The 57,671-nt window shown below is 38.8% G+C and carries 52 protein-coding genes and 2 pseudogenes (2 of these 54 cut by a window edge); 9 read left to right on the top strand and 45 right to left on the bottom strand.

Annotated features, from left to right (window positions below; translation table 11 throughout):
• The 6 genes from BLHYD_RS03005 to BLHYD_RS02985 form a co-directional block, all read right to left on the bottom strand.
• Positions 1-200: the 5' portion of an ABC transporter permease gene (locus tag BLHYD_RS03005; RefSeq protein WP_005947552.1), read on the bottom strand. 544 nt of this gene lie to the left of the window's left edge; 200 of the gene's 744 nt are visible here — the first part of the coding sequence; its start codon is at positions 198-200; its stop codon lies off the left edge, out of view.
• Complete coding sequence (locus BLHYD_RS03000; protein ID WP_005947551.1) at positions 193-921, bottom strand: ABC transporter ATP-binding protein; 729 nt, start codon at positions 919-921, stop codon at positions 193-195. Before BLHYD_RS03000 ends, BLHYD_RS03005 begins: the two co-directional genes overlap by 8 nt.
• Before the next feature lie 76 nt (positions 922-997).
• Positions 998-1,750 (bottom strand): MerR family transcriptional regulator, encoded by a 753-nt coding sequence (locus tag BLHYD_RS02995; protein ID WP_005947549.1) that lies wholly within the window; start codon positions 1,748-1,750, stop codon positions 998-1,000.
• Between the two features lie 108 nt (positions 1,751-1,858).
• Positions 1,859-2,278 (bottom strand): serine hydrolase domain-containing protein, encoded by a 420-nt coding sequence (locus tag BLHYD_RS17285; RefSeq protein ID WP_005947547.1) that lies wholly within the window; start codon positions 2,276-2,278, stop codon positions 1,859-1,861.
• Positions 2,279-2,469: 191 nt separating this feature from the next.
• On the bottom strand, positions 2,470-2,832 hold the full coding sequence (locus BLHYD_RS17280) for a serine hydrolase (RefSeq protein WP_005947545.1): 363 nt from the start codon (positions 2,830-2,832) through the stop codon (positions 2,470-2,472).
• A 46-nt stretch (positions 2,833-2,878) separates the two neighbouring features.
• Positions 2,879-3,709 (bottom strand): MerR family transcriptional regulator, encoded by an 831-nt coding sequence (locus tag BLHYD_RS02985; protein ID WP_005947543.1) that lies wholly within the window; start codon positions 3,707-3,709, stop codon positions 2,879-2,881.
• Between the two features lie 554 nt (positions 3,710-4,263).
• Here BLHYD_RS02985 and BLHYD_RS02980 point away from each other — a divergent pair.
• Positions 4,264-4,413: a hypothetical protein gene (locus BLHYD_RS02980; protein ID WP_005947541.1), complete on the top strand. Its 150-nt coding sequence runs from the start codon at positions 4,264-4,266 to the stop codon at positions 4,411-4,413.
• 63 nt (positions 4,414-4,476) lie between these two features.
• Here BLHYD_RS02980 and BLHYD_RS02975 read toward each other — a convergent pair whose 3' ends face one another.
• The 4 genes and pseudogenes from BLHYD_RS02975 to BLHYD_RS02960 all read right to left on the bottom strand — a co-directional run bounded on the left by BLHYD_RS02975 (position 4,477) and on the right by BLHYD_RS02960 (position 10,225).
• A complete protein-coding gene (locus BLHYD_RS02975) occupies positions 4,477-7,260 on the bottom strand; it encodes an N-6 DNA methylase (protein WP_005947539.1) in 2,784 nt (927 codons plus the stop codon).
• Positions 7,261-7,708: 448 nt separating this feature from the next.
• Positions 7,709-8,904: pseudogene (locus tag BLHYD_RS02970) on the bottom strand (tyrosine-type recombinase/integrase).
• Positions 8,905-9,011: 107 nt separating this feature from the next.
• The gene (locus BLHYD_RS02965) at positions 9,012-9,215 is read right to left on the bottom strand and encodes an excisionase (protein WP_005947530.1); all 204 of its coding nucleotides are present in this window, start codon (positions 9,213-9,215) and stop codon (positions 9,012-9,014) included.
• Entirely contained in the window at positions 9,212-10,225 is a 1,014-nt protein-coding gene (locus BLHYD_RS02960) for a replication initiation factor domain-containing protein (RefSeq protein WP_242648390.1), read from the bottom strand. Before BLHYD_RS02960 ends, BLHYD_RS02965 begins: the two co-directional genes overlap by 4 nt.
• Positions 10,226-10,744: 519 nt before the next feature.
• Here BLHYD_RS02960 and BLHYD_RS02955 point away from each other — a divergent pair.
• The 5 genes from BLHYD_RS02955 to BLHYD_RS02935 all read left to right on the top strand — a co-directional run bounded on the left by BLHYD_RS02955 (position 10,745) and on the right by BLHYD_RS02935 (position 14,729).
• Complete coding sequence (locus tag BLHYD_RS02955) at positions 10,745-11,398, top strand: helix-turn-helix domain-containing protein (RefSeq protein WP_005947527.1); 654 nt, start codon at positions 10,745-10,747, stop codon at positions 11,396-11,398.
• Positions 11,399-11,652: 254 nt separating this feature from the next.
• Positions 11,653-12,276 carry a TetR/AcrR family transcriptional regulator gene (locus tag BLHYD_RS02950; protein ID WP_005947525.1) on the top strand — a complete coding sequence of 208 codons (624 nt, stop codon included), beginning with the start codon at positions 11,653-11,655 and terminating at the stop codon, positions 12,274-12,276.
• A gap of 86 nt (positions 12,277-12,362) precedes the next feature.
• Complete coding sequence (locus tag BLHYD_RS02945; RefSeq protein WP_005947523.1) at positions 12,363-14,048, top strand: ABC transporter ATP-binding protein; 1,686 nt, start codon at positions 12,363-12,365, stop codon at positions 14,046-14,048.
• A 15-nt stretch (positions 14,049-14,063) separates the two neighbouring features.
• Positions 14,064-14,489, top strand: a complete 426-nt coding sequence (locus BLHYD_RS02940; RefSeq protein ID WP_005947521.1) for an RNA polymerase sigma factor — start codon at positions 14,064-14,066, stop codon at positions 14,487-14,489.
• Entirely contained in the window at positions 14,490-14,729 is a 240-nt protein-coding gene (locus BLHYD_RS02935; protein ID WP_005947518.1) for a helix-turn-helix domain-containing protein, read from the top strand.
• Positions 14,730-15,210: 481 nt separating this feature from the next.
• Here the strand turns inward: BLHYD_RS02935 and BLHYD_RS02930 are convergent, their stop codons facing one another.
• The 28 genes and pseudogenes from BLHYD_RS02930 to BLHYD_RS02795 all read right to left on the bottom strand — a co-directional run bounded on the left by BLHYD_RS02930 (position 15,211) and on the right by BLHYD_RS02795 (position 45,781).
• The gene (locus BLHYD_RS02930; protein WP_005947515.1) at positions 15,211-17,520 is read right to left on the bottom strand and encodes an HsdM family class I SAM-dependent methyltransferase; all 2,310 of its coding nucleotides are present in this window, start codon (positions 17,518-17,520) and stop codon (positions 15,211-15,213) included.
• Between the two features lie 265 nt (positions 17,521-17,785).
• The gene (locus BLHYD_RS02925) at positions 17,786-18,295 is read right to left on the bottom strand and encodes a Hachiman antiphage defense system protein HamA (protein WP_005947513.1); all 510 of its coding nucleotides are present in this window, start codon (positions 18,293-18,295) and stop codon (positions 17,786-17,788) included.
• 75 nt (positions 18,296-18,370) lie between these two features.
• Entirely contained in the window at positions 18,371-21,511 is a 3,141-nt protein-coding gene (locus BLHYD_RS02920; RefSeq protein ID WP_005947511.1) for a type I restriction endonuclease subunit R, read from the bottom strand.
• A gap of 17 nt (positions 21,512-21,528) precedes the next feature.
• Positions 21,529-22,896, bottom strand: a complete 1,368-nt coding sequence (locus BLHYD_RS02915) for a KAP family P-loop NTPase fold protein (protein ID WP_005947509.1) — start codon at positions 22,894-22,896, stop codon at positions 21,529-21,531.
• 1 nt (position 22,897) lies between these two features.
• The gene (locus tag BLHYD_RS02910) at positions 22,898-24,115 is read right to left on the bottom strand and encodes a restriction endonuclease subunit S (protein ID WP_005947507.1); all 1,218 of its coding nucleotides are present in this window, start codon (positions 24,113-24,115) and stop codon (positions 22,898-22,900) included.
• On the bottom strand, positions 24,112-25,932 hold the full coding sequence (locus tag BLHYD_RS02905; RefSeq protein ID WP_005947506.1) for a class I SAM-dependent DNA methyltransferase: 1,821 nt from the start codon (positions 25,930-25,932) through the stop codon (positions 24,112-24,114). The genes BLHYD_RS02910 and BLHYD_RS02905 overlap by 4 nt, the downstream gene beginning before the upstream one ends.
• A gap of 41 nt (positions 25,933-25,973) precedes the next feature.
• Positions 25,974-26,870, bottom strand: coding sequence for a Fic family protein (locus BLHYD_RS02900; protein ID WP_005947504.1), 897 nt, complete (start codon positions 26,868-26,870; stop codon positions 25,974-25,976).
• Between the two features lie 43 nt (positions 26,871-26,913).
• Positions 26,914-27,516 carry a protein adenylyltransferase Fic gene (gene fic, locus BLHYD_RS02895; protein ID WP_005947501.1) on the bottom strand — a complete coding sequence of 201 codons (603 nt, stop codon included), beginning with the start codon at positions 27,514-27,516 and terminating at the stop codon, positions 26,914-26,916.
• A gap of 906 nt (positions 27,517-28,422) precedes the next feature.
• Positions 28,423-28,863, bottom strand: a complete 441-nt coding sequence (locus BLHYD_RS02890; protein ID WP_021844329.1) for an AraC family transcriptional regulator — start codon at positions 28,861-28,863, stop codon at positions 28,423-28,425.
• A gap of 194 nt (positions 28,864-29,057) precedes the next feature.
• On the bottom strand, positions 29,058-29,882 hold the full coding sequence (locus BLHYD_RS02885) for an MBL fold metallo-hydrolase (RefSeq protein ID WP_005947498.1): 825 nt from the start codon (positions 29,880-29,882) through the stop codon (positions 29,058-29,060).
• Between the two features lie 246 nt (positions 29,883-30,128).
• Positions 30,129-30,313 (bottom strand): annotated as a pseudogene (locus tag BLHYD_RS02880) (cysteine-rich KTR domain-containing protein).
• 19 nt (positions 30,314-30,332) lie between these two features.
• Positions 30,333-31,097: a nucleoside phosphorylase gene (locus BLHYD_RS02875; RefSeq protein WP_005947495.1), complete on the bottom strand. Its 765-nt coding sequence runs from the start codon at positions 31,095-31,097 to the stop codon at positions 30,333-30,335.
• Between the two features lie 2 nt (positions 31,098-31,099).
• The gene (locus BLHYD_RS02870) at positions 31,100-31,681 is read right to left on the bottom strand and encodes a TetR/AcrR family transcriptional regulator (protein WP_040350454.1); all 582 of its coding nucleotides are present in this window, start codon (positions 31,679-31,681) and stop codon (positions 31,100-31,102) included.
• A gap of 281 nt (positions 31,682-31,962) precedes the next feature.
• Positions 31,963-33,051, bottom strand: a complete 1,089-nt coding sequence (locus tag BLHYD_RS02865) for a multidrug transporter (protein WP_040350453.1) — start codon at positions 33,049-33,051, stop codon at positions 31,963-31,965.
• A 163-nt stretch (positions 33,052-33,214) separates the two neighbouring features.
• Positions 33,215-34,102: an ABC transporter ATP-binding protein gene (locus tag BLHYD_RS02860; protein ID WP_005947487.1), complete on the bottom strand. Its 888-nt coding sequence runs from the start codon at positions 34,100-34,102 to the stop codon at positions 33,215-33,217.
• A complete protein-coding gene (locus tag BLHYD_RS02855) occupies positions 34,090-34,854 on the bottom strand; it encodes a hypothetical protein (RefSeq protein ID WP_260784478.1) in 765 nt (254 codons plus the stop codon). Before BLHYD_RS02855 ends, BLHYD_RS02860 begins: the two co-directional genes overlap by 13 nt.
• Positions 34,841-35,374 carry an RNA polymerase sigma factor gene (locus tag BLHYD_RS02850; protein WP_021844322.1) on the bottom strand — a complete coding sequence of 178 codons (534 nt, stop codon included), beginning with the start codon at positions 35,372-35,374 and terminating at the stop codon, positions 34,841-34,843. The genes BLHYD_RS02855 and BLHYD_RS02850 overlap by 14 nt, the downstream gene beginning before the upstream one ends.
• Before the next feature lie 357 nt (positions 35,375-35,731).
• Entirely contained in the window at positions 35,732-36,154 is a 423-nt protein-coding gene (locus BLHYD_RS02845; protein WP_005947483.1) for a hypothetical protein, read from the bottom strand.
• A gap of 15 nt (positions 36,155-36,169) precedes the next feature.
• Positions 36,170-36,601, bottom strand: a complete 432-nt coding sequence (locus BLHYD_RS02840; RefSeq protein WP_005947481.1) for a DUF6442 family protein — start codon at positions 36,599-36,601, stop codon at positions 36,170-36,172.
• Entirely contained in the window at positions 36,601-36,801 is a 201-nt protein-coding gene (locus tag BLHYD_RS02835; protein ID WP_021844320.1) for a helix-turn-helix transcriptional regulator, read from the bottom strand. The genes BLHYD_RS02840 and BLHYD_RS02835 overlap by 1 nt, the downstream gene beginning before the upstream one ends.
• A 262-nt stretch (positions 36,802-37,063) precedes the next feature.
• Entirely contained in the window at positions 37,064-37,912 is an 849-nt protein-coding gene (locus BLHYD_RS02830; protein ID WP_005947477.1) for a MerR family transcriptional regulator, read from the bottom strand.
• 104 nt (positions 37,913-38,016) lie between these two features.
• The gene (locus tag BLHYD_RS02825) at positions 38,017-40,215 is read right to left on the bottom strand and encodes an ABC transporter permease (protein ID WP_005947475.1); all 2,199 of its coding nucleotides are present in this window, start codon (positions 40,213-40,215) and stop codon (positions 38,017-38,019) included.
• Positions 40,216-40,234: 19 nt separating this feature from the next.
• Positions 40,235-40,942, bottom strand: a complete 708-nt coding sequence (locus BLHYD_RS02820; RefSeq protein WP_005947473.1) for an ABC transporter ATP-binding protein — start codon at positions 40,940-40,942, stop codon at positions 40,235-40,237.
• A gap of 75 nt (positions 40,943-41,017) precedes the next feature.
• Entirely contained in the window at positions 41,018-42,205 is a 1,188-nt protein-coding gene (locus tag BLHYD_RS02815) for a sensor histidine kinase (protein WP_005947471.1), read from the bottom strand.
• Positions 42,202-42,873 carry a response regulator transcription factor gene (locus tag BLHYD_RS02810; RefSeq protein WP_005947470.1) on the bottom strand — a complete coding sequence of 224 codons (672 nt, stop codon included), beginning with the start codon at positions 42,871-42,873 and terminating at the stop codon, positions 42,202-42,204. The genes BLHYD_RS02815 and BLHYD_RS02810 overlap by 4 nt, the downstream gene beginning before the upstream one ends.
• 79 nt (positions 42,874-42,952) lie before the next feature.
• The gene (locus tag BLHYD_RS02805) at positions 42,953-43,720 is read right to left on the bottom strand and encodes an alpha/beta fold hydrolase (protein WP_005947468.1); all 768 of its coding nucleotides are present in this window, start codon (positions 43,718-43,720) and stop codon (positions 42,953-42,955) included.
• Positions 43,721-44,308 (bottom strand): TetR/AcrR family transcriptional regulator, encoded by a 588-nt coding sequence (locus tag BLHYD_RS02800; protein WP_005947467.1) that lies wholly within the window; start codon positions 44,306-44,308, stop codon positions 43,721-43,723.
• Between the two features lie 597 nt (positions 44,309-44,905).
• Positions 44,906-45,781 carry an AraC family transcriptional regulator gene (locus tag BLHYD_RS02795; protein WP_005947465.1) on the bottom strand — a complete coding sequence of 292 codons (876 nt, stop codon included), beginning with the start codon at positions 45,779-45,781 and terminating at the stop codon, positions 44,906-44,908.
• A 230-nt stretch (positions 45,782-46,011) separates the two neighbouring features.
• On the opposite strand from BLHYD_RS02795, the gene BLHYD_RS02790 reads away from it, so the two are divergent.
• Entirely contained in the window at positions 46,012-47,436 is a 1,425-nt protein-coding gene (locus tag BLHYD_RS02790) for an MFS transporter (RefSeq protein WP_005947463.1), read from the top strand.
• Between the two features lie 65 nt (positions 47,437-47,501).
• On the opposite strand, the gene BLHYD_RS02785 is transcribed toward BLHYD_RS02790, so the two are convergent.
• The 6 genes from BLHYD_RS02785 to BLHYD_RS02760 all read right to left on the bottom strand — a co-directional run bounded on the left by BLHYD_RS02785 (position 47,502) and on the right by BLHYD_RS02760 (position 55,537).
• Complete coding sequence (locus BLHYD_RS02785; RefSeq protein ID WP_050769870.1) at positions 47,502-49,001, bottom strand: UxaA family hydrolase; 1,500 nt, start codon at positions 48,999-49,001, stop codon at positions 47,502-47,504.
• Positions 48,971-50,473 (bottom strand): tagaturonate reductase, encoded by a 1,503-nt coding sequence (locus tag BLHYD_RS02780; RefSeq protein WP_005947459.1) that lies wholly within the window; start codon positions 50,471-50,473, stop codon positions 48,971-48,973. Before BLHYD_RS02780 ends, BLHYD_RS02785 begins: the two co-directional genes overlap by 31 nt.
• A 64-nt stretch (positions 50,474-50,537) precedes the next feature.
• A complete protein-coding gene (locus BLHYD_RS02775; protein ID WP_005947457.1) occupies positions 50,538-51,944 on the bottom strand; it encodes an aspartate aminotransferase family protein in 1,407 nt (468 codons plus the stop codon).
• Positions 51,945-51,968: 24 nt separating this feature from the next.
• Positions 51,969-53,474, bottom strand: a complete 1,506-nt coding sequence (locus BLHYD_RS02770; RefSeq protein WP_050769869.1) for a sugar ABC transporter ATP-binding protein — start codon at positions 53,472-53,474, stop codon at positions 51,969-51,971.
• Positions 53,475-53,491: 17 nt separating this feature from the next.
• On the bottom strand, positions 53,492-54,457 hold the full coding sequence (locus BLHYD_RS02765) for an ABC transporter permease (protein WP_005947453.1): 966 nt from the start codon (positions 54,455-54,457) through the stop codon (positions 53,492-53,494).
• A 33-nt stretch (positions 54,458-54,490) separates the two neighbouring features.
• Positions 54,491-55,537 carry a sugar ABC transporter substrate-binding protein gene (locus tag BLHYD_RS02760; protein WP_005947452.1) on the bottom strand — a complete coding sequence of 349 codons (1,047 nt, stop codon included), beginning with the start codon at positions 55,535-55,537 and terminating at the stop codon, positions 54,491-54,493.
• A 318-nt stretch (positions 55,538-55,855) separates the two neighbouring features.
• On the opposite strand from BLHYD_RS02760, the gene BLHYD_RS02755 reads away from it, so the two are divergent.
• A complete protein-coding gene (locus tag BLHYD_RS02755; RefSeq protein WP_040350450.1) occupies positions 55,856-56,494 on the top strand; it encodes a GntR family transcriptional regulator in 639 nt (212 codons plus the stop codon).
• Positions 56,495-56,553: 59 nt separating this feature from the next.
• Positions 56,554-57,498 carry an amidohydrolase family protein gene (locus BLHYD_RS02750; protein WP_005947448.1) on the top strand — a complete coding sequence of 315 codons (945 nt, stop codon included), beginning with the start codon at positions 56,554-56,556 and terminating at the stop codon, positions 57,496-57,498.
• An 89-nt stretch (positions 57,499-57,587) separates the two neighbouring features.
• Here BLHYD_RS02750 and BLHYD_RS02745 read toward each other — a convergent pair whose 3' ends face one another.
• Positions 57,588-57,671 carry the 3' portion of an MATE family efflux transporter gene (locus BLHYD_RS02745; protein ID WP_005947446.1) on the bottom strand. It continues 1,293 nt past the right edge of the window, so the window shows 84 of its 1,377 coding nt (coding positions 1,294-1,377); its start codon lies beyond the right edge, outside the window — the gene reads right to left on this strand; the stop codon is at positions 57,588-57,590.

Genomic DNA, 57,671 nt, shown 5'->3' with positions numbered 1-57,671 from the left:
CAAATCGCAATGGTCGATAATGCCCCGAAGGACTGTTCCAAAAAGGTATATTTTACTTCGGGAGCCGCTGTTTTTGCTCCATAAATGACTCCCAAAATTACAGCAACCACTACCGGCATACAGAGAGCAAAAATAGCCATGTCCATTCCCCGGAAGGATAACTTCAGTTCTGTTTTCAACATTGTAAAAAATTTATTCATTGTCTTCTTCCTCCTCACCAGTAAACCACAAATACGCATCTTCCAATTTCTCATAGGGACTTAATGTCACCGCTTCTTCCACAGTCCCTTCAAAGGCGAATCCGCCATCCTTCAGGATACCAATCCGGTCACAGAGAATTTCCACCTCGTCCATGAAATGAGAAGACAGAAATATTGTCAGGCCATGTTTCTTTAACTCCTGCAGGCTTTTCCAAACACCTCTTCTCGCTTTTGTATCAAGCCCTGTGGTAAGCTCATCCAAAAAGACCACCCTAGGATTAGGGATAAGAGACAACACAATAAATAATCTTTGCTTCTGACCTCCAGATAACTCGTTTACAAAAGCGTTTTCCTTATCTGCCAGACCAAATTTGTGCAGCAGCTCTTTATATGCCAGTGGATACCTATAAAGGCAGGTCGTTTCCTCACACAATTCTTTTACCTTGATCTTGTCTGGATAATTTGCTTCCTGGAACTGTACCCCAACCTGCTTAAAAAGTTGCTTTCGCTCCGTCCACGGGTCTAGCCCCAAAATGCGAACCGTTCCCGAATCCGCTTTCTTTGTCCCAAGGATACATTCTATTGTAGTACTCTTGCCTACGCCATTTGCTCCAAGCAGACCGTACACTTCACCCGCAGCAACTGAGAAGCTGAGATTCTCAATCACTTTCTTTCCGTCATAAGATTTGCTCAGCCCGGAAATTTGGATTGTTTTTTCCATTTCGTATGCCTCCTTATTTTTATTCTGAAATAAAGATTAGCATCCAATCCAACTATGGTGGGTAACTGTAGGGTTTTTATTCTGATATTTTTTTCATCTTCTCAATCTGACAAGTTACATAAAAAGCATTGTTTTTTGCCTCATTCAATGAAGTCAATAGCTTATCGCAAGCCCTTATTATATCATCATCATCCTTTGGCGTATTAATAGCTATTTGGATATTAGTTTGCGGATCATCCGATAAGGCCTGAAGCATTCTCAAAATAGCAGAGAGAGAATAGTTTGCACAACGAAGAGAGCGTATAATTTTCAAGCGAAGCATATCTTCTTCTGTGTACACTCGGTATCTGTTTTCAGTTCGCTTGATGGTAAACAGACCATTCAACTCCCAATTTCTTAATGTATCGATCGTTACCCCTAATATATCTGCTGCTTCCTTTCTTCTATATGTCCTCTGCACTCCAACATTGCTTTCACTCATACCCGATAAAATACTATGGGTAATCCGTATCGCTTCTTCTGCATTGGCTTTTTCGATGTCTATCTGAGCAATGTATCGCCTGGTCAATTCCATAGCTTTCTCATAATTCCCCAAAGCAGAAACCTTAATAATGTCAACCGCCTGTTTACGAAGTCCATTTTGAAGAACTTCCACCTGGAGAGCCGCCCGCGCTAATCTAAATTGTTCGATATGCAGATCAGTAAATACCCGATAACCATTCCCTAACCGTTCTGGTTTTGGAATTAAACCGAATTTTTCATATAAGCGTACTGTATTTACATGTATGCCGATTATCCTTGCTATGTCTATTGTCTTATATGTATTCATTCAACGCACCTCCATCCCTCATTATGTCATATTTTATAAGTCTGGTGTTATAATGTAGGGTTTTTTAGTTTACCGTAGAATGCCCTGAATAGCAAGTTTATTCTCAGTCTATCTAAATATTGGTTCAATATATGTTTTGATTAAATCTATCCTATCCCTTACCTTTGGCACAAAAAGCGCAGAAGATGACACAACTATTTTATCTTTTGTATTCACATAAATTATATTTCCTCCATCCCCCATCGCTGCATAACCATCTTCATTTATCCACCATAAATATCCGTACGATAAATCATGTTTCTTCCATCGGCTATGCTCTCTCGTACTTTCTTCCACCCACTTTTCTGATACAATTCGTTTTCCGTTCCATAGGCCTTTATTCAAATATAACTGACCAATTTTTACCATATCCATAGGGGAAAGTGTAAGTCCCCAACCCGCTGTATGAATCCCTAATGAGTCCCGTACCCATCCGCTGGTATTTATAGATTCATTAAATGCCAGTTGTTCCTCCTTGCTTTTAAACATCAAATCTCCTTCTACATGAATTTCTAATGGAGAAAATAAATTTTCATCTGCAAACTCAAATACCGACTGCCCTGTTGCTTTTACTAATATTTCTGAAAAAATATCCGGACCAATCAGAGGTGCATATCGGAATGTTCCGATCTTCCCCCCGGCCCCCTAGCAGGTCTAAAGAAAATTTCACCCAATCCTCACTAGTAAAATATTTCACATATGGAGCAAAAAAAACGATACTTATAAGGTGCTGTCATTGTCAGCATATCCTTGACTGTGATATTTTGGATGGTGTTTTCTCTCTTTCTTACTATGTATTCAGGGAAAAAATCCAGCACTTTCTGATCAATACTTTGGATATATCCTCTATCTACTGCAATCCCAATCAGTATTGAAATAATACTTTTTGTTACAGAATAAACATGAACCTGGCTTTCTCTTGTACATCCCTTGAAATATTTTTCATATACCAATTTTCCTTCTTTTAATACCGCCACGCCTGTGGTATTCCCATAATCAGTGCTGATTTTTTGTTCGAGTTTTCTAATTCTTTTCTGATCCATGATATCTCCTTTACTTTAACCTATTTGTAGACGCATTTTTTCTGTTTTATTTTTTTAATATCTTTTTTACTGGATAATAGACCTCTGTAATGAAATCGCTCTCCTGCAAAACCTCCGAAGGACTTGTTACATAAACTTCATAAAGTGCATTGCAATTTTCGTACCCTTCATTTTCTGCCCATTCAATTTGCTTCGCATAAACAGAAGATAGCTGAGAGTAGGAACCATGAACAACAGTTTTCAAACAAAGTCCAGGATAAAAATCCCTTGTTCCCGTTGCATACTCGTTGATTGGAACAGCAAATTCTGTATCCAGTCCAAATGGACTATATTCATCACTATGGAATAAAACCATTGGTGGAGCGGATGCTGTCAGGTTCTTTTCCTTCATTTTCTTAAACAGCTTTTCAAAGCAATACCCATACTCATCAGGAAAATCCTGTTCCTGAATCATCTTTTGTATGGACAGAAGATACATCTTTGGCACCTCCACCAGTTCTATACCAATATCTTCCATATATGACATAATCGACTTGCCCTTTCTTATGGCAGACATATCAGCATCTATCTGCTCCAACATATTTTTATACATCATCATTTGCATTGAAATCTCTTTTTTCTTTTTACTAAGAGCCGCATATAGTTTGTCATCTATTGCCTCCTCTGACTCAAGAATTGCCTTAATCTCTTCCAACGAAAAATGATACGCTTTCAGCCGATTAATAAACAGCATCGTCTCCAACTGATTAATAGAATAATAACGATACCCATTTTCTGGATTGATTTCTTCTGGAAGTATCAATCCTATTTCTGCATAATACCGAAGTGTTTTTGTGGATACTCGGCATATACTCGAAAATTCTCCAATCGTCAACATATAATAGGCCTCCTTTCCAGTACCAGTATAAACTTTGCCCCAAGGGAAAAGTCAACGGCACTTTTCATACGCATCTTCAAGGTAGTCGCATATTAATCGAATATAAAAAGAATTGCAAGTTTTATCTGATTTAACAATCCTGTCAACTCGGCACCTCTTTTATCCATCCTGTCTCCACAACATACTCAATATCTATCCTATCCACTCAACTCTCCGCCGTTTTTCACAGTAGACCAGTTCCCACTTACCCGTAAAATGAAAAAATCCGGGAACCCGAACCTGTCCTCTGACAAGCCCCGGCTCCCGGAAATCCCTTGTTTTCTACACTTTTTCGCTATCTTATTCCTTGACTTTTGACATCAAGACAACTGTCTCCACATGGCTTATCTGCCCAAATATATCAAATAAGTTTAGACAATCCCCTTATTTCCCTTTATATATAATTAAGATTTTTCCTGTTTTAGATGACTTAATTATATATTTTTTAGATTTTACTTGCAATACACCCAAGTTAGAGCGAACATAAGATCCAACAATAGAGGAGGTACTACTTTATGAAAATGTATTCAAAGCAATATAAAACATTAAATGGTGCTCAACAGTTTGTAAAACTTTTAAAACAAAAGGAGAAAAACGATATTCAAATTTGGGAATTTCCATTATCTTCCGATGTTAAAATATATATCGTTATTTGGTTTGAATAAATCTCATGATTTATAAAAGCCAATGTTAGTATAACATCGATCAACATTGGCTTTAACTAAAAATTACTCGGTTTTCATATTTTCAAACATAATACTCTCTATGCTATTCCTCTCAGCGATAAACTCTTTATTCGCTTCATCACGCTTCTTTTCAGCTTCTCTTACCCTATCCGCAATTTCTTTCTCCTTTTCTGGTGCCAATCTTGGAACAGGAATGGTAGCTACAAAGTCAGGTGTAATATGATCTACCACTGACGCATAGATCCCTTTTTCTAATAGTATTTTTCCAATATCTTCTGTTGCCAAATATGCATAAACATAATACGGATCAACAAGATTTTTATCGCAAATGACACGAATCACATGTTCTGTAACCATACTTCCTGCAATACTATCAGTAACCATAACAACTCGACCTGTTGACCCAGATCTTGTAATAAGAATCCAATCCTTATCAACAAAATGGTTCTTCGCCGGCGCATAATCTATAGGTTGATATTTTATATCAAAAGGTCTAACCTGCAAAATTTGTGTTCCAGAATAAAATGGAACACTATTCTCTCCCGCTTCAACATAGTTACGTTTGTGCCGCCCCGGATAAAAAATACCGTGATCAACCACGAGATCTCCAAGTCTGACAATTTCTTTAATATCATCTCCCACAGATTCTTCAATTTGTTTTGCAATATTATTCTTATTCGGGTCCCAATACCATGCATCAATTCTCCGTGCAGAATCCTGCATAATATTGGATGAATAGACAATAAAACAACTCGGTCCACCATCAGTATTTGTATTGTTTAAAAAGCCTTTTTCCGTATATTCTTTATACCTATCCAAAATTTCCGGAAGATCATTCCATATTACCCTTTCATTTTTATCATTGCGAAGATCAGTTCCATTAGAGTCTTTCTTATATAAAGGCAATCCTCTCCTATCATGGCCAACCGCTTCTGAAACAGCCATAAATATTGGATAGTTATCTGGAATATTCCGAACTTTTTTCAAAAAAACTAATGATGTTTTAGTCCCCGTATGTGGTTGGAAAGCCTCTCTAGGAAGATCCACTATAGCAGTAATTTGGACCCTTTTCAGTAACCACTTTCTAAATTCGACAGATTCTTCTTTTGCTCCAGAAAGATTCTGCTTTGGAAGCACAATTACCATTCTACCACCATCAGCATCGTTCGTAGCTTCTTTAAGATAAGAGATATCTCTTTCTAAAAAAAGTTTATCTGGATCTTGCCCTTCTAGAACCTCATTTGTAGGTTCACCGTTAATAATTTTATGACCCAAATCATATGTTCTCAACACATCTCGCCTTGTATCTTTGATCTGAGTTCCAAACGGGGGATTAGTAGTAATTATATCCACACTGCCTTCGGTAACCGAACGTCTAAAATTGGGATCGAGTCTATTAGTAAGATCCAAAGAATCTAAATTATAGATATTCCCCTTCCCTTCTCCCATAATGGCCATATAAGATTTAGAAATACGGTATAACAATGGATCAATATCGCATCCAAATACATATTTGCCAGCATAATCCTTCAGCATCCCCCTTTTTTTCTCTTTAGAAAACCCACGATTTGCATACAAAGTATTGATTTGCTTTCTTATGTTTTCCAAAGCAACTGATAAAAAGCCTGCGGATCCGCATGCAGTATCTAAAATATACTCTTTCTTACTATAGTTGGGAGCAATCACTTCAATGGCAAAACGTACAATTTCACGGGGAGTAAAAAATTGTCCGCTTTCCCCTTTCAAAGTAGAAGGAAGCAATACTTCATATGCATCGCCTAACGCATCTGTGTTTGTCTCCTCATCTGTTAAAGATAATCCTTGCAAAATAGAAACAATATAAGCAATTGATTCGTTGTCATACTCCAATGTTTCATCTTTAAACATTTCTCCGTAATCAGGGTCAGATAACAGTTTGGCATAAAGACCATCAATCCTTCTTCTTATTTCGGCTTTACCAGAATCTGATTTAAGTTCAACTGGAGTTGCTCTAAATTCACATAAGTCTTCAGGGGCAAGCTCATCAATTATTTTGCAAAACAGAAGTTTGATAATTTCAACAGCTATATTCTCTTCCCTTTTTATTGGCCCCGTTCCGTAAAGATGATAATACATTCTTTCAAATGTTAGTTTTAATGCTTTTGCTGGCTTCAAATCTCCTTTATGATATTTCCCAATCATCTCTTGTGTTTCTCCATATCTAGGAAGAGTGGGAATTATCATAAAGTGAATTGGATCAACCCCCATATCTCTATAATGATAATATGGGCCCTTACTGTTTTTTTCCATACCAGCATACCAAACAGCGTAGGGAGCAGTAGTAGCTGTTATATACGTCAGCGCTTGAACATCGTATGTCTTTTTAGGCGTCTCAATTTCAACTATAATATAAGCATTTTCTTGGCAATGATCTTCACTTCTATATACTACAATATCGGCTTTTTCAGCATTTCTATTTGCACCTCGCTGAATTATGACTTCTATATCAATATTCTTTTTTGGATATCCTAGATCATCAATTAAAATGTGTTCAAATTCTTGCCGATACGCCTCTTCTGGATTATTATGAACTATTTTTCCAGTAGCATAATCAACAATTTCATCCAACTTAACTTTTGTTCTGTCATCTTTTTTTAATCCATCTTCTGATATATCATCTGAATCCGAACGTCTTGCATCTGAAGGCTTCGGTACATCAGAAGGTATAAGCCATGTTTTTCCCTTTTTTACAGCACCAGCGATTCTCCCCTCGCTACAAAGAATTGCTATTCTTCTACTGGAAATACCCCATTTTTTTGCCATTTCACTAGAAGTTAATAAATTCATATTTTAGCTCCTTTCATTACAAGCATAGATACATTATATTCGTATATCTGAATATTGTCAATCATTATTCACATATCCGAATATCGTTAAAAACACAAAAGCCTGAAAGAGCTTTCTCCCAGGCCATTCTACATTATTTACCTTTTCTTTCCTCAGTAGTAGTAAAATCGTAGTCTTCCTCTGACTCTCCTACCCCAATTTGCCGCATTTCAGCCGCCAAAGGCCGCTAAACAGCTCATACTCTGACTCCTGCCATGGCAGATGAATAGTATTTTTATCATGTTCGCATTTCTCCTTATATGTTGGTTTTCCTTGATTTTACGGGCTTTCCCGCATTTTCCCATTTTAGGGAAACTTGCATATTTTGGCATATGTCAGCAGGTTTTTCCTCTGAAAAGTTGTAAAATAGGTTGTAAAACTTCCCCTATTTTACAACTTTACAACTCACCTAACTACATATCTTTTTCATCTCTTTTTGAATATCTTCAAAGCCTACATGCGTATAAGTGTTCAGCGTCACGCCAATATCCGAGTGCCCCATAATCTTCTGCAACGTCTTAGGGTTCATGCCCGACTTTGCCATATTGGAGCAAAATGTATGACGGCAGACATGAGGCGTCACCTTTGGCATTTCGGCTTTGTAAATTTTATTATATTTCTCACAGATATGCTGGAAATACTTTTCCCAGTGCAGGGCGACCATTGGCATAGCATTTTTGTCCAGATACAGAAAGCCCACTTTCCCGTCTATCATGGGTTCTGTCTTTGGCTTTTTGCGGTTCTCAATGATTTTTTGCGGAAACACTTTTTCACCTCGTCTGTCATGGGTACAAGCCTTGTACCGCACTCGGTTTTCGTCTCCTCTATGACATACTCCATATTCCGTTTTCTCTGCAACTGATGATTGACGTCGATAACGCCGTTTTTCAAGTCAATATCCGCAATCGTCAGCCCTACAAATTCAGAAATCCGAAGTCCTGTCTTAAAAAGGATATAGATACCTTCATAGTATCTGGAAAAGTGTTTATCCTCTTTTACGAATTTCAGAAATGCCCGTTCCTGCTTTCTGGTAAGGGCTTCTCTTGTCACACTGTCATTGACAACTACCGTGGCAAGCTGGAACTCAAAGGGATTTTTCCTTATCAAATCATCATCAACCGCCATCTGGAACGCTGGTCTTACAACGCCACGCACAGAATGTATGGTGCTGTACCCTCTGCCGTCACTCTGCAATTTAATCAGCCAGCCTTTTGCGTCAGATAATTTCACCTTATCAATCCGCTTTTTTCCAAAGTCCTCTTTCTTGATAATGTTAATGACAAAGTTATAATTGGCTTCTGTATTATGCTTCACTCCTGTTTTCTGCGACACATATTTCTTCACCAAATCCAGCACTGTCATTTCACCGCCACAAGGAACAATATCATCTTCCAAATCTCTATGTATCAGCTTTTCCTTTTCTCTCAGCGACAAATCATCTTTCGCCCCTTTGGGAACGGTATCTGTCTTGACCAGTTTCCAACTATACACATATTTTATGTTTCCTGCATTATCTGTGTATTTATACATGAAACGTCTGTCTTTACGTTGACTCTCTCCATTTCGCAAGACACGACCTTTATTATCACGTCTTTTCTCGCTCATCTTCGCTCCTTTCCACTTTTGAAAGAGTCCCGATATGACATTTTGAAGTATAACATATCCGGCACTTCTCTACCATATCCAAATCTATAAAACGCCAGAATACGGCGTCAGATAGCGTCCAGTTCGTCAATAACTTTCTCAAACTGTTTTCTCTTGATCTGGATACGGTTGCCGTTCATCATCAGCCAGCAGGCTCCTTGATTTTCTTCTGCCAGCCTGCGGAGTTTCTTCTCCCCGATACGGAAATATTTTGACGCTTCTTCAATGGTCAGGGTGTATTTCTCCCATACGGGAATATCCGTATTACTCATACAACGCCCCCTTTTCCGCTTTTGGTATCATACTGGATATGCGGTATCAGTTCTTCCCTGCCTATCCTCTGTAAATGCCCCGTCAGCTTGCTGGAGAGTGGAGGGCTGTACCTTGCCTTGTCCAGCATTTCCCCGACTGATTTCAGCTCACCTAAAGCATCATGCTCTTCGAGAAAATAGAAACCTTTGACCGCCGAGATAACGCCCCCGTCCGTCAGCCATTGCTGGGTTTCCAGAAGCGAGTTCTGTGTTTTGGGGATATGAAGCTTCAAAGGCTCTACGTTCCCTAAGAAGCGTTTCCAGAAACGGCACGTTTTCCAACGGCTCTTGTTGCTCTCGCTCTTGTTGGGAACGACAAAGCGCAGATTTTCCGCCAGCAGACCGAACGCAAGTTCTCCCAGCTCCATAGGTCTTTCCTCAAAGAGCATGGCAAAGGCGTGTGCCTTTTCATCACGGAGCTGTATCTCTGTACGTTTCCAGCTCCCGATTTCGTCAAGGGATTTACTGTACTTTGCGCTCACCTCTCTGTCCTTATCGTAGAAGCGGTAAGATATGGCGGATTTCCCAGAACCGAGATAAGCCGTCCTTGCCAAGTCGTCCGTATCATACTTGCTGTCGTCAAAGTGGTAGAAATCGCTGGTGGAGACAAATTCCTCTTTTTCAAATTTCTTCTGTATCTGTGCTGGCGTGAAGAACGGTACTTCATTCCTGTCGTCAATGGCGATATCCAGCCTTGTAAAATGGAACTCTGTACCGAACCAGCGAACGCATTGATGAAACATATGCCCGAATGTACGGTTATGACTGTCGAGGATATTAAAAATATCATCACACCCTCTCCCTGTCATAACGAGGTAACAGCCAAGTCCCTCTGGATTGTCCTCTGTAGGCTTTGCGTTGCCCGATATGTAAATGTCCCCTAACTGCCAGCGTGTCTGGTAAGTCTTAAAAGCTACTTTTGCCGGATAAGTGATAAAGATATCTTCCGGCATATCTAAGATGTGCCTTATCACTTCTTCCGCTGTTGCACTGTCAAATACAATGCTGATGTAATCAATCTTTACTGTCAGATGTTCATGTGTTGCTATGTTGCATTACTCCTTTCTTTCCGTTGTGTTTTGTGCATAGTCGGAACAGCCATTTTCCCTTTATCCATGCACATTTTCAGCTACTATGACTTGTATGCGCAGGGCGGTGTTACATATTCGCCCTTTGCGGAACGCCTGACGGCGTTCCTTCCCAGATATACCAGCCCGTCCGTGTCACGTCTGGGGTGACGTGCCCCGTCCGTTCTGGCATATCTGGAAACTCCGATTTTCAGTCCATAAGATCGTGTATTAACGCTTATGAAGTGAAAATATCTCTTATCAATGCTTACTCAAGCGTGTGATTGACCTTATAGTGCTTAATCACTGTTTCTAGCGATATAGTAATGCCAACAGAGTTATTTGTCAAGAACTTTTTCTTGACTTTCTGTAAACAAATAAGTATGATAGGCTCATAATCCAAATGAAGGGAGAAGATATGCCATGAATTATCAGCTTTTGGGCGAAAATATACAGATTATCCGAAAACATAGAAAAATGAAACAACAGGAGCTTGCGGACGCTATTGGTATCAACTTGCAGAGTCTTTCCAAGATTGAACGTGGTGTAAACTATCCTACCTTTGAAACACTGGAAAAGATTATAAATGTGTTGGGTGTAACCCCGAATGAGCTTCTAACGGGTGAATGGGAACAAACTTCCCATGTGGAACAATTCATTATGGAAGTTGTGAAACGGGAAGAAGATTTCAATGTTTCTCTCGACAGTTTACCCGACCATGAATATTTCCAGAGCCAAGAAGAATGGCAGTTCTACATGAAAGCAAAACTGTCTGAATATATTCAGAACTATATGAGTGACACTAAGACTTCTGTGGAGGAACTCTGTGAGATAAAGAAATTAGTCCAGCGACAGAAAATAGAACGACTGATAAAATGTTACGACGTTCTGCATAGTAAAGAGTGCTACGGCGAACCCTTGAAAGGCTATCCACATGTTGAGCCTTATGATGATGCAACATTAGCTGACCTTGCGGATGAGAATAATAAACGGAACATTCCAGAAGTGTCACCGAAAGATGATTTTGACAGCTACGATTACAACGAATATTTGAAGGAACTAAACCACAGAAAATAGACCGCTTCTCTCCTCTTACAAGAAGATACAGAAAACTAAAAAGCCCGGATCAAGAGTGTAAACACCACCTACGGTGGCAGGCTCTTGACTGGGCTTTTCATTTTCTGTTTATGGTAGACAAGAGGAAATAAGGATATGAGTGTTGTTGCTTCACTGAAAGATAAACTGTTTTCAAAAAGGACAATCCCATTGACATACATGCAGATTGCATGATACCATATACGTGCAAAGTACATGTATAGGGGGGGGAGTTTTTGCCACGTAATAAGTATCCAGAAGAAACAGTTCAAAAAATATTGGACGCTTCTTTAAAATTATTTTTAGAAAAAGGGTACGAAGAAACAACTGTATTAGATATTATAAGCGAAATGGGCGGACTGACGAGAGGAGCTTTTTATCATCATTTCAAATCAAAGGAAGAAGTATTTGATGCTTTATGCGAAAAACTTTTTTATGAGAGTAATCCCTTTGAGAAAGCAAAAAGCCACAAAGAACTGAACGGATTAGAAAAGTTGAAGTTCGTATTAAAAACATCTTTTGATGAAACAGAGCATCATCAGTTAAGTATGGCATCCATGCAGCTTATGGGAAGTCCAGCTTTTCTAAAAAAACTGATTGAAAGTAATCAAGAACTATCGCCTATGTATCAAGAACTGATCGAGGAAGGAATACAAGACAGTTCAATTAAATCAGAACAGCCAAAATTATTAGCAGATTTATTTGTTCTTTTAACGAATTTCTGGTCGATACCTACGATATATCCCATGACTGATGATGAAGCATGGCAGAAATTTTTAATGATTAAATCGATTATGGATAATCTAGGGCTTCCAGTAATTGATGATGAAATTGTCAAGTTATGCAAAGAAAAAGCTTAGCGTTGCATATGAAAATAAGATTGTCGAAAGGCAATTTTATTTTTAATAATATACATACATGTAACATGTATAAATAGGAGGGAATTATGAGTATCTATATTAAGAAAAACAAGTTCTTATTTATCTTAACGATTTTAACCAGCGTAATCTCTTCTCTGGGGTATGTTTTTATGGCTGTCCTGCTTCAGCAACTATTGGATATCGCTATGGATAAAAATATCCAGCAATTTATAAGAATGGTTATATTTTCGATTGTCTACTTTATAGTGTTGGGATTTTTTCTTTATCTCCAATCGTTACTAAGCAAAAAAGTAATTTGTAAGATTATACTTCAAATCCGCTCGGATGTTTTTCGAGGAACAATCAATCACAGTATAGAAGATTTTGAAAAGAAGAATACCGCTGATTATATATCTGTCGTTACAAATGATGTGAAAATGCTGGAGGACAATTTTTTACTCCCATTATTTGAAGTAGTCCAATACACCGTTATCTTTATATCATCTTTCGTATTGATGATTTATTTTGACATCATTGTTACACTTTGCGTAATAGTAGCGATTGCAGTTATGTTCCTTATGCCAAGTCTGCTGGGTGGAACACTGGAAAAAAGACAGAATAAGTTTTCTTCAAAGTTGGCAGAATTCACAGTCAGCTTAAAAGATATTCTGTCTGGATTTGAAATTATCAAATCATATTCTATGTCAAAAACCGTAATACAACGATTTGATAAGGCAAATACCGAAACAATTAAATCTAAATATAGCGTTGACAGATTACTTGCACTAAACGAGGGGCTTTCTGCTTTCCTAGCCCTTATGGTTCAAATTGTGGTTTTATTCTTATCTGCTTACTTTATTATCGCAGGACGCATAACTGTGGGAACTTTATTAGGAATGGTACAAGTGAGCAGTAATCTGGCAAATCCACTTATTATGATATTTACAAATATTCCTAAAATGAAGAGCGTCCACCCTATTGTAGAGAAGTTGGAAATTATATCGAAACATTCCATATTTCTGTCCCAAAAAGAAAGTGTAGCCACATATCAATCTCATATAAGTGCAAAAGATTTGTCCTTTTCCTATGACGGAACAACAGATATATTAAGCGGAATAGACTGCCTTATTGAAAAAGGTAAGAAATACGTTATTGTTGGGAAAAGCGGTTGCGGAAAAAGTACACTGATTAAACTTTTATCTGGTTATTACTCCACATACAAAGGCAAAATTTTATATGATGATACGGAATTTCATATGCTGGATAAAGATAGTGTGGTTCAGCTGTCATCAATAATTCATCAGAATATCTATATGTTTGACGAAACCATATATGACAATATCTGTTTACATGAACATTATCCAGAGGAACAAGTTGAAAAAGTTATAGCGGACAGCGGATTGACCGAATTTATATCTGAGCTTCCAACCGGCTTGCAATATCGGGTCGGAGAAAATGGCTCTAATCTATCTGGTGGACAAAAACAAAGAATTGCAGTTGCACGTGCTTTGATCAGAAACAAACCTATTCTCATATTAGACGAGGGTACATCTGCCATTGATATGCAGACAGCATACGATATAGAAAACAGATTATTAAAAATGGAAGATTTAACACTCATAACAATTACTCATCATTTAGAACAAAATTTATTGGATAAGTACGATGAAATCTTTTATATGGAAAATGGTCACATTAAAGAAAGGGGAAGTTTTAAACACCTTATCAATACATCCTCTTGTTTTTCAGAATATTTTCATTTAAAGAAATAAAGGACACTAGAAAGAATGAAATCATCTTCTTTTAAAGAAGTCATCAGACTACAATTCAATGCTTTAATGATGATAACCATAAAAGGCACGTTGAAGCAAAAGAGAAAGTTGCTTGCCAGACGTTTCAAGCAGGAAGTGTTATTTTGTGAAATGGGTGAAGCAAAGCTGAATGAGCAAGGTAATGTTGATAAGTATTCTTGCGATACAACGACATTCCCAGTGTTACATTTCACTGTTCAAATATCTGATGAAAAAATCAGTACAGCGTTGAACAAATTATCAGAGAAACAAAGAGCGTTTATTCTGCTCTACTATTTCCATGATATGAGCGATAAAGAAATTGCCAAGCTGTACCATGTATCACGTTCTGCTGTTGGCTATACACGGAACAAAGGCTTAGAAAAATTGAAAATGATGTTGAGTGAAAAGGAAATATTGTAAATGACAAAAGACTATGGTTATCCCTCTTTTGACCTTATCTGTAAAGCGTCAAGTGGGGATGAAACATCCATCAAGGAAATTCTAAATTTTTATGACGCTTATATCTCCAAGCTGTGTTTACGCCCGTTTTATCACGAAAACAGCAATGTCAGCATGCAGGTAGATGAAGAATGGAAAGGCGAGATCCAGACCGCTATGGTAAAGGCTATGTTAAAATTTGAGCTCAAGATTAAGAAATAGCGAAAATGTTAAACGGGAGATACATATTTTGGCTATCTCCCGTTTACATTAGTTGTTATACCTCGACTCTTCCAATGGCAACTTGGTTTTTAAGTCTATTATAATGCTTAAAATTTATTTATGTAGATAATAGGATTTTGTTGCATTTTATTAATAAATGCAACCATCTTTCAAATTCTAATCTAATACGCTTTGCTTCTTTAATTCCAAGATCCATAAGTTTATAAAATACCTCTTTGTTATATTTTTTATCGAACATAAGCCCCCCTTTATCAAACACATACCTTATTTAACGTCCCGTAACTGAAATTTTAAATTTACTTTTTAAAGTGAATACTATATTATCGAAGTATAACATATTCGGTACTGCTCTACCATATCTAAATTTGACACCGAAGAAGATTTGGGGCGAAGCCCTGAAGATAAATCATAAAAAGGTAGAGAAGCAGCGGAAACAGAGGGACTTTTCTGTACGTTAAATTTATTCCTCTAAAATATCTGTTACTTTTTTTGACAATTCAGCCACTTTTTTTGCTATTGATTTATTGCCATCAGTTAACATTTCTGGTGGCGATACAAGTTTTATATCCTTTAATCTTTTTAATATTGCCATTCGCCCATAGAAAAATCTCCATCTTTGCATGTTGATTTGAGCAGCAAACCATACCAATTCAGAAAAGGACATCTTATATTTTGGTATCAGTACTCTGACTGCACTTCCACCATTTCCACGCGCCATGAATCTCCAAGGTTGGACACTTGCTCGTCCAAAACAAGTAACTGTAATGGCTCCATTTTCAAACACTTCTCCATCAACATCTCCAACAAGTCTTATAATACTGTTTAATGGATCACCTGATGAAACGTAAGGGCATGAACCTTCGCTATAATTACTTTCACCTTTTGATTTTCCACCTTTAACGTTGAAAAATTTCTCAATATTATCTTCTACCCCATATGGCATTTCTGGTAATTCAGAGAAACACGGGAATTCTTCTATAACTTCATCTGCAATATCATCAATGCTAACCGTTGTTCTTAATATTGATTTGACAATATCTTCTCTATACCGTTCTTGCTCCTCTTCTGGAAATTGAGGCTGTGGAAGATACTGTTCAGGGCAAAATTCAGCCCCTTTCTTCATTATTTTTTCTGCTGAAATAACAGTAACCAATTTCGATGAAGTTTCTTCTCCTGCTCTGAATTTTCTAAATTCTTCTAACACTTCATCTAATTGCGAACCAGATGTTTCTACTCTTTTCCCTTTTAATTTTTTATAACCATCATTCCATATTTTAGCCATAAAGACCTTATCAGTTAAATTCTGAGGACGTTTTGCTTGTGCTACCATAATCGTTGTATCTATTGCTGTAGGATAAAACAAATCACTTGGCAAACTAATCATTCCCAATAAAGTATGCTTTTTTAAAAAATCGTTTCTCCAAAGAGCATTATCATCATCTGCAAAAATACCTGATTTTACAACAACTGCCATCACCCCCAATGCTTGTAATGACTCCATTGCTGTATTAATAAAATCTCGCTCTGGCTCCTCTTCTTGTGAAAAAGGAGGATTTAGCAACGCCTTAGTAAATCTATCTTTAACAGCGTTCATACTACTTTCTTCAAAACAACTTGCATTTTCTATATGACTTTTCCCATCACCTCTAAAAAACATATTTAATGCAGCTAAAGCCCATACTGTTGGATTTGTATCGAAACCATATAAAGACTCCCTTATGACATTAAATGGAATTCCCATTTTTGTATATGAAGATAACATCCTATCAAATGCCGCTACTAAAAATCCTCCAGAGCCACATGCTATGTCAATAACTTTATCCTTTGCGCTTACGTCAATTAGCTCTGCACAATATTTTGTTATATGTCTTGGGGTAAAAACAATTCCTAACGAATTATTATCATATCCATATCGTATAAACGCTTCATAAAGTAACCCAAGAAAATCTGTATCTGTTTGTAAAATTGATCTAATATTGAGCATTTTCAAGATAAAAATTATTTTTCCCATTTTAGGAGCTAAACGAGCATAATCAGCTTTTGTCATTTTCAACGTCTCTATTAACTGTTTTTTCTTACTTTCTTCAAAATGGTCAGTTGAACGAATCGCACATTCTACTAATTTATTTATAGACTCCAATTCTTTTCCATCTCTTAAATCTATTTCACCTTGATATAAAGCTGTTATTACTGCCCCTAAAACTTTTGGTCTTAATGAGGGTTCAATTTTTGCAGATCTTAATATTGATGATAACTCTATAGCTGTTGAAATATAGTCTGATATTTTAGGTATTGTAATTTCTGTAGTACCGTTATTTGTAATAAATGCATTATCAATTTCTGCAACACTTGGAAAACTGGTTAATACAAATCCCCTAGCTGATAAATCTATCCATTCTATACCATTATAAAACTTGGTTCTAAATGAATAACCATTATCTTCTTCTCCAGCTACTCCAACTGCAATATTAACAGTATATTTACCATGTTTATTTATAGCATCTGCATAATCAACCGCTTCAGATATCGCTGTATCAATCTTATTCTTTTCATTCTTTGCTTCGACAACTATTAAAGGTTGATAATTTCTACAAACCAAAAAATCTGGTTTAGTTTTACCAAGTCCCGAATCTTTAAAAAAATCTTCAATTTCTTGCTCTTCTAAGAATTGACCTCCTTTTTGGGGATGCCTAACATCCCATCCTTTTTGAGTTGCTATCTCTCTTACTAGATATCTACACCTTGACTCTGCTCTTTTGGTTTTTGCCATTGTTCTTCTCTTCCTTTTTCTGCCTTATTTTTAATTCCACTACTCGCTCTATAGTCTTTACAGATTTACTGTATATAATGATTTTCTATCTCAATTAGTTAACTCTATATTGTAATTACTCCATTGACTTGTATTGTATCATATCGGAACGTCTTTTAAAAGTTGTAGACTCGTTGTAAAACACTCTCCTTCTATCTCAGAATTCGCATAAAATAAGGGAATTTAAGAAAAATGACAACTCCTGCCGTGGCAGATAAATAGTATTTTAATCATATTTTTTACATCCCTCCATTTCCAGCAGCACGACAAACTCATCATAATATTTCGTATGATGCTGTACCCTTTCCCACAATTCCTTCAAATCAGAGGGATAAACGGTTTGTCGTTTTTCTCGAATGTCTGCATAACGATACTGACAAATCAGGTCTTTTCTTTTTGCAGTATTTATTCGCCTGACAATAGCAGACGACGCATTTTTCTGTCTTTTTTGAATATTACCAAATTTAACTTCTGCAATCCACAATTCATTAGTCGCAGTTTCAAACAAAGCAACATCGTATTCCTTTTTAAAGCTTCGTTTTTCCATATTAAAAAATGGCGAAGCAGTTAAAAATCTGCCTTCAAGTTCCAGAATAACACGTACAAGAAGTTCACCAATCATACCTTTTTTACGATCTTCTGAAGCATCTTTATTAGTTTTATATCTCTTTACAAACGCTTTCACCATTTCCCTGTAGGAATATACTTTGAGCGGGGATTGAGCCATCAATTCCATGTTGGATCTACCCTATTACGAAAACTGTAATTTTAACATACCTGATAAACTTTCAAAATCATATAAGAAACCTTCTTATGCAACCTCTTTATACCTTGTATATACATACTCATATATCTTCTGACGATATCCGGATATACTTACCTCGTCATAACATTCCGGCAATTCTGCCCAGAGTGTATCACGAATCAGGTTATCGACAGCTGCTTTCGTTTCCTGTTTATCCGTCCAGTGGTCAAATTCAGATATCTTGCCTTTAATTTTATGAAGTAAATCTGTCGCAACTTCTTTCAATTTTTTAATATCGCTCTTACTTAAATCTTCACGGAATAGCATATCATAGAAAGAAAGCTCTTCATCACTGAAGAATCCTTCTCGAACATATCTCTGCTCTTCCTGATTCATTTGATTTGCCAAATCCATCAGATCCATAAATGTTTTTTCGATAGTTGCACGATCCTGCTCACTATTATAATCATCAATAATCTGCTGATAACGTTCATAATAATTGATTCGGTCAGGATTGCAGAACATCATTCTGTCCAGTTTCTGCTGAATCACTTCTTCTAAGTCTTTTAAAACCAGATTCTTTTTCTTTACCTTGGCAAATTCTCTGCGCAATAAATCAAAATCAATCGCACTGATATCAAAACGGCGTGACTCTTCCCGCACCATTGACGGCATATGCTGAATTTCAACATAAGAACTGATAATCGCATTAATTTCTACCAGCAACTCTGTAGTATTGATATGTTTACGCTTTTTCTGCAGCTCTGCATAGATAGCAGCTATTGCCTCATATTCTTTTCTAGTGTAACCGGTAATATCACTACGATCCGTATATTTCATCAAGCGATTCAGTTCAGATGCATATGTTGTAAAAGTTTTCTTATCCTCAATCGTTCCACACACCGCATTTGCTGCTTCCTGCAGATAGGAAAGTTTCTGAAAATCATATGCATCAATCAGCATTTGCAAATCAAAGTCATTCTCTGCCAAAAACAATTTTGCTTTTCCGATTGTTTCAATAATACGGTTAATCAGTTTCTCTTTATCTACTGTTGGATCAACACCACCATTACCGCTAACATTTGCCGTATAATCAGCAAGGGCCTTTCTGAGTGCTTTAACAATGCCAATATAATCAACAATCAAACCGTTGCTCTTTCCTTCTGAGACACGGTTTGCACGAGCAATTGTCTGCATAAGAGTATGTGCTTTCAATGGCTTGTCCAAATACAGACAGGACAGACATTTTACATCAAAGCCGGTAAGCCACATCGCACATACAAACACAACACGCAGCGGATTCTTGGAATCCTTAAATTCCTTATCCAGTTCTCGCTTTTCCATTTTTGCGCGGTGATACTTAATATCCAAGTTCCACTTTTTGAAGGTCTGGATTTCATTCTGTTCCTGACTGATTACCACAGCCATCTCCGTTTCCTGCATCCACTTCAGCTTGCGTTCCAACTCCTGTGCTTCCTGCTGAGTAACAGTTTTTATTTTAGCCTTTAATTGCTTTATTTCTTCTTTCCAGTATTCCTGTACATAGTTGTACATACGGACACAAGTCACTTTATTCAGACAAACGAACATAGCTTTGCCGCTTGTCCACAGGTCTGAATAATGATTTACAAAATCTCTCGCAATGGATTTTAACCTTGGTTCTGCTGTCAGAAGATGAATTTCCTTTGCAAATTCTGCTTCCAATTTATCCTGTTGGTCAACGTCAAGGTCTGCATTTTCAATCGCATCCAAAATCTGCTCTGTAATTTCCGGATTATGTAAGTTAAGAATTTTCTCGCCACGATTTTCGTAGTAAAGTGGAACTGTCGCACCATCCTCTACTGCTCTTTTAAAATCATAAACCGATACATAGCCACCGAAGGTACGGGCTGTAATATTGTCACTGGACAGCAAAGGCGTTCCGGTAAATCCAATACGAGCTGCCGTTGGCAACAGTTTCATCATATTGTCAGCAAAAATACCATACTGGCTCCGATGCGCCTCGTCAGACATAATGATAATATCGTGGTCTGGATATATCGGTTCTAAATTTGGCTTATTAAATTTCTGAATCAGAGTGAATATAAAACTCGGATTACCTTTTAACTTCTGCACCAAGTCCTCACCGCTGGCAGCTATAAACTGTGAGGACTTATTCTTTCCAAGAAGGCCACAATTTTCAAATGTATCACTAATCTGTGAGTTCAGTTCTTCACGGTCTGTCAGAATGACAAAGGTCGGTGAACCCTCAAATTTTCTGCGTATTTTTTGTGCGAAAAATACCATAGAATAACTTTTACCAGAACCCTGCGTATGCCAGAATACACCCAATTTACCATCATTCAGTTTTCTTGCAGCGTAAGCTTTCATAGCTTCATTTACACCAAGGTACTGATGATTACGGGCAAGAATCTTTGCTGTACGTCCGCCGGAATGGTCAAACAGAATAAAATTTTCGAACAAATCAAGGAAATTTTCTTTCTTACAAATACCACGAAGCATGGTTTCAAGCGCAACACTGCCCTGGTCTTCTTCCGCAAGACGTTTCCACTCATGGAAGAACTCATATTTACTTCCGAGAGTGCCTACTTTAGCTTCTGTTCCGTTAGAAAGCATAAGGAAAGCATTGTAATAGAACAGATGTGGAATGGTATCCTGATAGTCGGTATAGTTATCATCATATGCATTCTGTACATCCACGGTATTCTTTTTCAACTCCACAAACAGCAATGGAATACCATTTACAAAGCCAACAATATCCGTCCTTCTGCGGTACAAATCGCCATGAATTTTCAGTTCTTTGACAGCAAGAAAATAATTGTTGTCCGGATTCTGAAAATCGATAACCGCTGCTTTCTTTGTTTCTGTTTGCCCATTCGGTTTCTTTACCGTAACCGAAATTCCGTCACGAATCAGAAAGTATTTCTCCTCATTTACCTGCAAGAGGGATGATGTGGAAAGTCTGTTTTCCAAAACCTTCTGAGCTTCGGAAATCTGATTATCGTTCATCCATGGATTCAGTTTTTTCAAAGCTTCACGAAAATAACGAAGCAACAATATCTCGTGATAACTTTCTCTGCCGAAAGTGCCGTTTTTCCCTAAAATTTCTGTATTGTAAGCAAACCGGACATCCCAGCCCAGTTCATCACGGAGCAGATTACCGGCACTTTCTTGAACTAATATGTTTTCGGAATAATCGTAGCTCATAAATTTAACCACTTCCTTTATCTCATCATATCTAAAGTCTCTACAAACTTCTTCAAATCTTCATAATTTCGGGAAATCACGTCATACGAATCCCCTTCAACATGTTGAATTATAGTGTTTTTATTTTTCTCATGCATCCAATACCACGTAAAGATTATTGCACCATACAAATTGCCTTTAGCAGGTAAAAGATAACTTCGTGGTTCATCTTCAAAATTACGTCGAGTAGTAAACGAAATTTGTTCAAATTTTTCTTTAAAAAAAGTTGAAAAAACAGGGTTACTTTGTCTTTTTGAAGATGAAAATACATTTTCTAAATTATGCATATCTATGGATTTTTTGAGAAATCCCGCCCCATCATCATAAACAAATATCATTACAGCAAGTATAAGTTCCATGCACATAAAAGAATAATCCTTTTTTTCTTTATAAAGAAGTTTATGTGCAACCGTAACTTTATTTACAATTTGTTCTTGCGTACGAACGTCTATATTCTTAAAAATTGCCTGTAAACATTCTTCTACAGAATCTTCAAATTGAAAAATATTTCTATCGAACATCTCTATATAATCGGCATACTTTTCTGTTATCATTTCTGATACAGAACCTTTATCTAACTTGATTTCAAAGCTGATAAATTTCTCGAGGTATTTCTCAGGGTTATCAAATCCAAACAACTGCTTTACACTTGCCAGTAGCTGCGATTTATCAATTGCAATTATGGTAATAATATTTCTCTGCTCTTCTGTCAAATGGTGAAGTCGTTCCAACACTTTTATTGCATATTCAGGTATGCACCTATCTAATTCATCAACAATAATTACAACTGTATAATCGTTTGCTATTTCTTGAATAAGATTTGATAGCTTACCTATGACTTTGTTAAGTCCTAAATATGTATCATATTCATGATCCTTCTCATATTTTTCAGCGCCTTCTTTTTCACCTTTTATTACAGTTTCATATGCACTTTGAATATCAAGTCCTGTTTTAGCCTTAAAAGCAGTATTAGCAATCGATAGCAAAGAAACACCTGCTGCTCTAAACATACCAAGAATTTCTTGTTTTGCTTGGCTATCAGGAAACATTTTTGTCTTTTCTTCAATCTCGGATATTATTGCAGAAACTATAGCTATAAGTGGTTCTTCGTAATAATCATATTTCCAACAATTATAGCGTACAATAAAATACTTTTCTCTAACTGTTTCTGGCGATTGAATGGTTTCAAGTTGTTCCTCAATCATGTCCAAAACAAAACTTTTACCTGTCCCCCATGTACCGTTTATAGCAAAACAAGTGGATACTTGATTGTCGGATATATTTTCTATCAAATTGATAACCTGCTCGACAAATGATCCTCTATCAAGCATATCAAGCTTATCCATATTACACCTCAATTTCTCCGCTCATAAGTTTTGGTAATAAGCGCTCACGAGCTTCCGTCGCAATATCACATTGCTTTTGTAATGTTTCAATTTTTTTTTGATAGATATCAAATAAAATATCATACTGTTCCATTATTTCTTCAGTTGGAACTAACATTTCCATATTCATCATAGTTTCCGGTTTTAAATGCAATACATTTACACCATTAGCCAAAGGCGAGATTCTTTTGCTATAGCCACCATAAAACATAGTTGAATACAAAAAACTTTTCTTAACACATAATGGTACTAATTTAACTAAATCCATTGAAAAAGTCATTGTTTCATCTAAATCTGGCACAATTGCTACATGCCCCACCAATCTTCTTTCTTTGGTCATGTCAGTAACACCCATAACAATATCTCCAGCAAACAGTTCTTGGTTCTCTTTGAATTTACCTTCGTATCGTTTTTCTGCATTTCGATTATAACCGCCAAACGCCCTAATGTTTTTCAAGTTAATCATTACAACTCCACCTTCTTCAACCAACTCTTTTGAAGTGTATGATTTACCACGCACATATTCAAAGACACTTGATAATGGCATCATTGCCCATCCCTCTGGCACGCCGTCTACAATAGGAGTGTCTTCATACCCAGGGAAACGCAAATCCACAAACCATTCTTTATACAAACGCTGTGCCGCTTCTTCGAGAAGCTTAATTTGTTTTTGGTTGTTTTCAATCAAATTATCAAAAGATTCAAGGTAATTGCCAATTTTTCTTTGAACATCCAATGGTGGTTTATCTATTATAACTTCTTTAAGTTTTTGCTCTGGCATATGCATTATCGTTGCACCTGTATAATATTGCTTGAGTGCACCTTGCTTACCAGCTAAAAGGAACCAATAATAGACATATCTACAATCCATTTCTTCTTTCACTCTTACTCGATGCAGAGCTTTTTGAATTTTCATATTTGGAAGTTCTTCTTTCCAAATTGCACATCTTCCAGGCTCTCCACCTTCACATATAATCAAATCACCATATTTAATCCCATATCTTTCGTCTTCATCATCTTCAAATCTCATTTCTTGCAGATTCTCCAAATCAAAAGCTCCCCAACGCACATTAACATTAGCAAGATATGGTTTATAGAATCCTTTATTCTTTCTTTTATCCAACATTTTCCCCAAACATGATTCAGACACATCCCCTAATTTCACCTTTTCCCAACTCATACCCCCATCTCCTTCATATTCTTAGAGATGATATCCATTAAATCATTGGATTCTGCCTGCAACGACAAAAGTTCACGATGTATTTCTGCCATTCGTTCTTCAAAATTTACGCCGTCATCTTCCAAAGGTGCTACACCTACATACGCCCCCGGTGTCAGAGACCAGCCTTTTTCTTCAATATCAGCAATAGTTGCAGCTTTGCACAGACCAAGTATATCTGTATACACACCTTCTCCGAATTTTTCATAGAGCCATATTGCCTCTTTTGCAACAATGATTTCTTCATTTTTAGCTGCTATCAGTTCGTCATAATATACCTGCACTCGTTTTTTATCATTTCTTCCAGCGGCTTTCATTTCGATTTTTGCCCGCTTCTGTAAATCTTTCAGTTCTTCTTTCAAAAGGTGAAGCGATTCTTCAAAAGATATAGCCTTTCCAAGTACATTTTTATATTCGGCAATAAGCTGATGATATTTTTCAATCTCGCCACGATACAGCCATACAATAGCATTCAGATTTTTCAGCTGCCATTCAGACCATTCGTTCAATGTACGGTCTACCACTGTATAATAGTTTCTTGCATCAATAAACAGCACTTTGTCCTTTGTTTCTTCTGATTTTCCTTTGTCAAAGAACCATAGAGAGCAAGGCAGGGATTTTGTGTAAAAGAAGTTATTTCCCACGCTTACCATTACGTCCACATGGCCCGTTTTTACCAGTTTTTCACGGATATCCTTGTCTTTGCCCTGGCTGTCCGTAGCTGAGGACGCCATAACAAAGCCTGCACGACCGTTTTCATTAAGATATGAGTAGAAATAGGAAATCCACAGATAGTTACCATTGCTGATTTCTTTGTTTTTATTAACCGCTGGCGTGCCGAATGGGAGACGGCCTGCACTTTCAGCCGACTCCGCTTTTACTTTATCGACATTAAACGGCGGATTTGCCATTACATAATCACAGCAACCGTTCAGATTATGTGCATCATAATAAAAACTGTTTGCCTCATCGCCGGATTTGATTACACCGGTGAGGCCGTGTACAGCCATATTCATCAAACAAAGCTGAGCGTTGTACTCCACCTTTTCCTGTCCATAGAACGTCATAGTATTATTGGCATTCATACCGGAATGATTTACAAAATCGCCGGACTGAATAAACATACCACCTGAACCACAAGCAGGATCCAGCAAAATACCGCTCTTTGGCTCGATAATATTTACGATCATTTTTACCAATGACTTTGGAGTAAAGAACACACCGTCATCAGAAGCAATATTCTTTGCAAACTTATTCAGGAAATATTCATAGATACGGCCGATAATATCGCCGCCCACTTCGTCCAATGCGCTGTTATTGAATATACGAAGAAGCTCTGACAGTATTTCATCAGAAAAATCTGTATAACTTTTCGGAAGGACACCGGTGAGCTGCTCACTTTGTTCTTCAATCAACTGCATCGCATTATTAACAACTTCACCCAGACTGTTCATTGTGTGACCATCTTTGTTCAAAATAGCTGCAGATGCAATATCATCCGGAAGATTCAGCAAATAATCATACTGTGCCTCTTTCGGAAGATAGAGTGCACTTTTCGCTGCAAAGTCACTTGCTTCCAGAGGCATTACACGCCCGCCACGAGAAGGACGATTTTTCAAAATCTCCGTTTCCACCATTTTATATCTGCTATACGCATAACGCAGAAAAATCAAACCAAGCACCGGCATACAGTACTGATTAGAGGTCAGCTTTGAGCCTGCACGCAGCAAGTCTGCCGATTCCCATAATTCTGCTTCTAATTTGCGAATGTTTATCATCAGTTAGTCTCCTTTATTTCCAACCATACTCTTTAGTAATTCTACTTATCATACTCAATCCTGAAATAATCAAGATATGCCTTATATTTATCCTGTGCTGTCAGACAAGTATCGGTCAGATATCCTTTTTCGTTACTCCACTCTTTTAACCCACGATAATAGAACAATTTCAAATTATCATCAATAATAAACGGGACAATATTATATTTTAGGCATTCTTCAAACATAATTAGTCTGCCCACACGACCGTTGCCGTCCTGGAACGGGTGTATCTTTTCAAATTTAACATGGAAGTCCAGAATATCCTCGAAAGTCTTTGTATCTTTCCCATTGTATTCTATCAGCAGTTTTTTCATCTCGTCTGCAACATCTTCCGGCATTGCTGTCGGCACACCGCCAACTTCATTTGGCCTTTTCCTATAATCCCCAACTGCAAACCATTCCAAGCGTGAATCACTGGTTCCGGATTTCAAAATCAAATGCAACTCTTTGATGAACTTCTCAGACAGTGTGGATTTTGCATTATCAATAATCATATCAATACAGCAAAAATGGTTGGCTGTTTCAATCACATCATCCACATTCAATGTTTCATTTTCTACACCGATGGTATTTGTCTCAAAAATATATCTTGTCTGATCGTGAGTCAACCGGCCGCCTTCCATATGATTGGAATTGTAGGTTAAATCAATCTGTGTCTTATGATAAATCCCCCCGGAATATTTACTTTTCTTCTCTTCCCGAAGAATGGAAAGCAACGTTTTTGGCTTATTCTTCTTCTGATTTGCTCGTAAAGGCTTGGTTGCATCTTCCGGTACATTCCAGGTCTTTCCGGTAAGAAACGCCCCCGGAACACGTCCATGCGCACAGTAATTACGAACACTTCTCTCCGATATATCCCATTTTTTTGCTGTCTCTGCAACAGAAAGGTATCGCATCTAATATCCTCCGCCTATCTCAATCTTATATCCTCCAACTCGTTTACAGTTCCTTGGTTTTATATACATAGTAGCCTTCATAGTAATAGCTGTGGTCAATGCCCTTCATATAGATTTCTCTATCACTTACATTGTCTGTAAGAGCATTTTTCAAAAGGAACTTAATTTCTATATCTTTAATCGGGCTGCGCTCCATGGCAAGCAAATAATCTTCCTTATCCACTTTACTCCAGTCAACGACATATCCGATTTCTTTTTTCAGCATCAGATCCAGCCAGATTCTTGTACTTCTGCCGTTCCCTTCCCTGAATGGATGAGCCACATTCATTTCTACATATTTTTCGACAATTTCATCAAATGTGGACTGAGGCATTTTATCAATGCTCTGCAAAGCTGCATCCAGATACATCAATGGAGCAAAACGGAAATTTCCTTTTGAAATATTCACCTTTCGAAGCTCACCGGCAAAATCATATATTTTATCAAAAAGGTATTTATGAATCTTGGCAAGACTTTCAAATGTTCCGGCTTCTAAACTTTCCAAATATCCATTTTCAAACATTTCAACCGCTTTCTGCTTGCTGATTTTTTCTTCTATTCTTGCTAATTCCGCTGAATCTGTAATTCCCAGTTTGTTTTCAATCATTACCCTACCTCACATTCTCACCAAATAATCTGTTTTAATTTCTACACTAAGTATACCATATCATCGGCAATTTTGATACACAAAATCGTTTTATCATTTTATTTTTTGCCGTTTTGGGACAAAATTTAAGCGGAATACCTCTTAAAACATTCCGCTTTACAACTATTATTATCTCCTGAGCCTTTCTCCAGCGTAATAGGGATGAGATTGAACTACAAACAAACCGTTTCAAGACAAGACCTAATTGTCTTATACACAAAAAATGCACAGAAAAACAATCTTATTTTTTTACAATTGATTTTCTGATTATTTTCGATTACTTAAGTTTAAATTCCAGTTCCATCAAGACTCTTTCAAAATGGTATAGTAGTGGCTTTTCCTCTTCGCAAAACCATTGATTTTCCGGGATTTTTCAAGATACCGCCGTGGCAGACAAATAATATATTTAAACTCCTTTGATTGTAGGTTTTCTCTTGATTATTCAGCGCTTTTACAACATTTCATATTCTTTATAACTGTCATATCTCGACATAATTTAACACAAGTTTTCGTCCAAAATCAGAAAAATTGGCTGTAAAACTATGTGTTATTTACAGTTTTACAACTCGCTGTTATACACCTGTATTGTTCATAACAAGATTCATCCGCTTACCCTGTGTTTTGTACTTCTCAATACAATGGGCAGTCTAATATAACAAACTGCGGATGTGGTGATAAAGAATCCGCCTCCTCCTTAACTCTTTGCAAGGTCTTCACTTTCTGACAGCTTCAACAGCCAATCATAGGAATTTCTCTTGTTCTGCAAATGGTTTTTGTATTTCAATCACATACCGGTTTCTCCTTCTTTTCGTCGCCGTGTATTAGCCCAATGACTTCTCATATAAAGAAAACAGCAACTTGAATTGTTTAATCTGTTTTCAAGGGTATGCAAAATTCGCACAAATGCTTTGCAACTTTGTCGGCAGAATACCGCTCAATCATTGGTTTTGCTTTGTCTACCGTTAAATCCCCAACTAATTGTTCTATATTACTCCAAAAAGCAGCAACGTCTTGTTCTGTATGTGGAAGTTCAAATACAGCATACATACCGTCAGGAATTTTCCGAATATCTAATGCTGTATTGGGTTCCCCACTGACTATAAGACCAACATCATACCGCAATTTATCTCGATCGGTATCCGCAGGATTGTCTAAGGCTATTCCCAAAATAATACTGTTAGAATTTAAAAGATTTTCCTTTCTTAAATGTTCCTTGAAATTCTCCATAAGAATTTTATTCTTAAATCCATAGTCGCCTGTTCTCCGCATATATGCGATCGTAACGTCCTTAAATTCTTCAATTTTCAAATGCGCTCCCTCCATATTCAGAATTACTGACTCAATCGTAAGGGCAATTAAAATGATTTTCAACAACTTTTTTAAAATAGGCGCAGCTTTCTCAACCTAACATGTAAAAAAATGAGCCAATAACCACAAGAATCTTCTCTTATGCATTATCGGCTCTGCATCTGGTTCTTTTATAATAAACTTTTCTCACACTGTTATAAAACAATCTCCATGCCGTCATAGGCAAAAGAAACATTTTCTAAGGTTTCTTCCACTTTTTGATAGTCGGCATATGATTTGCCCCAATATTCATCAATGTGCGTAACAATAATTTGTTTTATTCTATATTTATGTTTGATTTCCATTATTTCATCTACAGTAAACATATCATCTTTGAATGGAGCATTTTTAAGAAGATTTCCACCTTTCAATATTCCATCATCAGAAACAAGGCCAACAATTAAAACATCTGCGTCAAAGTATAATTCATTATGCACAAATGGCTTTACATCACAGCAAGCATATATAGCCTTTTTATTTCTATCTGATATGACGTAAAAGGTCATATTTCCACGGTGAGTTTTATTATTGACTAAGTGAATTTCGATATTTCCAATTTTGATATAATCCGTTTTAGTGATGGAAATACAATGAAGAATATTCTGGTAATAATATAATCCGTCTCCGTTCCATGCGTTAATATCATCTACAACCTCAGGCAACGCTATAAACTGTATAGAAGTCCCTCTATCGGCTATGCAGTCATAGCCTAAAGGCTCTACAATACGCATCCCCCTTGTATGGTCTGGGTCTTTATGTGATATAGAAAGATATTTTATCTCGGAAATACCTTGTCTATCGCACGCAACACCAATATCTTCCGGTGTGTCAATGAGCATTTGTATATCTTCAATATAAATGCTTGGCCCCAACCGCTCATACTTTCCTCTTTTTGTGCGTGCTTCCTCACAAATTGGACATTTACAAAAAGGGTTGGGGATCTGAAACATTCCTCCGCTTCCAACTATCTTTAATCTCATATCGGTAAACACCTCCAAATACTTATCTTGTACCTAGAACAAAGCGGACGGGCCCACTTCAGCTCCCCTTCCCCTCAATCTTTGAGGACGCAATCTCACTTTGCGCGCCGCCGCAACACCGCTTTGCGGTGATATTCCTCATTGCTGCGTGCGCATCCTTCGCAAAGCGTTTGTTATAAGAAAGAGTTTTCAGGTCTTTCCTATATCATAAAAAAGAACGAATCATAGCTACATTTTAATGTTGCATTATCGGCTCTGCGTCTTAGCGTCTGGCTCTTTGATAACTGATATATTCAATTTACAAACATTGATTTGTGTCTCCTGCCTGCATTTTGGACAGTATAAAGGAAAATTCCTAAGTATTGTATCAGCCGGATCTTCAAACGCTTCTTATTTCTGCATATAAGACACCATATCCATTCGCCGCCCATTTCAGCAGCCTCTCTACATTTATAATTCAAGCACACATTCAAATGCCAGTGCGAAATATTTTTCTGCGCTTGATAATCCGTATTCAACTAAATCTCGCGGTTCCCATTGAGAAGTATCCAAATTATCGGCCCCAAATAAAAACTGTGCAAAGGGCAGTTTACGGAATTGAGTTACGGCTAAAGCAGCAGCACACTCCATTTCAACCGCAACACAGCCCGCAGCTTTTCGCTCACTGATTAGGGATTTTGTCTCCCTATAAATAGCGTCAGTCGTCCATGTTTTTCCTTTTACATAAGGATAACCACATTTTTTTAAACACTTAATCAATGTATCCACCGATTTTCTGTCAGCTAAAATTTCATCAGCGGCTTCTATATAATGGTAGCTTGTTCCTTCATCGCGGATGGCTGCTGTTGGGACTATGATTTTTCCATTAGCTGCTTCTTCATTTAATACTCCACAACTCCCAAATAAAACTAACTTCTTTGTCCCTAACGCAATGACTTCTTCTATCCCCGCAGCACACGCAGGCGCACCGACCCTGGATAAGAAAAAAGCAATCCGGGTATTCTTATACAATATTTCATAAATAGGGATATTCCCATTTGCAGAATAGAGCCACCCTATCACTTTTACATTTTTTATAGAGGCAAACTTGTTTATAATATTCTCAGAAAATGTAGATACGCATAGCTCCGGAAAATTCGGATCTTGTCTTGTCGTATCTTCTGGGTTGATAAATGCCGCTTCTTCATGTGAGAACTTTCTAAAAACAGTCACCATAATCACCCTCCTAAAAGTGCTTTTTTCACATGGCTGATTAACCGTTCCGGTATATGTTCATCAATTGGCAGTATCGTTGCAAACATCCGCACCCCTTGATAAGAAAAAATAATTAAGTCAATCATTTCTTCACTGTCAACCTTTTTAAATTCTCCTCGTTCCACTCCGTAAGATATGAAATTTTTCCACATCTCTTTGGAATAGAGATATTGTTTAAAAAGCATATTATCATTGTTATCCGATTGATTTTCACTATAAAATTCTAATATTGCTATACTTAAAGAGCCGGAACTATCCAACATTTCTTTTTTGTACCGTTCTAGAATTTCATCAAGAATTATAGGTGCCGGAACTTTATTTTTCATTTTTTCAGAAAGTTCATTGTCTTGTCTGCTCATAAGAGTATCTACAATTTCAGAAAAAATTTGATGTGTACTTTCGTAGTGTCTGTAAAGCCCGCCTCTGCTTAATCCGGTTTCCATGCAAATGTCTTTCATTGTAACATTTTTAAATCCCTTTTCTGCAAATAAAGACAATGCCTTTTCTAAAATAAACCTTTTGGTTTCGTCTCCTTTTTTTCCCATAGTAATCGCTCCATTTTGCGACATTCATGTCGCTAAAATAATTATAAGACACGCGTGTCGCTTTGTCAATTCTAAATTTCCATGCTTTCCTTATATCCATAGACCTGTTTCCTTTAGATAAGCCTGCCGAAAACATTTTTCTTTCATCTGCTCTGACAGAATAGAACTTCTTTCCTGTTCAAAATAAAAAGGAAAGGTCTCTCAGCAGGCAATATATCTTTGGGAAATGCCCTGGCCATTAAAATTTTTTCTGTCTTCCCCAAACCTACGCATTTCTTCAGCTAGGCCTCTTTTATTTTGTACTTTCGATATCCCATAATTGTGCAAACAACTCCCGCAAAAACACTTATAAATAAGACAAGCTGCCAAAAAGCAACCATATCATTTACTGTTTCCCGCATAACCAAAAATAACGGCGTAGCATATATAATGATTGAAATGATTCCGGTTAAGAACATCCTAAGCAATATAGGTATCCCCCAGCATACTGCCGATATAATCACTGCTATAAAAGAACTGCTGCATCCAGCAGAAACACATAATGTAACCGCACACAACAATAATAGCCCCTGCAAATTCAAAAGCAGCAGCTTAAGCAAATATTCCAAAAATTCCTGTTGATATACCACTCTGAGCATTTTGTCCCCTAACACTACCCCAGCCAGATTTTCATATCCATTTAAGCCATAAACAATACCACATAGTATAAAATCAAACAACACAATACCCAAGAAAACAAAAACTGTCAAAGAAAACGCTGCAAAAATTTTTGCTGTAATGTCTTTTCTTTTTCCTTCCTCTGTTGTAAAAATAATTGGCAGCATCTTTATCTGTTCTTCTTCCGCAAACACTGTCGAAATACTGAAAATAATTAAAACACTTCCTAAAATAAGACCAAATTGCAGCATTTCTACAAACACCTGCCATCCCTTTGTATATGCTAAAACAGGGATAATTCCTTCACTTTGGCACACTTGATACATTTCTGATTTTTCCAAAGTATACGTCTGTGTAGGTATTGTTCCAGTTTCCCAGCAGCCATTTGTAAAATAGCGAACAACAAAATCATTTAAATAATTTCCATCTCTCCAGCCTGGCATATTCTCCGTCAATTTCGTTGGAATGCCGTATTTATCAACAATTTCGCTGATTTTTTCATTCGTAATAATCCCTTCAAACTCACTTGTAATCTCCTTGTTTATCTGAACAGCTTCATATCCCACATAAGATTTATCCCCTACTACTGCTATTTCTCCACCAACTTCCGCAAACCAGAAATATAACAGCATCAGCCCTATTGCAGCCAAAATGCCCATTAAAAACACTTTTTTATGACATCGTTTGTAAACTTCCATCTTATACAATCGCATTTTTTCTTTCTCCTGCCCTTTGTGTACATTCAAGACTCGCCCGCGAGTCTTAGCGCGAGATTCGAGTCGGCATTCACCGACATCATTCATCTTCGAATCCCTGCGTATCCTCGCGGAGCGTTTATCAGATAGGGGATTGACGCCCACCACGAATACTAATTTCTTACTCACCACCTATAGAGGCGGGAGTCTTCCCCATCTGATAAAGGTATGCATCCTCCAAAGTCGCCTCTGCATATTTCGCTTCGTTCATCGGCTGAAATTCCGATATAATACGCAATTCCACATTTTCTCCACTGTTTCTTAAATTACTCACAATATACTTTTCATTTATTTTCTGTACTTCTCGTTCTGGAACAACACACTGCCAAACATGACCTTTCACATCATTCATGATCTCACTTTCAGTTCCCTGTCCGATTAAACCGCCACTTTTCAGAATCAAGATACGATCTGCAATATATTCCACATCTGACACAATGTGTGTGGAAAACAATACGATTCTATTTTTTCCCAATGAACTGATTATATTGCGAAACCGTACCCTTTCTTTTGGGTCAAGCCCCGCAGTTGGTTCATCCAAAATCAAAATCTCCGGCTCATTTAAGAGTGCTTGCGCAATACCGATTCTGCGAAGCATCCCTCCGGAATATGTTTTCAGCTTTCTATTTTTCATATCTTTCAAATCGACCAGTTCCAATAATTCTTCTATTCGGCCTTGGACATAATCTGCTGGAAGCGCTTTCAGAGCTGCCATATAATTCAAAAAGCGATTTGCAGTAAATTCTCCATAATACCCAAAGTCCTGTGGAAGATATCCCAATAACCTGCGATAATCCGCCCCCATTTCCGCTATACGGATATTGTCACAGGTTATCGTTCCGTTTGTAGGCTGTAAAATGCCACAAATCAATCTCATCAGCGTTGTCTTTCCTGCGCCATTCTCTCCCAGCAAACCATAAACTCCATTTGTAAAAGTAAATGTAAACTGCCTGACCGCCTCTTTTTCCTTATATTTCTTCTGTACATCCATTAGCTTCAACTCATGCATAATACTTCTCCTTTTTCCATTTGAATGAATAGCTTTTTTATCAGCAATGCAAGCAAGCATCCAAGCACAAAACAGGCCATTGTCCATACTCCAAGCGTAGTCACATAAAAGGCTGCTGGAACAGCAGAAAATACAGTATACCCTAAAGCCAAAAAGACACCACTGCTCAAAAGATAAAAGGGATTCTCCCGTCCAACTTTCGTAGATAAAATTCCCATCGCCACAATATTTGACAGAAGAAATGCTGTCAATACATATAGTCCTAGCTGTATAATTCCAATGTCCCAACAATTTCCCACATAGAAAATAATCAGCAAGAATACTATAAGGTTCACACTCCCCATAATTACCATATACGCTGCAACACATTGCTTTGTATCAAAATAGCAGCTTGCTCCTAATTCTGCCATTCTTCCAAAAAATAATTTATCTATTATGAGAACAGTAAGAAACGCCAAAGCAGAGACTCCTATCATGCAGGATATTATGATCGTACTTCTATCTATTCTAGTCTGCTGTAATAAGAATAATACACCTACTATCAAACAAACAACTACCGCATATATGGAGAGAAATAATTTGTCCACATGCAGAAACTGCCTAAACAAAATCTCTCTCTGATTTATTATCGGTGTTCTCTGCTTTTCCATTTCTTCGGCCATGAGCAAAAGCACTTTTTGCTTTTTCGCTTCCTTTATTCTTATTTGCCTATCTGCCTGTAAGAAAAGCTCTTTCATTTCAGAATTTTTCATGTTCCTCCTCCATCATTTTCTTTAAATGCTGCACTCCTAAACGGAATCTTGATTTTACAGTTGAAACACTGCACCCAGCTATCTTTGCTATATCTTTGAATTTCAATTCTTCATAGATTCGTAAAATGACAACTTCCCTATTTTCCAATGAAAGCTCGTTCAATAGCCTTTGCAAATAAATTGATGTTTCTAAATCCTGTATTTTATCTTTCTGCTCTGGAATTTTTTCAATCCATTCACATTTGCAGGACTGGTTAGATTCCTTTTGTTTCCGAAAAAAGCTGAAGCATAGATTTCTTGCAATTGTTAATAAATATCCCTTTAAATTGTTCCGGCGGTAGGAGGAACCATACTTAATAAATTTTAAAAATGTCTCCTGAGTAATGTCATAAGCCTCCTCTTCTTCTCGAACCATATACAAACAGAATCGAAATATATCCTCATAATATCGCTCTATAATATCCCCCAAAGCCTCTTGATTACCATTGTGAACTTTTTGCACAAGTTCTTTATCTGTCATTGCATTTCTCCCATCGTAAAGCATCTTACATCTTATATAACTATGATAACTCCCAAAAAGTTCACAGTCTAAAAATATTTCATCTGCAAATGATTTCGGAACAAAGTGGGCAAGCCCACTTCAACTCCCCCATCCCTTCAATCTTTGAGGGGCGCAGTCCCACTTTGCGCGCCGCCGCATCACCGCCTTGCGGTGAAATTCCTCGTTGCAGCGTGTGCATTCCTGCCCAGAGGGCTTTTTATTGCATAGGGAACGAGGTTTCCTATGTAATAAAAAAGCAGGAAACCATTTCTGATTTCCTGCCAGACAGCCGCTAGAGAACAAATCCCATTCAGACATACACTCTTGCAGCTATTCTCACATTTTCTTTTCCAAGATACGGTACGCAATAAAACCGACCAGCCATTGAAAGACGAACAGCAAAAAGATCATCACGATTATCCATGCTTCCGCCCTAAACAGCGACAGCATAAATGCCAGGAGCAGCAGTAAAAATGTCATAATCTGATAAGTAATATGGCCTGCCTTCATTCGCAAATATTGTTTTCTCTCGTCAATCCTATTGATGTGAGTTTCTTGTTTTTTTGCTTCATACGCATCCTGCCGCTTCGGGTTTTTCCAGTAAATTATGCGAATGATCTGAGCGGCAGCCCCCGCTGTAAGGCCAATCCCCATAGAAAAAATCATTGTCGAGTAATAGTCGTTTTTTACAAAAAAACTTATGCCCAACAATATAATGCCAATCATAAATTCAACAATTAACGGCTTCATATTTTCCATTTTGATTCCTCCCCGTCACATCTCCCTATCAAACTTAAGGCGATAATAAATTTCAAAACCATGAACAAAGAGATATGCAAAGACAAGCAGAAGTACGGCAATCATGTCTACTCCCATAAGAGCAAAGGATACCATTAAAGCGCCAAAGACGAAAGTCATCATATCAAATGCCTTTCCCTTGGCATTGTTCGCGATCGCCAGGTTGCGCTCATCATTTTTTTCAATATCCAGCTTTTTCTTTAATTCTGGATCGCCATAGATTGCCCGTTCAGAAATCATATTGCCCATGCCATGCCCAAACAAGCCGCACCCAATGCCAATGCAGACATAGGGCAGCGCTCTCATCATCCCCTGCGGATCTCCGCTTGTTTTTATTAAGTATAAACCTACTGCCACCAAGACCAAACCAAAAACGACCGTTGTGTATTTTGTTATCCTAGACTTCATCACTCTTCCTCCTCATAAATAAAGATTTCTTCAATCGTCATATGAAAATATCGGGCGATTTTGAATGCTAACTGAATCGACGGATTATAGCGCCCATTTTCCAAAGAACCGATCGTCTGCCTTGATACTTCCAAGGCATTTGCCAACTCTTCCTGTTTGATTCCCTTTTGCTTACGCAGCTCTTCCAGCCGGTTTTTCATAGAAGCCTCCCTTCTTATGGAAAGTTTGCTTTCCATATTTTCATTATAGCACAGCCGCGCAACATGTCAAGTATACTTTCCATTTTTTATGACAGAGTCTAAAATTGGACGAGCAGAGCAAGAAATATTTCTTGAACGAGAGTTCCGAAAGGTGGAAAATTCGATAACCGGAAGTTCGCCGGACCTAAAAAACAGGAGACCATTACTGATCCCCTGTTCAATAGTACCGCCGTTGGGCACTGGTATTCCCCACAATTTTAGATTATTTGTTTTCATAAAAGGCTTCTATTGCCTTCACAAAAAATTCGGAAGCTCCTTCACCATATTTTTCATCTATTATGGGCTTTATTTTTTCGTTGCGATAGTATTGTGCCTGTGCCAGCATAAGCCCTTTCTCGCTTTTTATCTGCGATAACTGTTTCATCACAAATCCATATTCTCCGACCACCTCCTTAACCTCAAAGGAAGCTGTGTCACATTCCTTCTTTGCGCTTAGTTTTTGCAGAACCACCTCCACTCGTTTGTTATAACTTTCTGCCACTTCCTTGCTGACAGGATTGTTTGCAGCTGACAAGAAATTTTCTTTTCCGCCATACCACTCAACAACCTTTGCATAACCTTTCTGCATTTCTTCTGATGAAAGTGCCTCCATATAATGCTTTTTCCATTCTTCAATACTTCCGAACTCTTTCACTGCAAGATTTCTCATATTAGCCGGCATATGTTCAAACATGGTTTGAAACATCTCTTCCATTTCTGTTTTACTGAAAACCGCAAAATCCATTTTATTCTCTCCTTTCAGAATGTCATCAATGCTGGAAATCAGACGTTCCATACGTTCTTTTTTTGCAATCAGCATGTTTCGCTGCATCTGCAAAATCTGATTTCTTTTCAGAACCGGGTTGTCCATGACAGCTTTGATCTCTTTCAGAGGAATATCAAATTCACGGAAAAATAAAATCTGCTGCAAGGTTTCCAGAGCCTTATCGTCATAAAGCCGGTATCCCGCTCCGCTTTTTTCCGTCGGCTTCAATAATCCGATCTCATCATAATAGTGGAGCGTGCGTACGCTGATACCTGTTAAATCTGATATTTCTTTTACTGACCTCATAACTGCTGACCTCCCTTTTCTGATATATTCACTCTAATCTATGACGCCCCGTGAGAGTCAATAGGGAAATTTAAATTTTCCTGTTATGGAAAGTACGCATCCATTCATACTATGTCATCCATCCGCAGCGCTTCAGCCAGGTTGCATTTCATTATTTTTCTGCCGCCCATGCAGTAAGCCAGCGCTACAAACACAAAAATCCCCAAAATAAACACGGCGGCAGGAAGTATGGGAGCTTTTGTCAGAAATTCCATTGGATTTAAGCAGCTTGCTGTTATCATAAATCCTACAGACAACACAGTAAGCGGCAGCGTAATCAAGAGCGGCCGTCCTGCAATCACAAGAGCTTCAATGAAAAACATTTTTCTCACACCTTTCGGTGTCATGCCAATAGACATATATCTTGCGAATTCTCTGTTTCGCTGGCGTATAAAGCCTAAAGTATTGGAAAATACATTTGCAATTCCGATGACAGCGAGCAGCACGCACAAAGCTCCGATCATTATTTTATATCCATTCACCATTTCTTCGTTGTCTCTTCTCTCCTGAACACGGTTTTCCATCTCAAAGGTAAAATTATCTCCTATCATGTCTGAGATTTCTGTTTCGATCGCCTTCAACGCAGACAGCTCTCTGTCCCCTTCCGCTAATACACGAATGTAAGTATCGGCTTCTGTATGGCCAATGGTATTTTCAATCTGCTTCCACGTGGAAAGAGACAAGAATTGAACCAGCGTGTAATTATCATATTCCTCCCTTAAAACCGGCGGCTCCTGCGTATAAGCAAGAATAGGAAGTTCAACGGTTTCCTCCGTTTGTTCCGTATTCTGCAGGACGATGGAATCCTGTTCCTCTGATAAAAATGGGACATATTTTTTGTACCTGAAATTGCTGTTCACGCTGTCCCATATTCGGTTTAGAACAATGCTTCCTGTACTCTTCGAATTTACTCCTATTCTGCGGCAGTATGCCTCAAAACTCTTATCATCCATGATAAGGATGGGAGCATCGACCAGATAACTCCCGTCAACAATACGTACAGAATCCCCTGCAACTGCTTCTACACCACCTAATTCATTTAATCTGTCACTGAAATTTGTTTCCAGAACAGGGCACAGGGCCTCTGCTTTTTGATAGATCACACTGTCCGCCTTCCCTATGCTCTGCACATCGTCTGTCTTTGTAAAATCCTCCAGATCTGTATCTTCTATCGTTGCCATTACGTCCCATGCGTTCTGGTAACGCTCAAAATAAGTGTGATTGGTACTGATCTCAGAAAGCGTGAAAAAACACAGCATCAAGGTAAATCCCATAAACGAAAGTGTCAGAGATATCGCAGATGTTCTCAGAGCTTTTTTCTGCGCTTTTAGCGCACTTCCGGCCAATTCTCCCTCTGCCCCAAATACTAGTGATAAAAATCGGACATTCTTTTTCTTTTTTAAATGCAGTTCTCCGCTGTTTCGTATCGCCTCAATGGGTGTCAATTTGCTTAGTTTTCTCGCCGGCAGCCATGCAGAGATAAAAACGGTCAATACAGCCGCTAAAATCGTAATTCCCAATACCAGCGGATGATAAGTAAAAACCGCTTCATGCCTGCCGACAATTTCCTTTGCAAGCTGATTGACCAACTGTATCGTCCCAAAGCAAAGCGCAGCTCCGATGCCAGTTCCAAGCAAAATCGGCGGAATGCAAAGAATCGCAGCCTCCTGTAATAGACAAGCACGAATCTGTCCCGGTGTTGCCCCTATACTTGAGAAAATGCCAAATTGATGAACACGTGCATCCATAGATACTGAAAAAGAATTATGAATAATTAAAATCAAAGATACACAGACAATCATCAGTACTGCCGCGCAGAATGCCGGCAGCAAAGGCGGAGCCGTATCCTGCGGATCATGAACAAAATATCTCGACAAAAGCAATTCATGATACGATAGGTCTCGGTCAGAGACTCCCAGCTGTTCCGCTATGATCGGCATATCGCGGTAAACTGTCCTTATATTCTGAAAACGAATATCCACGACAAGATTGTTTTCATCAGACAGTTTCGGATTGATAGTGACAGCATCCACGTTTGCGAAATTTTTAATGTCGGACACCACACTCTCATCAAATGTACCGCAAATACGTCCCTGCCAGTCTCCCTCCTCCGAGACAATCCTTTCAATTTCATAATTCCAGAAATTATAAAACAGGCCGCAAAGCCAGGACAAAAACAGCGCAGAGATGAAAGCGGCCACAATGACGGATAAGCTGGACGCCCGGTTTCTTTTGATAAATCCTATCGAATAGTCTCTCCACATTATCTTCACCGACCTTTCCCTAGAAGATACCCTTATGCCACTTGGCAGAATCATGAAAAACGTCAAGGATGATTTTTCCATCCTCTATGGTTATAATACGGTCTGCCTCCAAAGCGATTTTCTCATCGTGGGTAATCAATAGAATGGTCTGATTCAAATTGCGGTTTGACAGCTTCAGCATGTCTATCATTTCTTTCCCGTTCTTTTTGTCGAGATTCCCTGTCGGTTCATCCGCCAGCAGCAAGGCTGGACGGTAAATCAAAGATCTGGCAAGGGCTGCCCTCTGCTGTTGGCCACCCGATAATTGATAAGGAAGAACTTCTAACTTATCAGCAATGCCCAGTGAATTCACAATCTGTTCAAAATATTCCGGGTTGGCTTTTCTCTTATCTAAAATAAGCGGCATAAGAATGTTTTTTCGGACAGTAAGTGTAGGTATCAGATTGTAAAACTGATAAACCAGTCCCACCTTTCTGCGCCGGAAAACAGCTGCCTGTGCTGGAGTTAATGTGGAAATATCCTTTCCTTCTACCATGACCTTGCCGGCAGTTGGCTTGTCCACACTGCCCAAAATATGCAAAAGCGTTGATTTTCCAGACCCGGATGCTCCAACAACCGCCACAAATTCCCCTTTCTGCACTGATAAGTCAATATGTTCTAACGCAACCACCTGATTACTTCCAGTACCATATACTTTTCGGACACCTTCACATTTTAGTATTTCCATGCCGCTTTCTCCTTTCCTGATACAGGCCACAGCCCATAAAGACGTAAATACAGTATAGCAAAGTAAAGTGACATCTCAGTGACTATATATTCTTATCTCGAAACAGGCGCCCCCAGCCTGCAGATTCCGGGCGGTAACTGTCCCGTTCTGCAGTTCAAAGATAGACCTGGCAAGGGCCAATCCAATGCCGATTCCGTTTGATACCGCATATTTCCCCCGGTAAAACCGCTCAAAAAGATGTGGAAGATCTTCCAGGGCAAATCCCCTCCCTTCATCCCATATCTGAATTTCTGCATATAAGGGATTCCATGTATAATCACAATAAACGTGTCCGCCGGAGTGTGAATGTTCCATACAATTTTTCATAAGATTGATAAGAGCTTCCATTGTCCATTCCAAGTCCCCGAAAAATTCGATGCAGCCTTTATCCGGTATGTCCACTGAGATATGTTCCTTCAGCAGCAAATCACTTATGTTTTCAGCTGCAAGATTTAATACTGTATAAATATCAACCTTTTCTTGTTTCAGCAGCAAAGTACCAGCGTCCATCTTGGAAAGCATCAATAAAGCCTCTTCCAGACGGTTCAACCGGTCCAACTGCTTTTTTATTTTTACTGAGTATTCACTGGAACCTTCTTTTTCCATCAACTGAAGGGAAAGAGATGCGGCGGTAATCGGCGTCTTCAGCTGATGAGCAATGTTCGCCAGATTTTCAGCATATCGCTTTTTTGAAGCGACTGCTGATTCCCTGGTCTGATAAAGCATTGTGACTGTCTTATATATCTCATCCTGTAAATGCGAAAAATCATCTTCCTGCGTTTGTATCAAAGTACTGTCAGCACCTATGTTGATATTTTCTAAATACTCTGTCAAATACGCAGCCCGCCTTTGATTGTGCCTATGTATCTTCCGCAGCCCACAGCCAAAAGAAAAGACTAGGATTAAAGACAACAGAAAAAAAGCAAGAAACATACCAGATGGAAATACTTGGTAAAACTCGCCGGCATGGTAGCCATATTTCTCCAAATAGTGATTCCCGTCTATTTCCTGCTCCGTCAGAGTCTGATATTCTTTTAATGCCGTCAGGAAATACTGCTCGCTTTCCGGATTGTTCTCTGCCGCGATTTCACAGAACGCTGAAAGATGTTCAAAAACAAGCTTTCGGTAGGTGTTCAAACCGATAACAGCTATACAGGATAAACACAGAAAAAGCATGAGAATGGGAGCCAAATAAAGTATTCTTTGCTTTCTTTTCCCATTCATATCGTATCCTCCATGCGATAACCAAAGCTGCGAACTGTTTTCAGACAGGTGGGGTTGCACAATTTTTCCCTTAACCGTTTCACGGTAACCGTCAACGTATTGTTATTCACAAAATGACCATGGTTGTCCCAGATCTGTTCTAAAAGCTGGGTTCTTGTAATTGTTTTTCCCTTATTCTCCATCAGCAGCAAAAGCAAATGGTACTCCGACTGGCTCAGGACGATTTCCTTCTGCCCTCTGCTGACCGTCAGCCTCTCCTTATCCAATACCAAATCGTCACAAAATAGTTTGGTCTCTTCGGCTTTTTGGACCCTCCGCAGCAGCGCAAGCATACGAGAATAAAGGACAGTAAGCTCAAATGGCTTCACCACATAATCATCCGCTCCACTCTGAAACCCAGCTACAACATCCTGTGAATCTCCCCTCACCGTCAGAATGATAATCGGCAAATCCACTACTCTCTCCCGAATCCAAAGGCACAAATCCTTCCCTTCCCCATCCGGTAGATTCCAGTCTATTAAAACAAGGGCAGGAATCCAACTTTGTAATGCTTTTTTTACAGCTGTTACGGTTTCAAATATAGCAACTTTACAGTTCTGCCGATTTAAATACTCTTTTACAGAATCAGCAATCGTTTTATCATCTTCTACGTAAAAAACCTCCATCATGGTAATCCTCTTCCTTTCGTCCGGTCATTCAAGGCTCGCTCGCGAGTCTTCCCCATCTGATAAATATTGGTTATCCAACTCACGTGTTTAAAAACGGTTCAACGAATTTTAACCATTCATTTGGCCGATAAATCGCCAGTTCTCCGTGATTGTATCCTTTTGCTTCGTATATCCGGCACGAGGGAACTTTTTCCTTCAATAACTGGGCGGATCTTTTTACACATTTCATTTCCCTTGAGCCATAGCAGTACAGAATCTGTGCATTGGTCTTGGAAATGTCTTCCTTTAACTGATACTCCGCCATATATGTACGGTACATGTTGTAAAGGGTAGTCTTTCTCAGCAAAGGAATATCCTGAATGTAATAGTCTTCTAGTTCTTTTGGAAACCTCATTTTAGGAAACAGACGCAGGAAAAGCATCTGGCATCTGCAAGAAACCCTGCTAAACATTACTCCTCCCAAAAGACGTACCACAGCAGTACAAAATCTTTCTGTTTTAGGCTGCGGATAACAAATACTCCCGTCAATCATCGCTTTCTGAGAAATATCTCCCCTAAGAGAAAGCATTTCTATCACGATCTGTCCGCCTAAAGATACTCCACAGAGCATAAAAAGATGTCCGCCGCAATTTTCGTCTATGTATGAGATCAGCTTTTGCGCGCTGTCCGTCGTAGACACATATTCTGTATGATGTTCCTCCCCATGCCCGTCTAAAGTCGGTAAAATAACATGGTAATCTTCTGATAAAGCTCTTGCCTGTCTTAAATAATTCCACCAGGCGTTTCCACCTCCATGAATCATCATAATGTGCGGATTTGCTCTATTTCCAAATTCGTGAAATTTCATCTATGACTCCTCCTCAAAAATCTCGTCTGCAAGATTTTCCAACAACTTTTTTACCGTATTCTCTATTTCTTCTTTGACCAATAAATCACTGTTTTCAATGCAAAGATGAATAAGCTGTGTAAAATTTATAACGGCATGAAAGTTTATATTTTTCTTGGGTTTGTCTATGTATTTTATATTTTTTTCCATAGAAATCTTTATCGCGTCAAAAGACTGCTTTTTTTCTGCCCGCAAAAGAATCGCAGTTAAATCATCCCTTGATAAATATCGAAAAATATTTTTTTTATCTCTTAAAAAAAAGAAGCTGTACAAGTCTATAAATTCAGCCTTTGTTATTTTCCTGTTGCATTCTAAAAGTTTCCAAAAACGATTCTCCAAGTCACGCTGCGCATCCTCCATAATCGACAAAATTAGAGCCTCTTTTGAATCATAAAAATTATAAAATGTACCAGTTGATATCCCAGTAATTTTCGCCAATTCTCTGATGTTGAGCTGTTTGTAGCCTTTTTTACACATTAAATCAATACAATTTTGTTTTATGCTTTTATATAAAAACTGTTTCTTTGCGTCCGAAAAAATTTTAGGCATACTCTCTCACTTTCTGTTCAAGACTGGCTCGCAAGTCTCGGCACGGGACTCGAGTCGGAATTAACCGACGCCATTCATCCCCGAATCCCTGCGCATCCTCGCGGAGCGTTTATCAGACAGAAGATTAACACCCGCCACTGGTATTAATTTCTCGTTCACCGCCTATAGAGGCGGGAGCCTTCTCCCCATCTGATAAAATGAACATTTTATTTATATGTTCATTTTATCACCTTCTATATTTTTTAGCAAGTATATTTCCTCACCAGAAACCGTCTCCAAAAGGTCTTGTTACTTACACATAAACGATTCCGTAAAGTGTTTTGTCACGAATATCCCCCCAAGATAAATAAGTAAAATTCCACAAGTAAGCGGAATTGGATTTCGTCCAAGAAGTTTACCCCTTTCCTCTATCTGGTGTGGTGCCGCAGTTAGCTCACGGCATTGCCGTTTGCTGTCTATTTCCCGTCAAGTGGTGCTGTGTACCGATGGAGCGCGTCTAGCATGAACCACAGCGGAGCGTGCGATTCATGATTACTTCTTCACGTAAAAAGCCCGCAAAGACCATAAATTAAGCCTTTGCGGGCTTTTGAAAAATAATCAAAAACCTGTATTAAGTTTATTTAACTTTCGATATTGAGTGGGAGATACCGAGTAATATTTTTTAAAAACCCTGCTGAAATAGTTGATATTCTCAAACCCACATTTTAATGCGATTTCCGTAATATTGCAATCCGATTGCTTTAGATAATAAACGGCTTTGTCCAAACGGATATGATTCATATAATCGGTAGTTGTTTTTCCGGTCAGTTGCTTAAAGGTACGGCAGAAATGGTGAACGCTAAAACCGATCGTCTCCGCTAATTGAGACAATGTTATCTTTTCACAGTAATTACTCTCTATCATTTCAAATACTGGCTTAAATCTTAGTAATGTATGCTCTCTTTCTTCTAACTCTGTCTGTGTCAAGATATGCTGGACATGACATCTCAGCAGTCTGACAATTAAAAAATATATACCTCCCTTTACAGCCAGCTCGTAACCGATTTGTTTGTTATAATATTCTTCCAGAACTTTTTTCACTATTTCCAAGAGCTCTGTATCACCAGCTATGAAATTGTGAAATTCAATTCTATTTAAAGTGATCGGGGCCAAATATTTTGCTTGCAGCAAGTCTTCATGATTACTGTACAAAAACGCGGGCTCAACTCTTATTGTGTAAAAAACCAGATTATCCGAAGTACTTTCCAAATAATGTAATTCGTTGCAGTTCACAACTGCTAAATCTCCCTCCTGAACCTCAAAGCAGTTTTTCCCGCACTCTAGTTTTGCTGTCCCCCTGATAAAATAGTATATTTGCAGATGCTCGTGCCAATGTCGTGGAAAATTCTGCCCGTTTTTTATGTCATCCTTCTCAAAAATATCCACAAAACTTTCTTGACCTTCTCTGTTAAAATAATTATCTCTATTTTTCATACTCTCAGTATACAAAGGCTACTCACAGTCGTAAAGAATAAATTTTACGTCTTTTCACGTTACGTGTGACAGGTACAGATGTGTACATACTTTTCTTATATCAAAATTGTACTAATAAACAGCAATCCAGTTGTTGAATACATCCTAAGACATGTCTATTATTAGGATGTCGAAAGCTTCCACACGAGTCCTTTCACTCTTCCACATAAGTACTAAAAAGGAGAAAAAGTATGAACGGTAAATCATATAAAACTGATAACAAATCCAACAATATTGTCCTAATTGTGGTAATCGCAATGACTTTTATGGCTACCTTAGACTCAAGTATTGTAAACGTTGCGCTGCCAGTGCTCTCCCATCAGTTAAGCGTACCCATCTCTTCCATTGAGTGGGTAGCTGCCAGTTATTCCATGATTATATGCTCAACTATATTGTTCTTTGGACGATTAGGAGATATCATCGGTAAGTCCCGTATATTTCACATCGGGACAATTCTTTTCACACTCGCTTCCCTGTTGTGCGGACTGAGCACTTCCTTTGCCATGCTGATAGCATGCCGCTTTTTACAGGGCATAGGCGCCTCTGCCTATATGGCCAATAACCATGGAATTATCACCGAATTATTTCCAAGGGAAAGTCGTGGAAAAGCGTTGGGGATTCTAGTAACTGCCGTCGCGATTGGAAACATGGTAGGCCCGTCTGTCGGAGGGATGATCTTATCCGTTTTTCATTGGAATTACATTTTCTATGTCAATGTTCCATTTGGCATGATTGTCTTTTTACTGGGGATAAAATTTTTGCCTAGAGGGAGAAAAAAACAGGAAAAATTAGATATAGCCGGTTCCATCCTGCAATTTATGACAACGCTATTGTTTTTTGGTTCCCTTATTTTGTCCCAGCAAATAAGCATATTCCATCCATATATCACAGCAGGCATTACCGCCTCCATTATTTTAGGTATTATTTTCGTTTACGTAGAAAAGAAGAAGAATGAACCGCTCTTGGACGTAAAAATATTCAAAAGTATCAAATTTTCAGCGAATTTAGGCTGTGCACTGACCTCTTTCATCTGTATAGCCTCTTCGAGTATCTTAATCCCCTTTTATCTGCAAAATGCTTTGGGATTAAGCCCTTTTTGCGCTGGTTTCTTCATGATGCTGCCTCCTCTGATTCTAGCTGTCTGTTCTCCGGTATTCGGGGGCATTTCTGATAAAAGAAATCCGGAAAAAGTGATCTTTGTCGGTCTGCTGATACTAAGTCTTGGATTCTTCTTAATGTCACAGCTGATGGAAACATCGTCTGTTATCTTTTTTGCGGTATTTGTCTCCACAATGGCGGCCGGGCAGGCCATTTTTCAGCCTGCCAACAATGCTCTGATTATGTCAACATGTCCCAAAAGTAAGCTCGGCATAGTCGGCAGCGTAAACTCTCTGGTGAGAAATTTAGGTCAGACTGTTGGAATTACATTATCCACCACTTTGTTATACTCTTTCATGAGTAACAAAGCAGGCTATAAAGTAACCGACTATATTGCCGGCCGTGATGATGTGTTTATCTATGGTATGCGGCATGTCTACCTGATTTTAGTCGCCATTTGCCTGATCGGTGCCTGCCTGACAGGGGGCAGATTACTTTTAAAAGCAGTTGGCAGGTAAAATTTAGAATAAAAAATAAAATAGTACTGATATGCTTTTATCACTGCTATAATATTTGGCATTTCCTACAAGGTAACCCCTTGTTTCCAAAGTGTAAACTCGAAAAACCCAGCTTTCTCCGATTTCGTTTTTCTCCCCTCTGCCACCTGTACCACATACTGAAAAAACTCTGTGTCCAGATCTCGCACCTGTACTTGTTCCAGACAGCTTCCTGCATTAAAATCAATCCAGTTTTCTTTAAATTGGCTCAATCCCGAATTGGAAGCGATTTTTATCGTTGGAACCCCCGCACCCATAGGATTCCCCCTCCCTGTGGTAAATAGAATTAACTGTGCTCCTGACATCACAAGGGCAGATGTGGACACGATGTCATTACCCGGCCCCTGCAGTAAATTCAACCCGTTTTGTTTCACTCTCTCCGTATATTGCAGGACATCTGCGACCTTACTACCTCCACCTTTTTGAATACATCCAAGACTTTTATCTTCCAGTGTTGTAATTCCCCCCATTTTGTTTCCCGGTGATGGGTTTTCATACACCACCTGTCCATGATCTGTATAGTACTTCTTAAAGTTTTGGATTAATTCCACAGTATTTTGGAAAGTCTGTTGATCCTGGCAACGGTTCATCAGTATGGTCTCCGCTCCAAACATTTCTGGAACTTCCGTGAGAATACTAGTCCCCCCACATGCAACCAGATGGTCTGAAAATCTTCCCACCAAAGGATTCGCGGTTAACCCAGATAGTCCATCACTACCTCCGCACTTCAATCCTACAACCAATTTTGAGATAGGAACCAAGCTTCGTTTGAAGCCAGCCGCATAGGAAATGAGTTTCTTTACCAGCTCCGCACCCTGCTGAATTTCGTCCTGAACTGCTTGGCATTCCAAAAAGAAAACTCTCCGGGTATCGTAATCTCCCAGAACTTTCTGAAATTCACCGATATTGTTATTTTCGCATCCGAGTCCCAATACCAAAGCAGCTCCTGCATTCGGATGTCTCACCAATGCCGCCAATGCTTTCTGCAAGTTTTTATGATCTTCTCCCATTTGACTACACCCATAAGGATGTGAAAAGACTCGAATTCCATCTACTCTCCCCTCTGCACAGTGCTCCGTCAAATCTCTGATCTTATTTGCAATGGAATTTACGCAACCCACTGTGGGCACAATCCATATCTCATTACGTGTTCCCACGCTCCCATCTGTTCGCAAATATCCTTGAAAAAATTCCTGCTTTCCCACCGTTTTAGCCTCAAAAGCTGGACAATATTCATAACTTTTATTTTCATCAAGTTTTGTCCGCATATTGTGAGTATGTATCCACTGTCCAGAAGAAATATTTACTTTTGCTACTCCGATCGGATAGCCATATTTCACTATCTCTTCTCCAGCCCGGATTTCTTTTATTGCAAACTTATGTCCCTGCAAAACTTTCTCCTGCAGAATCACATATTGGCCATCAAGTAGCACTTTTTCATGCCGTTCCAGATTTTCCAAAGCCACGGCCACGTTGTCCCCGCTTTGAATCTGAATCACTCTCTTTGCTTGTTTTCTAAAATCCAATCCATCGCACCTCTCATTCCCCGATCACAGATCTTCTCCAAACTCTTCACCACCAACGGCAAAAAACCTGGAATCAGCGACAAATCCCTCCCCCATAACCAGGAGCTTTTTGCAATCTGATACGCATAATCTTCCATACTCTTCGAACTATTTTGAGAAAAAAATCCCAAGATATCTTCACTGTCACAGACATAATAAGGAGTCCCTTCCCGATAAGCTCGAATCTTTCCTTCCATTATAAGATCTCCTCGATAAAATTGCAAAAGTGCCGCAAATGAAAAAACGGCAATCAACGGTACATACCCAAACCTCTTCTGGAATTCCAGCACTGTGGGCAGGACTCTCGTCCTCCATTTTGACACACTGTTCAATGAAATTGCCAATAACCGGTGATCGATAAATGGATTTTTAAACCGTTCTATAACTGCTATAGAAAAATTCTGCAAATCCTCTCTCGGTAAATCAATCGTAGGAATCACTTCTGTAGACAAAAACTCCTCCACGTATCGGCAAATCAGTCCATCTTCCATACAGTCCCGAACGATCTCATATCCCATCAAATAAGCAGCCATTACCATGGAAGTATGTGCCCCATTCAGAATTCGAACTTTTCGCTTTTTATAAGGAATATGGTCCCTACAGATATGAATAGGCAAATTTACTTCGTCCAGCTTCAATTTTTCATTCAATGACTCCGGTCCCTCAATTACCCAAAAGCCAAAAACCTCTGCTGTGTCTATCAGCTTATCTTCATACCCATTTTCCCTGTTCAATCGTTCACTCTCACCCATTGGATATCCCGTCACAATTCGATCTACCAAAGTATTACAAAACGTGTTTGCCTCCTCAATCCATCGAATAAATTTCTGAGAAAGTCCCCACTGCTTCGCATAAGCCAGTACGCACTTTTTTAATTCCGTCCCATTATTTTCAATCAACTCACAGGAAAGAATCTGAAATCCTTTTTCTAGATCTCCCGCAGTGACTAGAAATCTTTCATATAGAAAGCGAGTAAGTTTTCCCGGAAAACTACTCTGAGGACAATCTCCAAACTCACATGCAGGATCGTATCTAATTCCCTGTTCCGTAGTGTTTGTAACAATAAATTCCAGCTCTTCATTCTTGGCACATTCCAAAAAACTTTCCCACTCTCTGTAGGGATCAATACATCTTTGGACACTTTGAATAATTCGTCTTTCATTGATTTTTCTTCCGTCCTGGATTCCTCTGAGATAGAGCGTATACAAACCATCCTGTGCATTAATCTTATCACTCGATCCTTGCATAATTGGCTGAACCATTACAATTTTCCCACAAAAATCCGTTTTCTGATTTAACTGATCTACAAAATCTTCCACGAATCCTCGCAAAAAATTCCCTTCTCCAAATTGAAGAATCTTTTCTGGAACATCTCTGTTTTTCGCATCATCATATCCAAGTTCTTTCAATCTCTTATAACTTAAAAGCTCCATGGCAAATTCTCCTTATATAATTGTGGGAAACACCCAAAAGGTGTTTCCCTGATTCACATTCCTGTTATTTTCGACTATCCTTTGCACACTGAATCGCTTCATCTAACACGGAAATTCCTTCTCTCAAAGCTTCCTCTTCTATGATTAACGGTGGACACACCTTAATTGTCGCTCCACTTCCTACTGGTGCAAAAAATAGGAGTCCTTTTCTGAATGCCGCTTCCACCACATCATGCGCAAAATCACAATCCATCTGTTTTGTCTTTGTTTTCGTAAATATGATGCCCCAGACTAGACCTACGCCATTTACACGTCCAATGACATCTTCATGTTTCCTCTGCAATTCTCGCAAAAGCCTTTCACAAAGATTCCCCATTTTCTTTGCATTTCCGGCTAAATCCTGTTCGACAATATAATGGAGATTTGCCAATGCTGCTGCGGAACAGACGGGATTTCCCGAATGGGTACTGGTCATCTCATTTGGCCCATACAGATTCATCACATCACTTCTTCCTATAACACATGACAATGGAAGAGAACTGCTAATCCCTTTCCCGCAACAAATCAAATCTGGAGTCACCTCATAGTGCAGAAATCCAAAAAGTTTTCCTGTACGCCCAAAACCTGCCTGCACTTCATCAAAAATCAACAGAATGTCATGTTCCGTACAAAACTCTCTCAACTTCTTGACAAACCCTTTTGGCATCAACTGAACCCAGCCTCCTTGAAATGTCTCAGTCATAATACCCGCAATTTGATTCGGTTTTATGCCCCGCACCTTCAAAGCATTTAAAAACTCATCAAAACACGCTTCATCTGAATACAGCGGATTCTCCTCGTCCGCCCAGTCATACAGAAAAGCATTAGGAAAGGGAACCTGCTGCATATCCGCATCTTTATTCACAATCCATTCCTTCCCGCCTTCTGAGCCACCAGCCATCTGGGAACCTAACGTTCTCCCATGGAAAGCATTCTGGAACCCAATAATGGTTATCTTCTCTTTTCCCCCTTTCTGAATCCCATATGTTCTGGCCAGTTTTACTGCACACTCTGTAGTTTCTGCCCCAGTACTCAAAAGAAAAACCCGATTATCTGGTATTGGTACCATATTTGATATGTATGCTTCTAGTTCTCCTCTCTGCTTCGTCAAAAAACAATAAGAATGTAAAAGACCATTCTCCGCTGTCTCTATGATCGCCTCCTGAACTTTTGAATTACAGTGTCCGGAATTTGCCACTACCACCCCGGAAGAAAAGTCAAGCCAGCAATTTCCTTCTCTGTCATACACATTCACCCCCTTGGCATGATCCCATAGAATCGGGGGTTGCCCTTGCATAGAAACGGGTTCGTATTTCTCTGCCAGCTCAAAATACTTCGCTGCTTCCGGTGTGGGAATTTGTGTTTGAATTCTGCGGTACTTGGTCTCTACAGGCTCAACATCCACTGGAATCATTGAAAACTTTTTAGACATTTATCCTACCTCCTCTATCAATTTTCATCCTACCATCGCCTCAAGTAATTGAGTTTTTACCACACTTCTCTTTGAATTATCAAATTCTTCTACAAATTGTCCTTTTTTCATAACTAAAATCCGATCGCTCAAATTTATTAGCTCTTCCAGTTCATCTGAGATCAGAAGGATAGCCGTTCCTTCCTCTGCCAGCTGATTAATCAGTTCATAAATTTCATCTTTTGCCCCTACATCAATGCCCCGTGTGGGCTGATCCATAATCAAAACTTCCGGAGAGATCGTCAGCCATTTTCCAATAACTATTTTCTGTTGATTACCGCCGCTCAAAGTCTCGATCTCCTGTTCTTGTCCCCTTGCAACTACATGCATATAGTCCATCATGTTTGCCGCCCTCTGACGAAGTTTTTCATATTGAATGATTCCCAACTTCGAACACAATTTGTATGCTGCTACCACCAGGTTATCCCCTACACTCCTTTTCCTTATAATACCTTCTGCTTTCCGGTCTTCCGGAACTAGCACAATCCCCAGTCTCACTGCCTCCGCCGGACTTTTTACGGAAATCTTACTGCCGTGCAGCAAAAGCTCTCCTTCTCTTTTTCGATCTGCCCCGAAAATTGTTCGAACTAATTCCGTCCTTCCGGATCCTACCACGCCTGCAATCCCCACAACCTCCCCTTTACCCACAGCAAACGAGATATTCTGGACCGCAGTCCCATAACCCGTATAATTTTTCACCTCCAAAACCGTTTGTCCAAAAATCATATTTCGATAAAATTTCTTCTCAATATTTTTGTTTTCCCCTACCATCAAATCTACAATTCTTTGAACACTACATTCCTCTGAATTAAGTGTATTGATCTTCTGTCCGTCTCTTAATACTGTGATTCTGTCTGACACACGAAAAACTTCTTCTAGAAAATGGGAGATGTATATAATACTTTTCCCCAACTTTTTCAAACGATCAATCACTCGAAACAATTCTTCTGTTTCTTTAAACGAAAGGGAAGAGGTTGGTTCATCCATAATAATGATCGAAGCATCCATCGCAACACATCTCGCTATTAATACCAGCTGCTGCTGAGCAGGCGATAAATCTCCTGTAATCTCATCTGCCCGAAGATCAAAACCCAAATTATCCAAAAACTTCTGAGTTTCTTTTTGCATTTCTTTTCGTTTCAGAATATGTCCAATCCTGCCAGACGTCATTTCGCGTCCCATATAGATATTACTGGCCACGTCCAGATTGACTACAAGATCTAATTCCTGATGAATCATGGCAATTCCGGCACTCTGCGCATCCATGGGATCTTTGAATTTTACCTTTTTCCCTCTGATCAGGACTTCTCCTTCATACCCCACATAGATTCCGTCAATAATCTTCATTAACGTGGATTTTCCAGCTCCATTCGCCCCCACCAAAGCATGTGTTTTTCCTGCTCGAAGATCAAAATTCACCTGGTCCAAAACCCGAACACTGCCAAATTTTTTTGTGATGTGCTTCATCTCCAATGCTAGCTCATTGTTCAAAATGCCTCCCCCCTTTGCTACTCTCGTTTCTTACTGGAAAGACTGTCGATGGCTACGGCACCGATAATAATAGCTCCCGTAACTGCATCTGTCCAAAAACTAGATATTCCCAACAGTTGCAGCATATTCAGTATCAGTCCCATAATGATGGTTCCCACTATTGTACTCAGGATATTTCCTTCGCCTCCATCCATGGAAATTCCCCCTATAATGCAAGCTGCAATCACAGTAAGCTCATATCCGTCAGCAGCATCCGAAGTTGCCATCAACACACGCGTATTCAATAAAAGACCTCCCAGTGCGCTGAAAAAACCACAGATTGTAAAAGCGGCTATACGTATCCGGTCTGTGTTCACTCCAGACAGCCAGGCAGCCCGCTCACTACCTCCTACAGCGTAAATCTGCTGTCCAAACCGCGTGAATTTTAAAATTAAATACATCGCAATTCCACATAAAAACCAAATCAGAGCCGCTGTAGGAATCGAACCCGCAATCTTTCCCATACCTATAACATTGTATTCCCTCGGGACACCTTGAATAGGTATCCCGTTGGTAATAATAAAAACTGCTCCGCGCGCCACTGACATCATTCCTAAAGTAGTCACAAAATATGTAACCTTCACTTTCATCACCAGAACTCCGTTAACCAATCCTATCAAAGCTCCAATTCCTAAACCTCCGATGAGTCCTGCCGCCAATCCATAGTCCCGAAACAAAGGTGTCGCCACCACACCGGCGAGAGCTGCAACAGATCCTGCTGACAAATCAATGGCACCTGTAAGAATACATACGCCCATCCCGAAAGCCATGACACCATAAATTGCATTCTGATTCAGAATATTTAGCAAATTTGTGGTTGAACGAAAGGTAGGGGAGATAATCATGCTGATCACAATCATAACAATCATAATCAATAACATGGTGATCGCTTTTTTGTCTGATGATTTCAACTTCTTACTTGATATTGCTATACTTTCCCGCATCCCTGATCACCCTTTCTCTTTTTGTTTTGTCTTTCACCAAGCTGGATCATATTCCCTTGCGTTTTCAATGTAGACCACAGGTATTTCTGTATAGGTATTGGCTTCAATCTCTTCACTGCCTTCTGTCAGACACTGATATGCCACCTGTAAAGTCAATGCTCCCATATCATATGGAGCCTGCAGTGTAGAACCATACATATCTTTTGCCTTGATGGAATCCAACACTTCACTGGGAAGATCATATCCAATTACCGTCCCGAGAAGCTCATCTCTAGAAGCTGATTTTATAGCATCGACTGCTCCAAGTGCTGAGTATGGGTCCTGTGCCACAATGGCATCGATCTCGCCCTTTGCAAAACGTGTCAGGAAATTCTGGGTAACTGTAATTGCCTGAGATTGATCCTGATCTGAATTCTGTGCAGCTACAATTTCAATACCTGGTGCATTTTCACTTAGATACTCCTCAAGGCCCTGCTGGCGCAGAACCTGCGAAGAAGCACCTAGGGTTCCTTGAATCAATGCAATTGACCCTTCATCTCCCAAAAGCTGATGAACCAGTTCTCCTTGTTTACGCCCACCTTCCACATCATCACACCCCACATGTGTGATCAAATCGACTCCCACATCCTTGGGATCGGATGCAGATAATTTTCGATCCACAGTCATAATAGGAATCTCAGCCTCATTACACTCCATAGCAATGGGAATCAAAGACTCCAATTGTACCGGCATCATGATAATCAAATCACATCCTTCTGCAATAAATGTCTGTATCTGATTAATCTGTGTATTTGTGTCATCCTGTGCATCCTGAACATCCAATTCTACATTTAATTCTTCCTGCAGATCGGTCATTCCCTCTACCAGTTTCGAAAAATACGGGACTTTATTATTGGGCGATGCCACGCCTATGAGAAAAGAGTCTCCTTCCGATACTGTATTTTCTTTGCTGTCCGTGTTTTCTGTCTCTTTTGCAGTGTCTTCCTGAGTTCCTTCATTTTCCGTTCTCGACGAACCACATCCCGCTAACAAACTTCCTGCAAGTACAATGGCCAAAATCAGAGATATTTTTTTCTTCATAGTTTTCTCCTTTCCTTCTCTCTCAATATTTCTACAGCCACACGGTTACTTTCACAACATCTTTTAACAGCACATTGTAATTTGAAATAGTAGATTTGAAATCTGTAATCTGTTATTTCAGATTGTTGCTTGTCCCAATCATAACTTGATATTTTCCAATTTGTCAATAAAAATCTGTCTATTTTGCAAAAATTGAACATTTTTCACAATTTATATTGACAGTTTTTGACAAAAAAGTGTATAATCTCCTTAATGGTAGTTATTTGATATCTGAAATCTGTTTATAACAGATAATAAAATGTACTGGAGGTTTTTAAGTTGCTTATATCTGATAGTGTTAACAAGCAAATGTTTGACATTCTTAAAAGGATGATACTCGAACAACAAATTAAAGCTGGTGAGCGAATCGATTGTAAAGCAATCGCTAATAAATACAATACCAGTGTTATGCCTGTTCGAAATGCACTGCAGCAGCTTACTGTTCAGGGGCTTGTCGTCACAAAACAGCGTGTGGGGTATTATGTACGAAAATTTTCAGAGAAAGATTTAATCGAAATCAACGATACACGCGCAATGTATGAAGTTTATTGCTTAAATAAATATTTCAGCCGAATTGATAAGACAAACATAAGAAATCTGTACAATCATTTCGCTGATACAGAATACGATGATTTGTCCAAAATGATTCCTCTTGATCAGGAACTGCATAAAACAATGGTCACCATTTCGGAAAATTCATTTCTTATCAAACAATACGAAGATATGAATTGCCTTTTCAGCCTTGGTAATTATACCGGAAATGCTTATGCGGAAGTCGCCAAAAAAGAACATATGGATATCCTGCACTATATCCTGGAAGAATCAAAAGAAAAAGCTGTAGAGGCCCTGGTCTATCATTTGAATCGAGTGGAAGAAGAAATAAAATTCTTTCATTTAAATTCAGCAGACTCCAAGTAGGAATGATTATCTCGCTTGTTATACTTAACTGTTTTTTACATAGTAAAGGAGTATAGCTTATGATCACCTTAAATAACAGAAAATATGAAGTTATTGATGCCCATGCGCATGTATGGAAAGAGTTTAAAGGAGAACGTTTTGGAGATACGCCAGTTGAAAAAATTGGAAATGGACGTGTACGACAAAATGGTGAAGAATTTCAGTTTATACCGCCTGAATATCAAGATTACAATGTGCATTTAGAGGTTTTGCAAGGCTATATGGACATCGCAGGTGTCGACAGAGCCGTTATTCTGCAGAATCCCTGTTATGGAGATCAAAGAGACTACGTAAGCAATATAGTCAGAAAATCTCCTGCAAAATTCCGTGGTTTCGGAATGCTGGATCCCCGAAAAATCGATTCCGTTTCCGAAGAAATTGACACCTTAATTCAGAATTATCATTGCATTGGAATCAAAATGGAAATCCCAGACGTTCCCTTTGTCATGGATGCGCCTGAATACGATTTTCTATGGAGAAAACTTCTCGAAAATGATGCCATTGCCGCTATTGACCTGGGATGGGGAAATGGTCCCTACGATTTCAACATTGATCGAATGCGAAACGTCGTAAAGAGATATCCAGATCTAAAATTAATGCTTTGCCATCTTGGGGTTTCCAGGCTTTGGGATCTGGAACAGGAATACCCATATCCCCAGCTACAGAGAACACTTTCACTCCTTGAGATCAATACTGAGAATCTGTACTTTGATATCGCCGGAATGCCTGTGTTCGATCACAGTGATGAATATCCTTTCGATCGGCCCCAGAAAATTTTAAAAACAGTAAAAGAAACTGTAGGTATGGACCGCATCATGTGGGGAAGTGATTTTCCGACGGTGATGCTCCAGTGCACGTATTCTCAATCTCTGGAATACATCACACGTCACTGTGATTTTCTCACAGAAGATGATTTTGAAAAGCTTCTCGGAAAAAATGCTCGGAGATTTCTCTTCCGCGAGTAAGAACCGCATATCAACCGAATTTGAAATACTATCCCTCGGTCTGCAAAAAACATAACTGTAGGCCGAGGGAAATGACAGAGATTTTCTTCTTATTTTCTATTCTTCTCCCTCCCCTCTTTCCATCTATAATTCAGATCCTTTCGAAATTCAATTGCCGCAAACAAGGCAACTCC

This window comes from Blautia hydrogenotrophica DSM 10507, from assembly GCF_034356035.1.
GTDB classification, from domain to species: Bacteria; Bacillota; Clostridia; order Lachnospirales; family Lachnospiraceae; genus Blautia_A; species Blautia_A hydrogenotrophica.
Note: the sequence above shows the minus strand (reverse complement) of the source record. Positions and strands in the feature narration are given on the sequence as shown.

Excerpts from the sequence above, each read along its gene's own strand:
- BLHYD_RS03000 (WP_005947551.1), bottom strand. The coding sequence starts at position 921 with ATGGAAAAAACAATCCAAATTTCCGGGCTGAGCAAATCTTATGACGGA.
- BLHYD_RS02995 (WP_005947549.1), bottom strand. The coding sequence starts at position 1,750 with ATGAATACATATAAGACAATAGACATAGCAAGGATAATCGGCATACAT.
- BLHYD_RS17285 (WP_005947547.1), bottom strand. The coding sequence starts at position 2,278 with ATGTTTAAAAGCAAGGAGGAACAACTGGCATTTAATGAATCTATAAAT.
- BLHYD_RS17280 (WP_005947545.1), bottom strand. The coding sequence starts at position 2,832 with ATGGATCAGAAAAGAATTAGAAAACTCGAACAAAAAATCAGCACTGAT.
- BLHYD_RS02985 (WP_005947543.1), bottom strand. The coding sequence starts at position 3,709 with ATGTTGACGATTGGAGAATTTTCGAGTATATGCCGAGTATCCACAAAA.
- BLHYD_RS02980 (WP_005947541.1), top strand. The coding sequence starts at position 4,264 with ATGAAAATGTATTCAAAGCAATATAAAACATTAAATGGTGCTCAACAG.
- BLHYD_RS02975 (WP_005947539.1), bottom strand. The coding sequence starts at position 7,260 with ATGAATTTATTAACTTCTAGTGAAATGGCAAAAAAATGGGGTATTTCC.
- BLHYD_RS02965 (WP_005947530.1), bottom strand. The coding sequence starts at position 9,215 with ATGAGTAATACGGATATTCCCGTATGGGAGAAATACACCCTGACCATT.
- BLHYD_RS02955 (WP_005947527.1), top strand. The coding sequence starts at position 10,745 with ATGAATTATCAGCTTTTGGGCGAAAATATACAGATTATCCGAAAACAT.
- BLHYD_RS02945 (WP_005947523.1), top strand. The coding sequence starts at position 12,363 with ATGAGTATCTATATTAAGAAAAACAAGTTCTTATTTATCTTAACGATT.
- BLHYD_RS02940 (WP_005947521.1), top strand. The coding sequence starts at position 14,064 with ATGAAATCATCTTCTTTTAAAGAAGTCATCAGACTACAATTCAATGCT.
- BLHYD_RS02935 (WP_005947518.1), top strand. The coding sequence starts at position 14,490 with ATGACAAAAGACTATGGTTATCCCTCTTTTGACCTTATCTGTAAAGCG.
- BLHYD_RS02930 (WP_005947515.1), bottom strand. The coding sequence starts at position 17,520 with ATGGCAAAAACCAAAAGAGCAGAGTCAAGGTGTAGATATCTAGTAAGA.
- BLHYD_RS02925 (WP_005947513.1), bottom strand. The coding sequence starts at position 18,295 with ATGGAATTGATGGCTCAATCCCCGCTCAAAGTATATTCCTACAGGGAA.
- BLHYD_RS02920 (WP_005947511.1), bottom strand. The coding sequence starts at position 21,511 with ATGAGCTACGATTATTCCGAAAACATATTAGTTCAAGAAAGTGCCGGT.
- BLHYD_RS02915 (WP_005947509.1), bottom strand. The coding sequence starts at position 22,896 with ATGGATAAGCTTGATATGCTTGATAGAGGATCATTTGTCGAGCAGGTT.
- BLHYD_RS02910 (WP_005947507.1), bottom strand. The coding sequence starts at position 24,115 with ATGAGTTGGGAAAAGGTGAAATTAGGGGATGTGTCTGAATCATGTTTG.
- BLHYD_RS02905 (WP_005947506.1), bottom strand. The coding sequence starts at position 25,932 with ATGATAAACATTCGCAAATTAGAAGCAGAATTATGGGAATCGGCAGAC.
- BLHYD_RS02900 (WP_005947504.1), bottom strand. The coding sequence starts at position 26,870 with ATGCGATACCTTTCTGTTGCAGAGACAGCAAAAAAATGGGATATATCG.
- fic (WP_005947501.1), bottom strand. The coding sequence starts at position 27,516 with ATGATTGAAAACAAACTGGGAATTACAGATTCAGCGGAATTAGCAAGA.
- BLHYD_RS02885 (WP_005947498.1), bottom strand. The coding sequence starts at position 29,882 with ATGAGATTAAAGATAGTTGGAAGCGGAGGAATGTTTCAGATCCCCAAC.
- BLHYD_RS02875 (WP_005947495.1), bottom strand. The coding sequence starts at position 31,097 with ATGGTGACTGTTTTTAGAAAGTTCTCACATGAAGAAGCGGCATTTATC.
- BLHYD_RS02870 (WP_040350454.1), bottom strand. The coding sequence starts at position 31,681 with ATGGGAAAAAAAGGAGACGAAACCAAAAGGTTTATTTTAGAAAAGGCA.
- BLHYD_RS02865 (WP_040350453.1), bottom strand. The coding sequence starts at position 33,051 with ATGCGATTGTATAAGATGGAAGTTTACAAACGATGTCATAAAAAAGTG.
- BLHYD_RS02860 (WP_005947487.1), bottom strand. The coding sequence starts at position 34,102 with ATGCATGAGTTGAAGCTAATGGATGTACAGAAGAAATATAAGGAAAAA.
- BLHYD_RS02855 (WP_260784478.1), bottom strand. The coding sequence starts at position 34,854 with ATGAAAAATTCTGAAATGAAAGAGCTTTTCTTACAGGCAGATAGGCAA.
- BLHYD_RS02850 (WP_021844322.1), bottom strand. The coding sequence starts at position 35,374 with ATGACAGATAAAGAACTTGTGCAAAAAGTTCACAATGGTAATCAAGAG.
- BLHYD_RS02845 (WP_005947483.1), bottom strand. The coding sequence starts at position 36,154 with ATGGAAAATATGAAGCCGTTAATTGTTGAATTTATGATTGGCATTATA.
- BLHYD_RS02840 (WP_005947481.1), bottom strand. The coding sequence starts at position 36,601 with ATGAAGTCTAGGATAACAAAATACACAACGGTCGTTTTTGGTTTGGTC.
- BLHYD_RS02835 (WP_021844320.1), bottom strand. The coding sequence starts at position 36,801 with ATGAAAAACCGGCTGGAAGAGCTGCGTAAGCAAAAGGGAATCAAACAG.
- BLHYD_RS02830 (WP_005947477.1), bottom strand. The coding sequence starts at position 37,912 with ATGAGGTCAGTAAAAGAAATATCAGATTTAACAGGTATCAGCGTACGC.
- BLHYD_RS02825 (WP_005947475.1), bottom strand. The coding sequence starts at position 40,215 with ATGTGGAGAGACTATTCGATAGGATTTATCAAAAGAAACCGGGCGTCC.
- BLHYD_RS02820 (WP_005947473.1), bottom strand. The coding sequence starts at position 40,942 with ATGGAAATACTAAAATGTGAAGGTGTCCGAAAAGTATATGGTACTGGA.
- BLHYD_RS02815 (WP_005947471.1), bottom strand. The coding sequence starts at position 42,205 with ATGAATGGGAAAAGAAAGCAAAGAATACTTTATTTGGCTCCCATTCTC.
- BLHYD_RS02810 (WP_005947470.1), bottom strand. The coding sequence starts at position 42,873 with ATGATGGAGGTTTTTTACGTAGAAGATGATAAAACGATTGCTGATTCT.
- BLHYD_RS02805 (WP_005947468.1), bottom strand. The coding sequence starts at position 43,720 with ATGAAATTTCACGAATTTGGAAATAGAGCAAATCCGCACATTATGATG.
- BLHYD_RS02800 (WP_005947467.1), bottom strand. The coding sequence starts at position 44,308 with ATGCCTAAAATTTTTTCGGACGCAAAGAAACAGTTTTTATATAAAAGC.
- BLHYD_RS02795 (WP_005947465.1), bottom strand. The coding sequence starts at position 45,781 with ATGAAAAATAGAGATAATTATTTTAACAGAGAAGGTCAAGAAAGTTTT.
- BLHYD_RS02790 (WP_005947463.1), top strand. The coding sequence starts at position 46,012 with ATGAACGGTAAATCATATAAAACTGATAACAAATCCAACAATATTGTC.
- BLHYD_RS02780 (WP_005947459.1), bottom strand. The coding sequence starts at position 50,473 with ATGGAGCTTTTAAGTTATAAGAGATTGAAAGAACTTGGATATGATGAT.
- BLHYD_RS02775 (WP_005947457.1), bottom strand. The coding sequence starts at position 51,944 with ATGTCTAAAAAGTTTTCAATGATTCCAGTGGATGTTGAGCCTGTAGAG.
- BLHYD_RS02765 (WP_005947453.1), bottom strand. The coding sequence starts at position 54,457 with ATGCGGGAAAGTATAGCAATATCAAGTAAGAAGTTGAAATCATCAGAC.
- BLHYD_RS02760 (WP_005947452.1), bottom strand. The coding sequence starts at position 55,537 with ATGAAGAAAAAAATATCTCTGATTTTGGCCATTGTACTTGCAGGAAGT.
- BLHYD_RS02750 (WP_005947448.1), top strand. The coding sequence starts at position 56,554 with ATGATCACCTTAAATAACAGAAAATATGAAGTTATTGATGCCCATGCG.